Consider the following 48785-nt stretch of genomic DNA (forward strand, 5'->3'; position numbering starts at 1 on the left):
TTCCTCCACCACCCCATTGGCCACCTCCACCACCCGGACCGCCTCCGCCGCCTCTTGGACCGCCGCCACCTCCGCCGCCTCCGGAGGAATTGGCAGTAACTCCAGCCAAATCCTGGCTTGAAAAGTTTTGCTGGTTGATGTTATTGAAAAGTCCCAACACCGACCAGCGTTGGTCTCCTTTGAACATGTTTACACTTCCGCCTGCGGAGTAGCGGTCGTCTGTTCCGTATCCGCCATATGCCCGGCCAAAAGACCCGTTTTTGCGGTCTTCCCTCAGAATAATGTTAATAGTCTTGGTGTAATTGCCATCATCAAATCCCGTCAAACGACTTTGATCTGAGCGTTGATCCAATACTTCTACACGCTCAATGGCATCTGCTGGCAGATTTCTTAAGGCAATACTAGGATCACTCCCAAAAAACTCACGACCATCTACCAGGATTTTCTGCACTTGCTCTCCTTGAGCCTGAACTTGCCCATTTTGCATGGTGATGCCAGGCATTTTCCGAATTAGGTCTTCCGCCTGCGCATTTTGCTGGGTTTTGAAAGCATTCGCATTAAAGGAAGTCGTGTCCCCCTTTTGCTCGCCCACTATATTTTGCCCTTCGATCACTACTTCTCCCAGGACTTTGGCGTCTTCTAAAAGAAAAAGTTCGCCAAGCTCAACTGGCTCTCTGGAGCTGTGAACCTTTGTAATGGTTTTGTATCCAAGAAATGAAATCTCAAATTTAACTTCGGGAATGGATGGCCTAGCAATTTCAAATTCACCGTTTGCGCCGGTCACTGTCCCACGAAGGAGGGAATCATTCACCGTTTTGATCAGGACATTTGCTCCGATCATGGGCAGCTTGGATACGCCATCGGTCACTATTCCAGTGAATTTCCTCTCAGGTCGACTTTGTTCGGTTGGCCGCTGCCCATAGGCTGAAACTCCAAGCAAAAGGCTAAAAATGAGAACAATAAAAAGGTAGGTTTTTTTCATATCCATGCAAAGTTCAACACTTTGACTGATAGTGAAAGCGAATGGTTTAATCAGAAATCCCTTAAAAATTAGAATGGGTATTAGCTGGGATAGATGGTGAAAAAATCTTTTAGAAAATCAAAAGATCTTAAATCTGAGCCATGATTTCCGGATAGGTAATCCCAAAGTGGCTGTTATCGTACACTGCCTTACTATTGCGGATGATAATGACCTGGGGTGATTCATGTGGCACTCCAAATTCATCTTCTACCTGATCTGACAAGGCCCTGAAAGCAATCAAATCCAAAAAGTATGGCACCACTTTCTCCCCATCTTCTGTTTTCCAGTTGCGGAGCAGGCGGTCCAAAGACATACTGCTTACAGAGCATCGGGTGCTGTGCTTGAAAATGAGAACGGGCTTTGTTTTGCTCAATTCCTTTATTTCTTCGATTTGAGTCGATTCGGTCAGTTTTTTCCAGTTCATAATCTTGATTGCTTACTTTTGGGGCAATTGTTGCATGGGTAATAAAGTTCCTTTTGCCATCGAAATAATTGCTATGAAAATAACCAACAAAGGCCGAATTGTTCAGATTATCTGCTTGTCCTTTTTCATTTTTTGCGCTTTTAGTGCCTGCAAAAGTTTGGATCCAACTCTAAAACCTGCTCTTTCAAAAGTCCCCACCGCATATTCCACCGTGAATGTCCCGGTGCAGATACCAACTCAAACTCTGGAAAATCTGGTCAACCAGCGAATTCCACCAGTACTTTTTTCTGAAAAATCCATGGATCTGGGCAATGGGATAATCGGTGACCTCAACTTTTCCAGAAATGGAATGGTGAAAATCGAAGCAGTCGATGAGCAGCGGATGCAAATCACACTCCCGATAAAAGTTCAGGGCGAAGTCGGACTCAAGCCGGGCGGACTCCGAAATCTTTTCCAATCCAAAATCCCTCTTGACCAATCTTTTTCTCCTGTCGTATTGATCAATCCTGAAATCAATTCCAACTGGTCTTTGGGCATTTCTGAGTTTGAATTGGTGGATTTAGGAGGAACTATGAGTCTGAATGTGCTGGGAATGGAGCTTGAACTGAGCCAACTGATTCAAAAAGAAATTCAAAATTATGCCTCGAAAAACTTAACCACAAATCCGGACCTGATAAAGCTCAAACCGATAGTTGACCAAGCTTGGAGTCAGGTCGGGAAGCCGGTATTCGTGGACTTTCAGGGGAAGAAAATGGCCTTTTCCATCCAACCGGATTCGATCAAACTCTCCGAAAATTTCACTCCCGGAAAAGGTTATAACCTCAACCTGGGCTTGTCCGGAAAGGTCAATTCTCATCCCGCCGATGCAGCACCCAGCCGAGCTTTTCCTTTGCCCAAACTCACTGAAAACAAAAACCTGGCGAACCAGCTTGAAATCTTGATTCCCCTGAGTCTTACCTATGTCGAAATTGATGACCTCCTGAAGGAAAACTTCGAAAACCAACAAATCCGTGTCAACAAAACCACGGTCTTTACTCCAGCCAACTTCAGATCTCAGGCCTATGGTGAAAAACTTGGAATCAAGATGGAATTCCATGCTGAGCAAAGCAACGGCGATGCTATTGACGGTGAACTGTTTCTTGTCGGATTGCCGACTTTTGATGCGGAAGAGCAGGTTTTGATTTTCGACAAGGTCAATTTCAACCTGAAAAGTGAAAGCAAAAAAGCCAAAATGGCCGCCTCCCTGAAAAAGGGGAAAATTATCCGCCAGCTCAACAAAAAACTCAGATTCCAGATGGCAGACGTAATGGAAGAAAGTCTTGGTGGAATCCGCGAAAGACTCGCCTTTCAAACGCCCTATGCAGACTTGAAAATCGTTGATTTGGAAATTTATCCCGATGGATTTTACCCTACTTCCACCGGTTTGGAGATTCAACTGAAAGCTACCGGAAAAGTAGACGTGGCCTGGAAATAGTAAAAGCAGTTTTAACCTTTCATAATGCTTAAGTACCAATCGGATTTCAAATCCTGCGATCCGAGTTCGAGATTTGAAATCTCGAACAGCCAAAAAGCTACCGGAAAAGTAGAAGTGGCCTGGAAATAAAAAAAGCTGCCGGGTTGGGCAGCTTTTGAAAGGTTCATAACTAGTGGTTATTTCAATTTTTTGAGCATTTCTCCTGCCACAGATTTGACGCTTTCATCCAGAAAATTCTTGGATATTTTATCAATCCGTGTTTTCAGGGTTTGCTCCAGCTTGCTTGCTTTTGCAGAAAGCAACCCAAACTTGACCACCGAAGGATCATTATCTTCCAGAGATCGCTTTAGAATTGCTTCAGCAACCGAGGATTTTCGGTTTTTTGCCCCAAAAGCTGCTGCAACTCGAATGAGCGCGGAGCCTTTGTCAGATGCCTCTTCGAGTATTTGATCGGCGGCATCGCCTTCGATATATCCTACCAGATAGGCAGCCTTCATCGCGAGATTTTCATCACTGCTCGCCACCAATTCTTTCAAAAATGGAAGCGCATCCACTCCAAATTTCAATGCAGCCGCTGGATAGTCTAACTCATCCTGTCGGAGAAATGCCAGAAGTTCATCCGGATTAAATCCTCCTGAAGATGCTGATGTTCGTTTTTGTGCCATGATATTTTGGAGTTAAAGTGGAGTACTGAGCGCAGAATTACGCATAGTGGTGGATTCAGCAGCTGTCAGGTCAGGTGGTGGATTCGTGATGTTGAACGTGCCTAAGCCAGTCATCAGCCTGTCATTGTTACTAACGTGGCTAAGTCCCAAAACGTGGCCAAATTCATGTCCCAAAGTCCATCTACTAGCCGAACGGACTACCACACAACCTGGTCTTCCGGCTGGATGTGCCGCGCAACCATTATAGCCCGGCACAGTACTTCGGACATAATAGACTACGAGATCATTTCCGCTCATGAAGTTTCTGTTACCGAAAAGGGAATTTTGCTCCGCAGTAGTTTGTCCCATAAAACAACCTCCTACGTCTACGTCATTTAGGGTAGGAAGATTGAGGTTTTCGGTTGTGACCCAATCCACCCGGATTCCGGAAACAGCCCAAACCTCCTGCATTGCAGCAAATTGCTGGTTTAGGGTAAATGAACTGGGAGTTTCAAGGATTTTCACATGAACCCTAACCCGCTCTCTAAGCACCCTGACTCCTGCCGTAGAAGACCAAAAGATACTGCCCCTCTGGAAATGGGAAATCCTTCCAGTACCTCCAAATACCGCCAATTCGTCCGATGTTGGATAACCCAAAACGCTTCTTTCCCAGCCAATGGAAGCCCAATGCTGCCTGATTAATCCATGGACTTCCTGGGCGCCTGTGCTTGGAGTCCAATAAATACTTCCTCCCTGGAAATGATTGTATCGGCCTACCCCATCCGGGCAAACCGATTCATTGGTCAAAGGATATCCTAAAAAGCTCCTTTCCCAACCCATGCTGGAATATTTTGCCCGGATTAAACCATGCACTTCCCAAGCTCCTGTAGAAGGACTCCAATAAATACTTCCACCCTGGAAATGATTGTACCTGCCTACACCATCCGGGCAGACAGACTCATCTGTGAGTGGATATCCTAAAAAGCTCCTCTCCCAGCCCAAAGACTGCCAGCGAGCTCTGATCAACCCATGAACTTCATGGGCACCTGTGGATGGATGATAATAAATCGATCCGTTTGCATAATGCTGATAAGAACCCACTCCATCCGGACATTTGTTAATCGGTGTAGTGTTTGGTCCCAACCAGCCACCTGGACCTCCCAAGGCCTGATATTTCAGGGTAATGGGATGCTGAAAGGTCTGAAGGTTTTGAAGCAACTCCAGATTCAGCTCTGTCCTCACCAAATTGGGGTCAATTTTGAGTTTTGACATAGGACTTAATTAAAAATGTGAAACAAAAAACTTAACCAATCTAATCACAAAATATTAAAACTCAATCCCAGTTTAATTAAAATATCGACTTAAAAATCTTCATCAACTAGTAGTTTTTCATCAAATCTTTAAAGTTACTAATTCCCTTATTTTTGCATTTACTCAATAATTTCAAAAAAAGCTGTGCGGTCAAAAATGCATCCCCTGCAGCGGTATGCCGATCGTCAGTTTCGATCCCGTAACGCATACAAAGCGCATCCAAACTATACATTTCAAGGTTGATTCTGCTCCGGTCTGCATGCGGGCCATGCTCAAGTCTAATCGCCAGATTCAGAGTATCCAGGACCGGATTTGGGAATTTCTCAATACCAAAGGGCTTTAGTTTTTTTTCAATAATTTCCAGATCAAATCCTAGGTGATGCCCTACCAGGATTGAATTGGACAGATAGGATAAGAGCATTTTCAGAAATTCTTCTGAGGAAATCTGATCTGGAATATGCACCAATCCGTGAATTGGGGCTGTTTTCCCACCAGAATTTTCAGTCATCGGATACCATTCCACAGATGTGGGAATTTGAATTTTCATTGCGGATATTTTCACCGCCCCAAAAGACAAAATCGAATCCCTGGCCGGATCCAATCCAGAGGTTTCGGTATCCAAAACGGTGAAATGCAATTGTTCGAAAGACCTGATTCCTGGGATTGGTAGGGAATTTTTCGCCACAAAATCCCGGACAAATTCAAGTCGCTCTTGTTTTACTTTCCAAAATTCCCACCAACTCATCTTCTGAAATAGTCAAGTTGAAACCGGATATTGACGATTTCCTGAAGTTCCGAAATCGGTGTAAAAGCGTTTTTAAGGAGTTGCCTCTGAAGTTTTCCCAGTGATTTGGGATTGATATATCGGCCACTGTTTCGGTTTTGCAGACCTTCCAAGGCGCGCATCCGCATCAGAATTTCGTATGCTTTCCCTGCTTGGGAAAAAAGCTCGGCATTGGCGGGTTCAAGCTCACATAGCTTTTCAAATCTCCGGAACGTATTGTTGATCCCGACCACTTGGTGGCTTAAAACCAGCAAACGTGCCAGATCGGTCAGAGGCAACATCGCTCTGGATTTGATGTCAAACTGGTCCCTGTTTTCACCCGATTTTTCGACCACAAAGTCCTTGAAGAATCCGAGAGGAGGAGGGTTTTTCAGGGCATTCTGAGCCAAAAAATTGAGAAAAACCTGCTTTTTGCCGATTTCCCCATAGATATGCTGAGTCAGTTCTTCGGCTAGTGCTTTTCTCCCTGAGACAGCCCGATAGTCGAAGAAAATCGAAACCTTCATCAGCGCTTCCGGAGAAGGATGAAGAATCCAATCAGAAAAGTAATTTTTCCAGTCAGAAAGTGGCTTTACCCATTCCGGATTACTGGCCATGATTTTACCCGGGCAGGGATCAAATCCACAGGCCAAAAGGACCTCTACCACTCCTTCTCCCAATTTTTGAAAGTATTCAGTCGCTTTTCCCCGAAGCTCGTTTGGCAAATCTTCGTAGAGAATAGCATTGTCCATATCGGTCCGAAGCAATTGCTCCTCCCGGCCTTCGCTACCCATGGATAAAAAACAAAACCGGGTATTGACCATTTCGGGGTATTCCGGTTTCAGTTGTTTTTTTGAAATTTGCAATGCCTGCCTGATGATGACATCATTTATCTCTGTCATCACAGAGGCAACAAATTCCATCGAAACTTCATTTTCAAGATAATATTGAAGCATTTGCTCGGCTCGGTCACGGATAATCCGCATTTCTCGGATCTCCAGCGTATTCATCAAGCCATGAATCAGAACGGCCGGGCTATTCCCCATTGAGAGGAAAATGTCATGATCAGAGATGATCCCACAGACTGGACTTTGCTCTGTTCCATCTTCGGTCAGAACCAAATGATGAAGCCGATGGCGAATCATCGTAAGGTACAAATCGGAAAATCCGTCCTGTTTCTTTCTGGTAATCACCGGACATGTCATGGCGGTGGACACAGGATTTTCGGGGGAAATTCCTAAGGCAATCACACGGCTTCGCAAATCCTTATCGGTCAAAATCCCCAGAGGAAATCCCTTTTCATCACAGACAACAATGCTGCTGACCTGACCATCAGCCATTTGCTTTGCCGCACTTTGGATCGAAGTAGCAGGCGAACATCTCAAGACTTTCTCTGAAATATTGACTTCCGATTGATCCGAAAAAATCAAAAGGGAATGATCTCCTGAAGCATTTTTGAATTCACTTCTGGCTTTTTGACCCTGAGAAAGATCCTGTCTTACGACCACCTGACCGGCTGCAAAACCTGCCGCGAAAAAGAGAGCGACTCGACTGTTTTCTTCCAGGATCTTTTCAAAAACATTCACAGGAATTGCATAAATCAGGCTGTTTTCGATGACTTTTGAAGTCAGGAGATAAGGCCTTTTCCCCAACAAAGCCAATACACCAAAGACATCTCCTTCATCACAAACCTCCCGGATTTCCTCCCCATTTTGGGAATTTTCCACGAGATGGATAATCCCTTCTTTCAGAATAAAAAAATGAGGCCTCGCCGCCTCACCCTGCCTGAATAGAATTTCACCCTTCTCTAAATATTGAATCTCGACACTTTGGGCAACACAGATGAGCTCCTCCTTCCCCAGAAAGGAGAAAGGAGGAAATCTTTTTAGAAACTCAGCGACTCGGTTGACGATGACGTTACTCATTCCGGATAAGCTTGCCTGAAATATTTTCTGCCAGAATGGCAAGATTATTTTTGGTACTTTACTTGAGTGACCTAGTATTCAAGATATTGAAAATGAAGCGATTTTTCAGAATTTTCCGACCAACCCGTCGTCTGATGTGGGCGCTGATAGTTGCGTTCATGGTTGGGGTCCATAATTTTTACAAGCAAGAAATGGACTCCCCAGAATCGATCGTGAATTCGATAGAGATTGATAGTGAAGAGGAGGATGCCGCCCCTAAAGACTAAAGTGAGAGCCATTTTCGAATTCAGAAGGCTAAATTATGAAGTCTGATAGGTGACAAAATCCAATTCAGAAATCCGAAACTCCTATTTCCTTCCTTCAATAATCTTCTCCACCACATCCGGATCCAACAGGGTGCTGGTATCACCCATGCTGTCCAAACTTCCTTCTGCCACTTTTCTCAAAATTCTTCTCATGATCTTGCCTGAGCGTGTTTTTGGAAGTCCGGGTACGATTTGAATTTTATCAGGTTTTGCAATTGGTCCAATGATATTGGAAACCGTGTTCTTAATCTCATTGATCAGATTGTCCTCGGTTCGATTGGTCATATCACAAATCACAAAGGCGTAGATTCCCTGGCCTTTGACTTCATGTGGGTATCCGACGACTGCGGATTCGATGACTTTTGGATGTTCGTTGATCGCATTTTCCACCTCGGCTGTACCCATTCTGTGACCTGAGACATTGATCACGTCATCAACTCGGCCAAGGATTCGATAGTAGCCGTCATGATCCCGCTTTACTCCATCACCGGTGAAGTACATGTTTTTATAGGTGGAAAAATACGTTTGCTTGCATCTTTCGTGATCTCCATAAGTAGTTCGGATCATGGACGGCCATGGAAATTTGATGCAAAGGTTACCCTCCACGGAGTTGCCGGTAAGCTCATTGCCTTCCGCATCTACAATACAAAGCTGAATGCCCGGCAGAGGCAAAGTCGCATAAGCTGGCTTGGTAGGGGTTATACCTGCCAAAGGAGAAATCAAAATCCCACCAGTCTCGGTCTGCCACCAAGTATCTACAATCGGACAATGTCCTTTTCCGATATGGGTATGATACCAATGCCAAGCTTCTTCATTAATCGGTTCACCCACAGACCCCAGCACTTTCAAAGAACTCAAATCCCTTCCCTGAATCGGGTCGGTTCCAAAGGCCTGCAGTGCTCTGATCGCAGTAGGTGCGGTATAGAAAATGTTGACTTTGTGTTTCTCGATCACATCCCAAAATCGACTGGGATTGGGATAAGTAGGTACTCCTTCAAACATCAGTGTAGTCGCACCCGCCAAAAGCGGCCCATAAACAATATAGGAATGGCCAGTGACCCAGCCGATATCTGCAGTACACCAATACACATCACCTGCTGAATACTGGAAAACATTGTCGAAGGAATATTTGGTGTAAACCATGTATCCACCGGTGGTGTGAACAACGCCTTTTGGCTTGCCCGTGGACCCGGAAGTATAAAGGATAAACAGCATGTCCTCGCTGTCCATTTCCTCAGCCGGACATACTGCGGATTGTCCTTCCAAAACTTCATGCCACCAGAAGTCTCGTCCGGCTACCATGTTGGTTTCCTGTCCAGTCCTTTGATAGACGATCACCGTTTCGACAGAGGATTTTTCCAAAGCTTCATCCACGACCGATTTGATGCCGATTTTTTTGTTGCCACGGTAGTTTCCATCCGAGGTCAAAATAGCTTTTGCCTGGCAATCTATCACCCGATCCGCCAAGGAAGTACTTGAAAATCCGGCAAAAACCACGGAATGAATTGCTCCGATTCTGGCACAGGCAAGCATGGCAATCGCAGCCTCTGGCACCATCGGCATATAGATAATTACACGATCCCCTTTTTGGATGCCTTTGCTTTTTAAGGCATTTGCAAAACGGCAAACCTCCACAAAAAGCTCTCGGTAAGTCAGGGTTCTGGTTTCTTCACCCGGCTCATTGGGCTCCCAGATGATTGCAGGACGATCCCCGATTGTATATAGATTTTTCTCGAAAATGTTTTCAGTGATATTCAGTTTTGCATTCACAAACCACTTCACATCGGGAGTTTCAAAGTTCCATTTCAAGACACTGGACCAACGTTTTCTCCAGTGAAAGGAATCAGCAATTCTTGCCCAAAATTCTTCAGGCTGTGCCACACTTTTCTGGTATTCGTAGAGATAGCCACTCAGTGTATGTAATCGGTCACTCATGATAAGGTAAGGTTATAAGGGGTACTTTTTATTCTAATGATTTTGCGCGGAACCGGCGCCTTTTGGTATCCGGATTTCCTGAATCAGGTCTTGCACGTGTTGGGGCGGTGCAGGGGTAAATTTAGAAATGACATAGCAAACCAGAAAATTCAGAAGCATACCTACAGAACCTATTCCTTCGGGCGATATCCCAAACCACCAATTATCAGGTGTATTCATTTCTGGGCTGATGAATTTGAAATAACTGATGTATGAAATAGTGAAAATCAGACCGAAAACCATCCCTCCGATCGCTCCTTCCTTATTGATCCTGGTGGAAAATATCCCCAGAATAATTACCGGAAAGAATGATGCCGCTGCCAGTCCAAAGGCAAAAGCCACGACTTCAGCCACAAATCCAGGTGGATTCACTCCAAAATATCCTGCAAATATCACCGCTCCGGCTGCTGCAATCCTAGCGATTTGAAGTTCTTTTTTCTCGGAAATCTTCGGATTAAAAGTCTTCACCAAATCCCTGGAAACTGAGGTAGAAATGACCAAAAGCAATCCTGCTGCTGTTGACAATGCCGCCGCCATTGCCCCCGAGGCGACCAAGCCAACCACCCAATTGGGCAGATTAGCGATCTCGGGACCGGCTAGCACCAAGATATCCTTGTCGATGGAAAGTTCATTTGTCGTCGGATTAGGCAGGTATTGGACTTTGCCGTCCTTATTTTTGTCATCGACTACGATGAGGTTGGTTTTTTGCCAGCTTTGAACCCAAGTAGGGAGTTCAGAGATGTTTTTTTCGGAGGTGGAATTGATCACATTGTAGATGCCAAACGCAGCTACTGCAGGAGCCGTGGTGTAGAGGATTGCGATAAAAACCAACGCGTAACCTGCTGAAAGCCGCGCGTCTTTTACCCTTGGGACAGTGAAAAAACGGACAATCACGTGGGGCAAACCGGCCGTACCCACCATCAGGGCCAGTGTGATCATGAACATATCAGCCATCCCTTTTCTACCCATGGTATACTCGGCAAAACCCAGATCGGCCAACACCCCGTCCAGTTTTGCCAAAAGCGGTGTGCCGTCGGCTACATTTCCACCCAACCCCAGTTGCGGAATTGGGTTGCCCGTCAGCTGCATTGAGATGAAGATGGCAGGCACCATGTAAGCAAAGATCAGTACACAAAACTGGGCGACTTGGGTATAGGTAATCCCTTTCATCCCACCCAATACGGCATAGAAAAAGACGATGGCCATCCCAATTACTACCCCCCATTCGATGGGAATCTCGAGGTAGCGTGAAAATACAATCCCAACTCCCCGCATTTGTCCGGCGACATAGGTGAAAGAAATGAAAAGCGCACAAATCACAGCTACGACCCGGGCTTTGTTGGAGTAATAGCGATCCCCGACAAAGTCTGGGACGGTGAATTTCCCAAATTTTCGAAGGTAAGGTGCAAGCAATAGCGCCAAGAGAACATAGCCTCCGGTCCATCCCATGAGATAGACCGAACCATCGTATCCGGAGAAGGAGATAAGGCCTGCCATGGACATAAAAGAAGCCGCAGACATCCAGTCAGCTGCTGTGGCCATTCCATTGGCTAGGGGAGAAACTCCTCCACCCGCGATGTAAAATTCTTGGGTAGATCCTGCACGGGTCCAAATGGCAATCCCGATATAAAGCACGAAAGAAAGTCCGACCAGCAAATAGGTCCAGGTAAGAATATCCATCTCAAATATTAGTCTTCGTGTACATCAAATTCCCGGTCCAGCCTGTTCATCCGAATCACATAAATGAAAATCAGGATAATGAAGGAATAAATAGCGCCCTGCTGGGCAAACCAAAAACCGAGCGGATATCCTCCGATTTTGAATTGATTGAGCGGTTCAACCAAAATAATCCCAAACCCAAACGAAACCAGGAACCAAACAAAAAGCAAAATCAGAAGGGTCCGCAAATTTTTCTTCCAATAGACAGCCATTTTATTAAGTGCTTGATTCATAGTTTTTTTTGGGTTTAAAGGTGAAAAAGCAACTGAAAAGAAAGCTAAAATGTCATTTTGAGAAAAGAAATTTCCGCCATTCAAATCAAAAATGAAATACTTGAATCTGGAGACAGAATCCAAGCTCTTTTCCATGAAAAGCTGAATTTTTTTAGAAACATTCAGAAGTTTCTTCAAAAACTCTGGCTTATGGCATGAGATTTCGAAAAAATCCTAAGCTTTTCTTGAAAAGTAAGAAATCACACGAAGTATTCGGACGCCATGGCCAGAGCTGCCGCAACGAAAGTCACCATCAGCTTATTCAACTGGAATTTGTGATGCGGGCTGCTTTCAAAAAAGATCGTGGTAGAAATATGTAAAAACCCGCCCGTCACCAAGCCATACAATAAGCCAATTCCTTCATTGGATAGAATTCCCTGATTGATAAAAAATGCACTCGAAAACATCCCTAGTGGTGACGCTAATGCAAAAACGGTCAACAGGATCAATGTCCATTTTTTACTTAAAGAGGCTGAAAGCACGGCCGCAAGCGCAAAAGCAGCTGGACCTTTGTGCATAATGATTCCCAGTAAAACTGTTTTGTCACTGTGTGAATGTCCGGCAACCAATGATTCTTCTGGAATCGTTGTTCCATGCGAAAGTAAGGTTCCTTCAAGGAATGCGTGGATAAACAAACCGAGCATCAAGGTGATCACCCCTTTTGAAGTTTCGGAATTATGCTTGTGGATATGCCCATGCTCGATTCCTGATGACCAATATTCCAGCACTTGCTGCAAAAGGAAACCCAATAGGATGTATAGCCCCATGCTAGAATTGCTGTATCCGGAATTAAACAGTTCCGGAATGATGTGTAAAATGGTGATGGAAAACAGATAGGATCCAGCAAAAACCAGCACCAGTTTAAAATATCGATCCCTAAAAGCCGGGGCAAAAAACACCAACAAGCCCGCAATCATCGCGGTAAGAAAAAGGAGCAGAAAGTTTATTACCATGGTCAATTTTTGGCCTTTCCACTTGTGAGGAAAAGTCCTTGTCGGGTCATAACTCCAGCAAAGGTAAGAAAATTCAATAATGTTGCATTTAGGACTATTAATTTACAGGAAAAGATAAAAACCGACCCAACTCCGGGCTGATGTATTGCTTCATTTTCCCTCCTTTTTCATTGTAAATCAACATCATTTGAAGCTCCGTTCTTAAGGAATCGATCCGGATTGCTTCCCTCCATCCCAAAACCATCACCGCATCGGCCATTGCATCAGCAGTCTTGGCATCCGGACTAATCACAGTCGCCCCCAACAAACCATGACTAACCGGAAATCCGGTCCTCGGGTCAAGCGTGTAAGAAACCCTTACCGAATCTTTGGAATAGAATTGCTCAAAATTTCCAGCTGAAGAGACCGCCTTGTCCTGAACGGCCAAGACACCCTCTCCTTTTGTACCTAAACTGTCAGCCATATAATACAGACCTATTTTCCAAAGTTCCTCTTTTTCATTTGTGCCTTTCGCCAGGTTTTCACTCCCGATCTGAACCAGATAATTTTTTATTCCTTTTTCTTCCAAAAATCCCCCTATCAGATCCAGTGCGTATCCTTTGGCCGATCTGGAAAAATCCAGGAAAAGCCCCGTGGTTGATTTTCGGATTAGTGTATCACTCAAGATCACTTTTTTCAACCCAACTAAAGAATGGAAAATCCTGACATCAGTGCTGTCCTGAAGCCTGGCTCCGGATGGGGAAAATGTCCAGATTTTTTCGATTGGTTGCTGCGTGGGGTCAATTGCACCGGCAGTAAGATCAAATATCCGATTTGCTTCCTTGAGCACATCCAGCAAAGTGCCTGAGGGTGAAACCAAAGTATCGCGGAAATTCAGCCGATTAATTTCTGAAGTTGGTTCATAAACGGAGACCGCCAGATTAAACGCTTTCAAAAGTGAATCAACCGAAGACTGAAAGTTTCGGTTTTTTTGATCCAAATAGGTGATTTGGTAATCTGTTCCCATAGTTTTCCCGGAAAAAACCACTTTCCCAGGCGCAGATTTTTCTTCAGTATTTTGAGGGGATTTTCCCTCGCGGGTCCTCCAGGCATATACTCCCAAAACCAAAGCAAAAAGTACTAGAGAATAAATGATGTTCTTCCGGCCGTTTGGATTCATTTCGGGATAATTTTCAGGCGAATTTAGGTCATTTTTTGAGAGCGAGGACAAAATGAGAAAGATCTCCGCATGGTGTTTTGTTTATATTTGTGCGTACCCCAAAAATCATGAGAGAAGATTACCTGAGAGGAGACGAAGAGCAACTGAGTCCAAAAGACAAGGAATTTGAGCGGGCTTTGCGGCCTTTGAGTTTCGAGGATTTTACGGGACAGGCCAAGATAATTGAAAACCTCAAGGTCTTTGTGCATGCAGCAAAAATGCGAAAGGAGCCGCTGGATCACGTGCTACTGCACGGACCTCCTGGTTTGGGTAAAACCACTCTTTCCAATATCATCGCCAACGAACTTCGTGCAGGAATCAAGATCACCTCAGGTCCGGTTTTGGACAAACCTTCAGATCTGGCAGGATTACTGACCAATCTTGAGGAAGGAGATGTGCTTTTTATCGACGAAATCCACCGCCTGAATCCCATCGTGGAAGAATACCTCTATTCTGCAATGGAGGATTTCAGGATCGACATCATGCTAGATTCGGGTCCAAATGCCCGTTCGGTACAGATTTCCCTTAGTCCGTTTACACTGATTGGAGCTACCACCCGGTCTGGATTATTGACTTCACCTCTGCGGGCCCGGTTTGGGATCAATTCCAGATTGGAGTATTACGATGCGAAACTTCTGACTGACATTGTGATCCGCTCTGCTGGTATTTTGCAGACTCCAATCGATGAGGTTGCTGCTTATGAACTTGCGAGAAGAAGTCGGGGAACACCTAGGATCTCCAATATGCTTCTCCGGCGAACACGTGATTTTGCAGAAGTCAAAGGTAATGGAACCATTACGCTGGAAATCGCCAAGATTGCTCTGAACGCCTTGGATGTAGACGAAAATGGCCTGGACGAAATGGACAACCGCATCCTGCTCACCATCATCGAAAAGTTTAAAGGCGGACCTGTCGGGTTGAGTACCATTGCCACAGCCTGTGGTGAGGAAGCCGAAACGATCGAGGAAGTGTATGAGCCTTTTTTGATTCAGGAAGGCTATCTGAAGCGGACTTCAAGAGGAAGGATGGCAACTGAGTTAGCCTATACTCATCTGAAAATCAAGCCTACCGGAGCGAGTGGGACGTTGTTTGATATGTAAAGAATTTATCCAGAAGATGTGGTTACTGAATACACTAAAACCCGGTTTACAAGGGATTTTGGCTATATCTTGAACTTCTTGGGATCAATTCTATTGGGCCTAAAACTCACAACTTCAATTTAATCTTCTTTAAATCTATAGTAAATACTGGTTTGCTTGCTGAAGACACATTTTCTTAATTCTGGCTTTTTATAAGATGCAGGAAACATTTCAGGATTCTCGGCAATCAACTCGAGGACGTTTTCAATTTCTTGAAAAATCTCTTCGCCTTTAGTGATGCCGAAATTTCGGATAATATATTCCAAGAGATCGAATTGCTCTTCAAGTGCTTGAAGAGAATATTTGACTTTAAAAGCCAAGGCTAAAAATTGAATTTTCGTCTCATCAGTTTCTTGACCTCATCATGAGAAAAACTCTTCCCTTCATCCAGCTGTTTTATTCCAAGATTGATAGCTAGCTGATCTTCTTCAGTCAATTCATCCCAAAAATCATACGTGTCTTCAATTTTCAACAAATTCTTAATCTCGGTAAGAATTGCCTCATCAGAAGTTTGAAGAATTGCTGAGATCAGATTTTTTTTAGATTGAATATCCATGACTTTAAGCTTTCAAATTCAATTTAACGGATTTGACTGAATCCAGATGTTTCAATTTGTTAAAACATTTAGATTCAGAAAATTCTCTTATAGTCTTCAGATTGTTTTGTGATTCCAAAAAATCTGCAGAAATCTGTGGCCTTTTCTGCGGAAATCTTTGGGAGAAAACAAAAAAGCGGCTATTACACCGCTTTTGCTGTTTCTATCTGGTTGATGATATCCTCGTAGTCGAGCTTGTTCCAGTTTTCGGTGATCAATGGATCAGCCATCACTTTGTTCATGATCGCTTCCTGAAGTTTCCCCTGGGCATACGCTTCGGCATAACTCATATCTGTAAAGGTCACCATCGTGTAGAGCGGAATCCACTCTTTAGGGTAGAGTTCGTGGAGCTTTGCTTCGATTTTTTTGCGGAGCAAAAACTTCGGATCCCCTACAGAATCCCGCATTTCGATAAAATTTTCCATCGCCAACTGGCAAATTGCATCGGTGTCAGGCTTGCGCTTTTTCTGGAATTTTTCAAAAACCAGATCCCAGGCATTTGTTCCAAGCTTTTCGATCAATCCGTTCAGAATTTCACAATCCTCAAACCCACAATTCATGCCCTGCCCATAAAATGGCACCATGGCATGTGACGCATCTCCCAAAAGCAGGGAATTTCCCTGAACCCAAGGATAGCATTCGATATTCACCAAAGCAGCCGTCGGATTTTTGAAAAATTCAGTCTTGATATCCGGCATCAACTTATAGGCATCATCAAAATAGGCCCTGAACATGGTCTCCAAGTCTTTTCCGTCCTGGATTTTTTCAAAGCACACTTTGGAACCCTTGAAAGGCAAAAAAAGCGTACAGGTGAAGGATTTGTCAGGATTTGGAAGAGCGATCAGCATGAATTTCCCACGCGGCCAGATATGCAGGGCATTGGGATCCATGGCAAATTCGCCAGAAGCAGTCGTCGGAATCGTCAGTTCCTTGTAGCCATGGGAAATGTATTCTTGCCGATAGTTGAAGCGGATTTGCTTTTGCATGGACATTCTCAGGGCAGAATATGCCCCGTCAGCTCCGATAATCACGTTGGGATTGAGCTTCTTTTCACCTTCGGGAGTTTCAAAAGTCACTTCATTTGTCCTGAAATCCACATCGAGGCACTTGTGCTCAAAGTGGGTTTCTGCTCCCAACCGCTCGGCTTCTTCTACAAGCAGCTGATTGAAATTGCCTCTGGAAATAGAATAAATCGCCTGATCTGCTTTGCCATAGGGAACAAAGGTCGTCCCTCCATGCTCGTCATGGATTCTCCTACCGTACATCGGAATGGCAAAAGGCAAGACTTTGTCCTTTAGCCCAACTTGCTCGAGACTTTTCCACCCTCGATGGCTCAAGGCCATGTTGATCGATCTGCCGGCTTCGGAATAAGGGATTTTGCGCTTGTCGGGCCTTTTGTCGTAAACTGACACTTCCAAGCCCTGACGCTTGAGGTATATGGCCATCAGACTACCGATCAGGCCGGCACCCAAGATGGTGATTTCGTTTTTTTTCATCGGATAAGTTTACCCACGCTTCTTTTAAGCGAATTTCTTCAGAGAATGTTCCAAAATCTGTGCAAATCGAAACACGTCCAAGAAGCTGTTATACAGTGGAGTAGGAGCCAGACGGATCACGTTAGGGTTTCTCCAGTCACCTACCACACCATGTTGATACCACTCATCGAAGACCGCTTTGCCGCCCCGATGAATCAGCAAAGATAACTGGCATCCTCTTTCGGAGGGATTTTTTGGGGTAATTATTTCCAAAACCCCTGATTCTCCGCTGATTTCGCGGATTAGGAATTCCAAATAACCAGTCAATTTTTCACTTTTTGAACGAAGATTTTCCATTCCCGCCTCTTGAAAAATATCCAGGGAAGCTTGGTGAGCTGCAAGTCCAAGGACATCTGTATTGGCCAATTGCCAGCCATCTGCACCATACATCGGGACAAATCCTTTTTCCATTCGGAATCGCTCCTCCTCATCATGCCCCCACCAACCCGCAAAACGGGGCAAATCCGCACGTTCCGCATATCGTTCGTGGACAAATATCCCCGAAATGTTACCAGGTCCGGAGTTCAGGTATTTGTAGCTGCACCAAGAGGCGAAGTCAACATCCCAATCGTGAAGCTTCAAGACGGCATTGCCCGCAGCATGAGCCAGGTCAAATCCTGCCAAAGCCCCAACGGAATGAGCCGCTTCCGTGATGGCTTTCATATCAAAAAGCTGTCCTGTATAATATTGCAATCCCGCCATGTTGACCATAGCAAGTGAATCTCCATGCTTGTAAATTTCCTGCAGGATATCCTCCGTCCGGAGAGTTTTCTCACCCGACCTTGGGCTCAACTCAACCAGGACATCCAGAGGATCCAAGCCGTGAAATTTGATCTGGGACTCAAGCATGTACTGGTCGGAAGGAAACGCTCCAGCCTCCACGATAATCTTATATCGGTCCTCGGTTGGCCTGTAAAAAGAAACCATCAGCAGGTGAAGGTTCACCGAAAGGTTGTTCATGGCGACGACTTCGTGTTCGTGGGCACCGACGATCTCCGCCAAAGCCGATTTGGACTTTTTCCGGACATGAAACCAAGCGTCTTCCCCGTGAAAATGCCCATCCACTGCCAAATTCGCCCAGTTGTTCAGTTCTTTTTCCAGGTAATCCTTGACCGATTTGGGCTGCAGCCCGAGAGAATTGCCACAGAAATAGATGGCTTCTTTTCCATTGACTTTGGGAAAGTGAAATCGGGATCGGAAGTGTGAAAGCGGATCCTGAGCATCCATTTCACGGGCAAAGGATTCGGAGTATTGATATGGAGTTGGGTTCATATTTATTCTTGTCAACAGTCAACGGACCACAGTCCACCGCCCGTGAAAATAAGGGTTGAAGTCTAATTTGTCCTGCTGTCGACCGTCGACCGTGGACAGTTGACCTTACTTTTCCATATAAGTCCCGCAGCTTTTGCAGGTTCTCAGCTCGTCACTCGACCAAAACCGCTCCATGATCGGAGGAAGTTGGGAGACGATATCTGTGAGTTCGACGTACTCTTCGTGAAGTTTTTCGCCGCAGTTTTCGCAGTGCCAGATGAAGCCGTCCAGTTCTCCGGCTTGTCGATAGCGCTCGATGACCAAACCAACGGTATTGGCTGGTCTTCGGGGAGAATGAGGAACCTTACCTGGCAAAAGGAAGATCTCGCCCTCCCTGATTTCAATGTCTTTCGGCTTTCCGTCCTCGATGATTTTCAGGATGATATCGCCTTCCAACTGATAAAAAAACTCCTCACTTTCATCATAGTGGTAATCCTTGCGGCTATTCGGTCCACCAACGACCATCACGATAAAATCCCCGTTGCCCTTGTACACCTGCTGGTTGCCTACGGGTGGCTTGAGAAGGTGGCGGTTTTCATCGATCCATTTCTTGAAGTTAAAAGGCTTGGAGACGGCCATGTTTGATTCGGGTTTGAGTGAAGATTACCTCCAAATATAGGTATTGAAACCAAAATCAGTTGTCAAATAGTTTTATGACCGCTAGGTCTCCTATATGACAGAAATTCGTAGGCTATTCACAAAGCCTCTCCATTGGCTAAAATGGTCGAGGATCCTCAGCACTTCGTAAATCGTACTTCGTAATTCTTACTTTTGCCTATTCCTTCCCGAAAAAAATCATGACCTATCCCATTGCTGATCTTCACTGTGACTTGCTTTCGTTTTTGGCGGCAGTTCCTGGTGCAGATGCTTTTTCCAAAGACCAGATTGCCTGCGCTTTTCCCTGGCTGCAGGAAGGTGGAGTCCGGATGCAGGTGATGGCGATCTACACCAATGTGGATCATTCCAGCATGAAAATGGCCGGAAAGCAGGCCAAGATTTTCTATGATTTGCTGCGCAAAGAAGAAAAAACAGTGAGGAAATTCGATGCTGATTTTCTTAAGAACCCGGCTTCTGATGAACGGATTGGCATCATCGCTTCGGTTGAAAATGCGGCGGGATTTGGTCATGAGAAAGCCACTTGGTCGGAAATCTACAAGCAGTTTGACGCAATGCTGACGACGGTCGGCCAGCTAGCCTACATCAGTTTGACTCACCATACCGAAAACCGCTTTGGCGGAGGAAATTATATCGAGGGAGTTGGATTGAAAGAGGACGGAAAGCGACTGCTGGACTACATGGCCGGAAAGAAGATTCCTATTGACCTTTCCCATACTTCCGATTTATTGGCAGAAGGAATTCTGAATCATATCGACTTACACCATTTGCCAATTCCGGTGATTGCTAGCCATTCTAATTTCCGAGCTATTTGGGATCACAAGCGAAATCTCAGCGATGAGTTTGCCAAGGAGATTGTCCAGCGAGGAGGAATCATCGGGGTGAATTTCCTGCGGGAATTTTTGGACAGGGATGTGCCTGAGCGGCTTTTTGAACATCTTTTGCATGGGTTTGACCTGAGTGAAGATGCGATCTGCTTCGGTGCGGACTTCTTCTACACCAAGAATTTTCCGGACAAAAGTCGCCATCCGATTTACTTCCCTTTGGCTGAAAATGCCGGAAAATATCCTTCGATTCTGGATTCTCTGAGCCAACACTTACCTGAATCACAGCTCAAGAAGCTGTCCCACGAAAACGTCTTCAACTTCTACCAAAAACTCTGGACCTGATGTCAAGTCACCATTTTGTCAAGGATCAGCAGGAACCTGCGGTGTTTATCCTGGACACAGCCGAACTGAGTTTTGAGACCGTTTCCCCGCTTTTGGAATGGGTGCCGACGGTTTTGGTGGGGCAGGAATGTTTGGAAAACGTGCTGAGTTGGGGCATCAAGGTGGATTTGATTCTGGCTACGGAAACCTTTCAGAAGGACAATCTTCACCTGTTGGAAGAGCAATATCCAGTCAAGTTTCTGACTGCATCCCCAGAAAACACGCTAGACGAAGGACTTCAATACCTCCTGGCGACCAAGCATCCTGCGACGCATTTGGTGGGGCTTTCTCATTTGAAGCATGTGGATTTGGGGGAAAAGCTGGAGCTGTTTGACCTGACGATTATGGATGCGGGCTGGAAATACTATCCAGTCAAAAGCGGAAAATTCAAAAAGTGGTTTGCAGAAAGCACGATCCGAATCTTGGGGAAAGAAGGAATGCCAGTCGAAATCTCCAATGAAAACGGTAAGTTGATGCTTCCTTTGGTTTACCTGACTCAGCTGGAGGTACCGGAGGGGATTACGGAGATTGCGGCTTCCGGGGTAATTTGGATTGGGGAAGAGGTTAAGTGAATTGAAAAATTGGAAGATTGAAAGATTGGAAAATTAGTGAAGTCACACTGAGCGGAGTCGAAGTCTTCATTATTCGATGTTCAGCATTCGAAGTTCGAGATTCTGAAAACTGAAAAGTGACCAACGCATTTCTCAGCCCGTCGTAAATCGTAATTCGTAAATCAAAAATAAAAGGAAGGCTTTCACCTTCCTTTTTTCTATAATTTATAAGATCGCTTTGTATCTCGCGATGACCACTACTCCCTCACCCAGCCTACTTTTTCAGCCATAGATTCTCTTTTCCCTTCCGGCCAGTTGTCCGATGCAGGCTTGGCCACGTAGAAGAAGCCCATTAGCATATCCTCTCCTTCCAGTCCGAAATCTTCTCTGGCTTCACCCCAGAAAGTCGGTCCGCCGGTGCCCCAATAGCAAGCAAGTCCATGGGCACAGGCCGTCAAATATATATTTTGCACAGCCATGGCAGTCGCAGCGATCTCTTCCATTACCGGAATACCGGAGTTTTCAGTTCGCTTCATCAGGATGGCAATGACATGTGATGCTTTCAAGGGTTGTTCTTTGAATTTCTGATAAGTTGCTTCGATGAAGTTGGTGCCGTTTTTCTCAGCCCGCATCTTGTACATCTCCGCCTGGTAATCCGCGAATTTCTTCAAGCCAGCGGCTGTATAAACAATGAATCTCCAAGGTTGGGTGACTTTGTGCGTCGGAGCCCAATTGGCATTTTCGAGCATTTCCTCGATGATGGAGTCATCGATGGGATCGTTTTCTTTGAATTGGGCAACAAATTGTGAGCGGCGTCCGCGGATGATTTTATTAACTTCTTCGATGCTGAAATCGGGTCTTTGCATAGTTGTACTTGGTATATTATTAAGTGTTAATTCGTTTTGTACGGCAGAAGTTCGGCTGTCCTTCAAAATCCGGATTCGATCTTTAGAGTGGATATCTTCCGTTCTGTCTATAAGATAACGGGCAATGCTTTTTGTGGACGAATTTCCCAAACGAAGCCAGATTACTTTGGGAGGAAAATTGAATAGGAGTGAAAAATTCACAAAATCCGCGTCAAAGAATACAATTGCAAAACCATTTTCCTTTGCCCATTTCCAAATTTCAAGATCCCTTTTTCCTTCTAATCCAACTTCTCGAACTTGTTTTGAGCCAGGGAAAACGGCAGATATTTCACGGATAACTCGAAAGGAAATGTTCTGATCAAAAAGTAGTGGCATGAAACTATTCAGGCGTATTTCAACTTTTGTTCTCTATCCGCGGCAAAGGCGAGACACGCTCGGATTTGCTCTAATTTCAGCTCAGGAAAATCTGACAAAATCTCTTCCGTAGTCATTCCAGAGGCCATCCAACCCAAAACATCCGCAACATTGATTCTAGTCCCGATTAAATGGGGTTTGCCGAATCGAATGTTTGGGTCAATAGCTATGTATTTTGAGTAGTCCATAAGGGAATTTACGATTTAATTAAAGAAATGATGGTTTAACCGGGATCATTTCAACATCCCCTCCAAAAACTTCCTCACATCCTTGGCCAGCGCATCAAAGTCCTCTTGCCGGTTGTACATCATGTGACCGGCTTCGTAGTAGGTCATATGGATTCTCTCTTGGGGAAAATCATGTCTTGAAAAGGTGTATTCCGCATCAAAAAACGGGGTAATCAGATCGTAGTAGCCATTGGCAACCATCACCTGCATCCTTGTATTGCGGTGCATGGCCTCGCTGAGCGACCTTGCCGTGCTGACATAGCTGGGCTCATAATAGGCCCCATCCGGCACAGGCTTCCAGTTCCAACTGCCGCCCATCCCCACAGCCGAAGTCAGGTAGGGCCTATCCATGGTCACTTTCAAATCCCGCATCAGATAGTCGTTGAACACCGCAGTATAGGCCGAACCCGTCATATAGCTGGCGGGGTCTCCCAAGACCGGACCTTCGGAGACTTTGTCCGTTTCTACAGCCAAATATCTTCCGTCGAGCGTTCCAATGGCTTTTCCTTCAGACCGGAGCAATTCCTTTTTGAAGCGGTGCATGAGGATCTGGTTGTCGGAGTGAAGAATGTAATTTTTATCCAAACCTGTGAAATAGGCCAGCCTCTCGGCGATGGCTGCTTTCTGAGCTAGGGTCTGCTTTTCTCCCAAAAAGAGAGAATTCAGATAGTCACCGTACGCAAAATCACGGGCTTCCTGGGCAAAAGCTTCGATGGTTTTTCCCTTTCCGGCCTTGCCGTGATACCAAGCTGTCACTGCCTGAGATGGTAGATAAGTGAAAAAGGAAGTCAGGTTGTCCGCCCAGCTTGATGAACCCGCATAGTCCAAAGCCTGGGAAATGAGAATTATCCCGTTGAGGGCCATGCTTTGGCCTCCCTCTTCCAATACTTCGGCAACTTTTGCGGCACGGGTGGTACCGAAGCTTTCACCTGCAAGAAACTTCGGAGCCTGCCATCGTCCATTTTGCGTGATCCAAATCCGCATAAACTGTGCGATGGAGGCCGCATCTTCATTTAATCCCCAAAAATCGGAGGTTTTGCCTACACCCTCCACTTGGCTAAAACCTGTTCCGACCGGGTCAATGAATACCAAGTCGGCCAAGTCCAGCATTGCTTGGGTATTTTCCACAAAAGTATAGGGGGCTGCTCCGTCATCTTCTTGGGCATTGGAGTCTGTTTTGACCACTTTAGGGCCAAAAAATCCCATGTGCAGCCAGACTGAGGCCGAACCTGGACCGCCGTTGAAGATGAACAGCACGGGACGCTTGGACGAATCCACACCGTCCCGGGTGTATGAGGTGGACCAGAGTGCTCCGGTGACTTCTCCTTTTGAGTTTTTGAGAAAAGTCTCCCCTACGATAGATTTATAGGTGATTTTTTGGCCGTTAAAGGAGCCCGAGTGGGAAGCTTCAAACTTTTGGGGTTCACGCGGAACCCACTTGGATTCGGTTTTTTCTTCCTGTGAAAAAGAGGTCCCTGTTGAAACCAGTAGTAATAAAAAAGGGAAAAAGAAAAGATTCTTCATATCATTAGTTGAGAGGTAAAATGGTCGGGAAGATATTTAAAATAGGTTTAGATTTTTTGCAAAACCTACTTCCAATTCTGTTATGGATTTCTTGGATCGTATGTCTTGAATCTTGTGTCTAATTTCTAATAATTCAAACCCAATTTGATTCCCCCATACCAATTCCTTGTAGGAGCGGGCTGATAATATCTGCCTCCAAAAGCATTCAGGTCATTGCCCATTGAATAACTTTCATCCAGTAGGTTATCCACTCCGGCAAAAAGCTCCAAATCCCAGTTTCCTAAATTCCGGACAAATCCAACTCGGGTATTGACCAGATTGTAGGACTCCTGATACACGGTATTGGCATCATTGAGCGGGATTTCATCGGTAAACTGATGAGTAAAATTGAGATAGAATCCGATGGACGTTCTCAAATCCAATCGACTGACCAGGTTGTGTGGAGGTACTCCGGTTAAGTCGTTTCCGGAGAAATCATTGTCCTGTTTTGCATAATCCTCAAACTTGAAAAACTGTCCGGTATAGGCCGTCCCAATCAAGAGGTCTTTGAAAAATCCAGCTGAATTTCTCAAAATAGCATAATCCACCGATGCTTCGATACCTTTTTGGTCAGTCGCTCCGGCATTTCGGAAAAGGACAACCCCATTTTCGTTGGTGTATGTGGTAATCGTCTCATCCAATTTGAGATAATATACTGTCAAATCCACATTCAGTTTCTCCCTGCCAAGCCGATACCCCAGCTCGTAATTGACTCCTTTTTCCGCCTCCAAATCAAGATTTAAGCTCCCCTCATTGGTTCGGACTTCGTCAATAGTCGGAGGAGAAAATCCGCTGCTGATCGATCCGTACACCGAACTGAAGGAATTCATCCTGTAATTCAAAGCTACTCGGGGAACGACTATCGGATCAAACTTTCGGGATTGAACTCCGGTGGGTCCACCAGTCGCATCGATTTGCCGATCGATTTCATAGCCGGAGAAATTTTCACTTAGGCCAAGGGTTACGAGCATTTTGGTGCTCAGGTTCCATTCTGCTTGCTGAAAAAAGAAGCCCTGGTAAGCTCTGAGTTTGTCGGAAAACCGGACGGTATCAGCTATTCCTGCGCGATTGCCGAAATTCTGGGCGTCTGTTAAGCCGTTTTGGTATTCCCCTCCTGCGATCAGCCTGAGGGCCTTTCCTGCCAATTCCCCGTCATGGGTAAACTTGGTTCTCAGGCCATATCCAAAACCCAATTCCTTTTTGTAATCCAAAATAAAGGGATTTTCGAAGTCATTGGTGTTGAGGTAAAGCGTCGTGTTGTTGCTGGTTTTATCAGAAAAGCGGTACAAATGACCCAAAGAAAGCAAGAGCGCCTGCTGGGAGATCGAGCTATTTTGAGCCACCGAACCCGGTCGGGCCTGAGTGGGATCGGCAGCGACTTGATCGGCATTCAACGCGCCTGGAATCTGGTAGTCGAGGTCAGAAACCAGCAATTGAGTCCGGATTTCCTGCTTTTCCGAAACCGGGAAAAAGCCTCCCAACTGAAAAACCTGTCGATCCACAGCCGAGTGATCCCGATAACCATCCGATTTTTGACTGACGAAAGAAGCCTCCACTCCACCCTCTCCGACTTGCTGAGAAAGACCCAACCTGAATCGGCTCAATCCAAAATCTCCTGCCAAATACTCGGTGGAAACTCTGTTCCCAACCAAACTCGGCTGGCTGAAAAGTGAAATTGCCCCACCGTTTCCTGCTCCATAAATACTTCCTGAAGGACCCTTGACGACCTGGGAAGTTTTGATGTTTGCAAGATCCAAGAGATTCAAAGCAGTGGTGCCGTCCGGTGCAGTGAAAGGAACTTCATTCCAATACACTTTGACATTTCTCACCCCAAAAGGAGACCGCAAAGAACTTCCGCGGATCGAAACCCGGTAACTGGCAGGAGCTCTTTCCTCAATTCTTACCCCGGCTTTTTGATTGAAGGCATTGACAGGAGAAGTTTCATTGAAGCGGTTGAAATCACGCTCGCTGACCACGGCAATAGCTGCTGATTGCTCCAAAAGCGGTCTTTCGCTTTCAAAGGCTGAAACAGTAACTGTCGCCAGATTCAAAACAGTGGGCACCAATTGAACTTCGTGCTCACCCGGTCCAAAAGTTATTTCCTGACTTTCATAACCTTCAAGGGCAAAGTTGAAATTCATTTCTGTGCTTCCTGGAAAAGCAATAATTCCGGAAGAATTGGTACGCTGGATTTTTTCACTTCCGGCTTTTACCCTGACACCTTCAATTGGATTACCTGAAACCTGATCAGTGATTTTAAGTTGGATTTGGGCTTGAAGCCCTGAACTGATTAACAGGAATATCAGGATGAGAATCTTTTTCATACAGGAAAATTAAGAGGAAACTTGCAGACAAAAGCCTGAAAATTGCCCAATGGTTTCTTTTTGGTCTGCCAAAGTGAATATTTTTCCGGTTCACCTCATTCTGAGTCCTTCCCTAAAGCTGGATCAGTTTTGAGAATTCATTTAAAAAAGATAATTTCTGTGAAATTTTCTTTTGAAAGTTTGAGTTTTCGCAGAAGTTTTAATTAAACCCAAATCACCTAGCCTGACTTTTATGAAACATTTCATTCCTGTTTTACTGGGAGCAGTTCTGTTATTTTCCTGCAAAAAAGATCAAGTTGCAGGCGAATACGACCCCGATGCCTTTGTCAATCCCGAGCTTTTCAAAGACCATATCCGGACTACTGATTTCCAAACTCCCGAACAGGAAATGGCCGGTTTCCACTTACCTCCGGGATTCGAAATCAACCTCTACGCTTCTGAGCCGGATATCACCAAACCGATCAACATGGAGTTTGACGACAGGGGCAGGCTCTGGGTAACACACTCTATCGAATATCCCTATGAAGCCTCCACAGGGTCAGGCGTTGACAAAATCACCATTTTGGAAGATACTGACGGCGATGGCAAGGCTGACAAATTCACGGATTTTGCAAGCGATCTGAATATCCCAATCGGAATCATGCCGGTCAAAGGTGGCGCAGTCGCTTACAGTATTCCGAACATTTACTTTTTCGAAGACAAAAACGGAGACGACAGATACGATGAAAAGCGTGTTCTTTTAGGTCCGTTTGGTCACGAGGATACCCATGGAATGATCAACAACTTCATGCGGGGACTGGATGGATGGATTTATTCCTCCCATGGTTTCCGAAATACCTCAAATGTATCCGGCGCGGACAAAGACTCTATCCACATGACTTCGGGAAATACGTTCCGGTTTAGAATCGACGGAAGCCGAGTAGAGCAGACCACCTATGGTCGTGTCAACCCATTTGGATTTGCGGTGGATGATCTGGGCTATCTCTATTCCGCCGACTGTCATTCCATGCCAATTTATCAGACGATCAGTCAGGGGGACTATCCACACTTTGGGAAAAAAGCTCCGGGTTTGGGTTTTGGGCCTCAGATGATGGACTACCAAATTGGCTCCACAGCACTTTCAGGCCTTGCGTATTACAATGGCCCTGCTTTTCCCGAAGAATACAGAAATAGCTTTTACTCTGGCGATGTGGTCGCCTCACGGGTGAGCAGAAATACTGTTTCCTATGAAGGTTCTACTCCGAAAGCTAAACTCGAAAAGGACTTTTTGGTGAGCGAAGATCCTTGGTTTAGACCGGTGGATATCAAGATCGGACCAGATGGAGCTTTGTACATCGCGGATTTCTATAACCGGATCATCGGGCATTACGAAGTGTCGCTCGACCATCCGGGACGTGACCGAAAAAGCGGTCGAATCTGGAGAATTACCTACAAAGGAGAAACTGACAAAAAGATTGATTGGTCAAAGGCCACAATAGATGAACTTCTGAAAGGCTTGGGCAGCAGCACTTACAGCCAACGCATGATGGCTTCCAACCGAATTGTGGACTTCACAGGATCTGAGGCTGCAGCACCCTTGAAAAATCTTGTAAAAGACAACAAGACAACCTCAGAACAAAAAGTACATGCACTTTGGGCTTTGAAAAGGCTGAATGCACTGAGCCAGGAAGAACTTGCCCAGGCTGCAAAAAGCAATGATCAGGAAGTGAGAGTGCATGCCTACCGGATTTTAGCGGAATATGAATCCCTGGACCAAAATCAGCGGGCTTTAGCTTTGGAAGGAATCCAGCACACCGATCCCCACACCCAGCGAGCGGCAGCAGATGTGCTGGTAAGACATCCGCATTCGGACAACATCAAACCCATTGCCACCGTGGCCCAAGCTGTGCCGACGACTGACACGCACCTGAAATACACGCTGATGATCGCTCTCCGAAATCATCTCAGAGAACCTGAAATCCTGAATGCTGCGGTTGGCCAAACCTGGACAGAACCGGAAACAAAAGTGCTTATGGACGCCATGACAGATGTTCCGTCACCCCTTGCCTCAGAATTCCTCTATGCCAATTTGAAAAAGTTCGATTCCCCCCGTGATCGGACAGTTGTTTACTTAGAGCATGTGGGAAGATTCATTCCTGAAGCCCAATTGGCACAGGTGATTGATTTCACCAAGGAAAAATTCAAAGATGATGCTCCAGCCCAATACACCTTGCACAACACGATTCAAACCGGTATCGGACAGCGGGGCGGTGCAGGAAATAAAAAGCAAATGACCGATTGGGCTGTGAGTTTTGCGGGAGATTTCCTGAAAAATCTGGAAAACAAACCCCAGCCAATTGCCGATCAGCCCTCTGCACATGCGGACGAGGAATATGAGTTTTACGAGGAAATCTCCAGACAACAGGTGTTTGCTGCAACTATTGCGAGTGAAAATAAGGTGAGTGCTTATGAGAGCGGGCTTCAAAATCTGCTGAATACCAAATGGGCAAAAAACCGGGCAAGAGCCATGGCCGGAAAGGCCTTGCTGGATCTCAGTCCCAGTAAAAATGTGGCTCTTGTGGAAAGTAAGTTGAACGATAGCGATGAAGAACCAGCTTTTCGGGAGGAACTTGCCCGAACGATCGGCAACTCCTCATATTCCGGAGTTGTTTCACTTTTGAACAAATCTCTGAAAGATGCTCCCAACGGCCTGCAGGCAGCAATTGCTTCTGTTTTTGTCAAATCAGCTGAAGGGCGAGCCAATTTGATCAAAGCGGCAAAAGATGGATCTATTCCACCGAGAACCTTAATGGACAGAAGGTACAATGAACAGCTACTTTCCAATTTAACCCCGGCACAACGAAAGGAATATGACGCCCTAACCTCCGGGCTGGAATCTATGCTGGAAGAACGGCAAAAACTCATCGAAACCAGAATGGCAAGGTTTGATCCAAAACCTGATGTGGAGTTGGGCAAAGCGGTTTTTATGAATACATGTAGTGTTTGTCATCAAATCAATGGCGAGGGAGGAATCATCGGGCCTCAATTGGATGGAATCGGCAACTGGGGAAGACGGGCATTGGCTGAAAAAATGCTGGATCCCAACCGCAATATTTCCCAAGCCTTCAAAACCTATACTCTAACTCTAAATGACGGCAAAGTGCTAAGCGGCCTGTTCCGAAGAAATGAAGGAGAACTGGAAGTTTATGCAAACAATGCCGGTCAAGAATTTACCGTGAGCAAAAATGATATCAAGGAAAAGAAGGTATCCCAATACACGTTGATGCCGGACAATTTTGGTGAATCTATTTCCGAAGAGGATTTTGATGCGCTGATCGGATTTTTGCTGACCCAGAAATAATCCTGTCAAAAAAATCCGGAAAAACCCAATTCATAACATGACCTAAAACCGAAACAAGACATGAAAAGCTACTTCCCTTCTTTAACTCTGGTCGTCACGCTGGCAAGTATAATTTCCTGCCAGGCTCAACTGATGAAAGACCGTGATGTCAGCGGAGATATTCCTTTCAAAAAAACAGTCCTCTTTTCAGAATTCGTTTCTGAGGGAGTTGCTGTGGGAGATGTGAATAATGACGGCTCGATGGATGTGTTGGCTGGACCTTTTTGGTTTGAGGCCCCAAATTGGGAAAGACATGAAATCTATACGCCCAAACTCTATGTAGCGGAAAAGGAATGGAGCAATTCGATGCTCAACTTTTCCCTGGATGTCAACCAAGATGGCTGGGTGGATTTCATTCGGGTGGATTTCCCGGGAAAAGCCGTCTATTGGCATGAAAACCCTCAGGGAAAAGACGAACATTGGAAGGAACACCTGATTCATGAAACAGTGGGGAATGAGTCTCCCAATTTTGTGGATATCGATGGAGATGGGCGAAAGGACATTCTTTGTGGCGATGTGGCAAACAAACAGATGATCTGGCTAAAATCTCCGACAGTGCCAGGTGATTTGATTTGGAAAAAGTACACCGTCAGTCAACCCGGCACCCCCGGATCGGAAAATTTTTCCCACGGGTTGGGCTATTCGGACATCAACGGTGATGGGAAAAATGATGTGATTTTCAGAGAGGGCTGGTGGGAAAATCCCGGTGACCCAACCCGTCCAGATTGGAAATGGCACCCTTCCAACTTAGGTGATCCCAGTTCTCACATGTATTCATTTGACTTTAATAATGACGGAAATCTTGATGTTTTCACTGCTTCTGCCCATGAGCGGGGAATCTGGTGGCACGAAAATGAAGGAGACGGTTCCGATCAGAAATTCATCCGACATACGCTGACCGAAGAAATGTCCGAAACCCATGCTATTGCTTTTGAGGATATCAACGGTGACGGGAAAAAGGATTTCGTGACCGGCAAGCGGTACTATGCCCACATGCGCCAGGGGACCGGAGCTTTAGAGCCTGCCTACCTTTATTGGTTTGAATTTGTGCCTGGCAAAGAGCCGAAGTGGCTGGCGCATCAGATCGATGATGATTCTGGCGTGGGTCTCAATGTAGTCGCTGAGGATATCAATGGGGATGGACTTACCGATGTAGTGATCGCCAATAAGAAAGGGATTTTTGTTTTTTCTCAATTAGAAAATTGAAAGATTTTAAAATTGGAAAATTGGCCGTTTGAAGGAGCTTAGAGGCAACTAACGTAAGGAATTTCGAATGACCTACGGACTAAAAACTATAGTCTGAGCAGATGTTAATTGGCGGCTATTTTTTTATTATTTATAAAAACGGGTCAGGACTTCCTGTATTTTTTTCTTTATTTAATCGCATAAAATAGGTAGTATCAACCCGAAATTTACCCATTATGAAAAAGTACATTTGGCCGTTTTTGGCACTTGGCCTTAGTTATTGTCAGGAAAAAGCAGCGCCTCCTGCACCAATTTTGCCAGTACCGAATGAGCGGCAGATTGCTTGGCAGGAATTGCAGTATTACGGTTTTGTCCACTTCAACATGAATACTTTTTCGGACAGAGAATGGGGATTCGGAGACGAAAAACCTGAGCAGTTTAATCCCACCGAACTGGATGCCAAGCAATGGGCCCGAGTAGCCAAAGAAGCCGGAATGAAAGGCCTGATCATTACCGCCAAACACCATGATGGTTTTGTACTTTGGCCTTCCGCCTATACGGAGCATTCTGTAAAAAACAGCCCATGGCGCGACGGAAAAGGCGATTTGATCAAGGAATTTGCAGATGCATGCCGAGCAGAAGGACTGAAGGTCGGAATCTATTATTCTCCTTGGGACAGAAATCATCCTGACTATGGCAAGCCGGAATACGTCACCTACATGCGCAACCAGCTGACCGAATTGCTGACCAATTACGGAGAAATCTATGAAATCTGGTTTGATGGAGCCAATGGCGGTACCGGCTGGTACGGCGGTGCAAACGAGGAGCGAAAAGTCGATAAATTTACCTATTACGACTGGCCTACGACCATCGATTTGGTCCGAAAACTGCAGCCAAAAGCGATGCTTTTCAGCGATGCCGGACCGGATGTACGCTGGGTGGGCAATGAACACGGCTTTGCCTACGAGACCACCTGGTCTAATCTAATGCGCGATTCGGTCTATGCCGGAATGCCTGAATTTTCTGAAAAATGGGCAACCGGTCAGGAAAATGGTACACATTGGGTTCCTGCGGAGTCAGATGTGAGTATCCGTCCGGGATGGTATTATCATGCCTATGAGGATCACAAAGTCAGGACTTTGCCGGATCTCATGGAGATTTATTACAAAAGCATTGGTCAAAACAGTTCTTTGCTGATCAATTTCCCTGTTGATCGCCGGGGCTTGATCCATGAAAAAGACGAGGAGGCTATCCTTCAACTAGCTGCCAAAATCAAGGAAGACTTTGCTGTGAATCTTGCAAAGGAAGCTTCAGCAGAATCAACTTCCGAGCGGGGATTTGGCTACGAAGCAGAAAACCTTTTGGACGGGGATTTCAATACCTATTGGTCAACTCCTGACGGTGAAATTCAGGCTTCAGTTGAATTGGATTTTGGGAAAGAGGTTTCTTTCAACCGCCTTTTGCTCCAGGAATTTGTCAATCTGGGTCAGCGGGTCAAGGCTTTTTCCTTGGAAAAAGAAGTAAACGGTACTTGGAAAAAGGTAGCCAATGGGACGACCATCGGTTATAAACGAATCCTGAGATTCCCCGATACCCAAGCTCAAAAAATCAGAATCAATTTTCTGGATGGAAAAGGAATTCCTGTGATTTCCGAAATCGGGGTGTACTCCGCTCCGGCATTGCTTTTTCCTCCCAAAATCATCCGAACCCCAGCTGGAAAAGTGACCATCACCGCTGCTGAGAAAAGCCAGAAAATCTACTTTACTACAGATGGAAATGCTCCAAAATCAGGAGAAAACCCCTTCAAAGGGGAGCTGGAAGTTTTGGAAGCTACCACTGTGCAGGCTATTGCCGTCGATCCCATTTCCGGCAAAAGCTCTGAACCAGCCCGCGTGGATTTTGATTTGGCCAAAGGAAACTGGAAGGCAGTTTCTGCCGATTCAAATGTTGTAAGGGCGGTAGATGAAAAAACTCAGACCTATTGGACCTCTCAAAATAATGAACTGGTCTTGGATCTTGGTAGAGAAGTCCCCATAAAAGGGTTTACCTATCTGCCAATGCAGGCAAGGTATCCCAGCGGATACATCGCAGCATATTCCATCCAATTAAGTCAGGACGGAAAAAGCTGGAAAGAAGCAGCAAAGGGTGAGTTTTCAAACATTCAAAACAGCCCGATCGAGCAGCTTATCCGATTTGATCAGGTTCCCGCGAAATTCATCAAACTGAAAGCATTGAGAACGGCGGACGGAAATCCGGCTACTTTCGGCGAATTTGGAGTCTTGACCAAATAAAGGGGAATTGCCGCCTTTTATACTTTTGGCTGTGGATTTCAGGTAATTTTCCCTACTTTCTGATCTCAATTGCTTTACACCCAATTAACAAATCTATATGAACAGACGGATCGCACTGCGGCACCTCGCACTGATCTCCGGAGGACTCGTCTTGATTCCCTCTTGTGATTTCAGCAGCGATGATATCCTCGCCGCGTATGAAAACCTCAAGGTGACCGCTTCCCAAAAGGCCCTCCTGGGAGTAATTTCGGACACCATTATTCCGGCAGGAGAAATCAAGGGAGCACTAAACCTAGAAGTCCCGGACTTTATCCTGGTCATGGTCAATGACTGTTTTACCAAAGAAAATCAGGACAAGTTTACTGCTGGCTTAGCGGCTTTTCCAACATACTCACTGAAAATAGCAGGCAAAAAATTCGATGCACTTTCTGTCAAAGAAAAGGAAGAATTGATCCTCAACGGAACCAAGCTGGAAGGCGATGAAACACCAGAAGGAAAGGAAAGAGCCAACATTTCTTACTTCCTTAATTCCACAAAACGATTTACCATTCAAGGCTATATGGCTTCAGAATACATCCAAACTGAAATCATTCCATACTCTCTCATTCCTGGCGAATACAATGGCGCAGTCCTGATCTCCGACCTTCAAAAACCGCGCATCAATGGCTAATTTGAATATCAGAAGTAAACAGGAGCGTACCTATCAAGCCATTGTCATCGGATCGGGAATCAGCGGAAGCTGGGCTGCCAAAGAACTCTGCGACTTAGGCGTAAAAACCCTCATGATCGAGCGGGGTCGCAATGTGGAGCATGGCAAGGACTATCCGACCACCACGATGCTTCCTTACGAATTTGAGCACAGAGGCCAAATTCCACAGAAAATCCAGGAGGAAAATCCTGTCATCAGCCGATGCTATGCTTTCCGTGAGGATGCCATGCACTTTTTTGTCAAAGACACCGAACATCCCTATGTCCAAGAAAAGCCCTTTGACTGGATCCGTGGCTACCAGGTAGGAGGAAAATCATTGCTTTGGGCCAGGCAAGTGCAGCGCTGGTCAGATTTTGACTTTGAAGGACCTGCTCGGGACGGCTTTGCCGTGGACTGGCCGATCCGGTACAAGGATATCGAAAAATGGTACAGTCATGTCGAAAAGTTCGCCGGAGTATCGGGATTCAAAGACGGAATAGACACGCTCCCTGATGGGGAGTTTTTGCCCGGGTATGAGCTGAATGTGGTCGAGAAATATTTTGCGGAGCAACTCAAGAAGCAATACGGAGGAGATCGCCACATGATCTCTGCCCGATGTGCACACATTCATGGAAATGCGGAATATTATGCGGCTCAAGGCCGAACTCTCTGCCAAAACAGAAATCTTTGCCAGCGAGGTTGTCCTTTTGGAGGATATTTCAGCTCCAATTCATCCACGATTCCCTGGGCGTTGAAAACCGGAAATCTGACGATACGGCCCGATGCAGTCGTGCATTCGATCATCTATGATGAAGAAAAAGGCAAAGCTAAAGGAGTGAGAATTGTAGACCGGCTGACCAAAGAAACAGAAGAATTTTACGCAGATGTTATTTTCCTAAATGCAGCTGCAATCAACTCCAATCTGGTATTGCTGAATTCCACCTCCACCCGTTTCCCAAATGGTCTGGGTAACGACAGTGGATTGCTGGGTAAATACGTGGCGTTCCACAATTATCGGGCAGGTGTCTCCGCCCAATATGAAGGGCATTCCGAATACACGACTTCCGGTGGACGTCCGACCAGCGGGTATTTTCCGAGGTTCCGAAATGTGTATAAACAGGAGACAGACTTTCTTCGGGGCTATGCAGCGGGATTCTCCGCCAATAGGGGAGCCCGAAGCAATTCTGATGGCATTGGCTTGGAATTGAAAAACAACCTTCTCAATCCGGATCAATACGGGCTGTGGAGCGTGGGGTCACACATGATGGGCGAGACTATCCCGAAAGAAAGCAATTACGTCGCCCTAGATCCTAGTCTGAAAGACGAATGGGGAATCCCCCAGCTCAAGATCAGCGTGGATTACGATGACAACGATGAGAAAATGGTTAAAGACTACATCGAGCAGATGAGCGAGATGTTTACCAAGGCTGGGTTTGTAAATATTCAAACCAGGGATGATCACCGTGCTCCCGGACTGGATATTCACGAAATGGGCGGTGTACGCATGGGCAGAGATCCAAAGACCTCGATGCTCAATGCAAACCATCAGCTGCATGCCGTGCCCAATGTGTACGTCACTGATGGAGCTTCCATGACCTCTACATCCACCCAAAACCCATCCCTGACCTATATGGCTTTTGCTGCGAGAGCGGCACACCATGCGGTGGCGGAAAGTAAAAAATGAGGAATTAGAATTAGGAAATTTGAATGGCCCAAATCGAAAGGTTTGGGCTTTTTTTTAGAAGTCATTGTAAGTTGAAGTAATCTTCTGTGCTACAGATAGAACCTACTCGCTTCGGAAAAGAAAAAATAAGGAAAATGCCAGACTTTGACGGGTTTTTTCGAAAGTAGGATCAATTTCTTAGAAGCCAAAGGATCGCGTTCAAGATCAGTTGATCCTGCTCTTCGTTTCCAAAAGTAAAGGAAAGCGTCTTATTTGTACCGCCTTCATAATCGATGTCATTGTGCCCCATGTTGAAATAGATCATCCTATAGTTCCTATTGGTCCAAACCACCGGATAATATCCCTCATGCCAAATTTCGTGGGCTTTTGGGCCTGTTCCCAGCGGAAAACTGGAAGGATCGATGGATGCCAGGATCTCAACGGAGGGATTTTCCAGAAGGTCATGTTGCCAGCGATACCATTCACTTGGCGAAGATTTGATCGTATCCGACAAGCCTTTGGCTGTCGGATGATCTCTTTGTTCCAGTTTGAGGATTGCTGATGTCGGTCTCCAGGTATTGCTTACATATTGTCCCGATCCCAGGAAATGGTCATGATACCAGTCCCAATCCTGCGGAAAATCAGAAGGAGTTAGTGCAAAAGCCGAAAAATGAAAGCCCATCCATGCCCCGCCGTCTTCCATATACCGCTCAAAAGCATTGCGCTGCGTCTCCTTTTCAGGGCGGGTGTCAAGAAATATCACCAGCTGATATTTACTCAAGTTTTCTGAATTCAACTCATCCCAATCAGAGGTGGACTTTACCCCAAATCCATACTTTCTGCCTTTCTCTTCTAACCAGGGCAAAGCTTCCTGAACAAAGGAAATATGGGCTTGGTCACTTTTGGCGGTGTAGAATACGATGACTTGGGGCCTTTCTTGGGCCTTCCCAAAAAAACTGAAGAAAAGGAAAACCAGAACGGATAGGAATTTTTTCAAGGCTCGAGGAAGATAGGATTCTGAAATTAGCCATTAAAAAAGGAACCTTGAAATGGGTTCCTTAGAAGACTGAACTTGTTCTGGGAAAATAACTTTTTAGATTTTCCGGTCAAGCCAAACCAAAACTGCCAGCCAAATCAGAAATTTTAGAGTCAACCCAATGAAAAAATAGCTGATCCATTCTCCTGAGTCCACATTTGGAAACAGCCACACCAAGTCAGAATCCAAATCAATATCCCAACCCGAAAACATCTCTGAAAAGGCCAAATAGGCCATGCTGGCACTGGCAACCGCCAAAATAGCCAAAAGAACTTGCCCTATTCTCAGAATGGTTTTTCCGAGCATTGCTCCCGGATCGTTAAATGAAATCGAGGAATTCATAAGTGTCAGATTTTCTTCAATTTAACAATAAACCAAAAAAGGAACCCATTTCTGAGTTCCTTTTTTGGTATCAATCTGACAAGTCTTAGTGTCTTGGTCTGATTTTTTCCTTGATACGTGCAGCTTTACCCTGACGTCCTCTTAGGTAGAACAGTCGAGCTCTTCTTACTTTACCTTCTCTCAACACATCGATTTGCTCGATAGATGGGGAGATGATAGGGAAGATACGCTCCACGCCTACACCGTTGGACACTTTACGTACAGTGAATGTCTCACCGTTTGTATTAGGGTTTCTTCGCTGGATTACAGTTCCCTGGAACTGCTGGATACGCTCCTTGCTACCTTCTTTGATACGTACGTGTACGTTGATGGTATCACCGGCTTTGAAAGAAGGGAATTTGGCTCTCGCCTCGCTGTATTCCGCTTCTACAATTTTCATTAGATCGCTCATAGCTCTATATTTTATGCTTTCGCAGTTCACCGCCGCAGCGGTTTAAATGAATTACTTTTTTAACAATTTGTCTCGCCTATTCCCAACCTGTGCCCTTGAGCAAATCAGGCCTTTTTTCTTTGGTTCGGCGAACCGATGCTTCAAATCTCCATTCGCTTATCTTGGCTTCATGGCCTGAAAGCAACACTTCCGGTACTCCCATTCCTTCATATTCTGCGGGCCGGGTATAAACGGGCGGTGCCAAAAGACCATCCTGGAAAGAATCTGTCAATGCCGAAGTCTCATCATTGAGGACTCCCGGAATCAGGCGAATAATCGCATCAGCCACTACAGCTGCTGCCAATTCTCCTCCCGAAAGGACGAAATCTCCAATGCTGATTTCCTTGGTGATAAACTTATCCCTCACACGCTGATCCACTCCCTTGTAATGACCACAAAGGATCAGAAGATTTTTTTGGAGTGAAAGTGAGTTGGCCATTGGCTGGTCGAAGGTTTCTCCATCGGGCGTCATGTAGATGATTTCATCATACGTCCGCTCCTTCTGTAGTGCCTCGATGCATCGGGCTATTGGCTCGATCATCATGACCATCCCGGCTCCACCGCCAAATGCATAATCATCAACCTGACTTTGTCGGCCGGTAGCATAATCCCGCAGGTTATGCAATTTGACGCTGGCGAGTCCCTTATCTTCTGCTCTTTTCAGAATCGAATGTGAAAAAGGCCCTTCCAGCAATCCCGGCACCACAGTGATGATGTCAATATGCATGGCTCAGTCTTCCAGATAAATGTCAAGTAAACCTTCGGGTAGCTGGCAGAAAACTTTTTTTGCTGCCTTGTCCACCTTGGTAATAATGCCGTCCTGGATTGGAATCAGCACTTCTTTTCCTTGGTGGATCACCCCTAGGAGATCCTGTGTTTCCAGATCGTAGATGATCTGTATTGGCCCGATCAGTCCCAAAGTCTCATCTTCGACTTCGAATCCGATCAGTTCATGGAAATAGTATTGGTCATCTTCAAGCTTGGGAAGTTCGGTAAGAGGAAGGTAAGCTTCCGCTCCGACGAGACTTTCCACCAGTTCGATCGTGTCCAGTTCTTCAAACTTAGCCAAGGCTCTATTTCCTGGCTGGATCACAAAGTGCTCCAGAAAGAAGGGAACCAAACGGCCTTTTTGTTCGATGAACAGGTGCTCTAATCCTTCGTAATCCTCAGGATAATCTACATCAAGCACCACATTTACTTCACCACGAAGTCCATGAACTTTGGCTATACGGCCTATTTGAAAGCACTGATCCTTGTTCATGGAATGAAATCTATTAAGCTTCTCCGCCTTCTGCAGGAGCTTCAGTAGCAGCTTCTTCAATAGAAGCTTCAGCTACAGGAGCAGGGTTGTTAGCAGCTTCAGCAGCAGCTAGCAATGCTTTTTGCTCATCTTCTTTTGCCTTCTTAGCATCCAAACGAGCCTGGTTTTTAGCAGTTTCAGCAGCAAGTGCCTTAGCACGAACGTCAGCTTTTGCAGTAGCCAGTTTGTCGGATTTCGAAGTGATTTTGGCATCTTTCTCTTCCAACCAAGCAGTAAACTTAGAGTCTGCCTGATCTTGAGAGATAGCTCCTTTCAACACACCGATCTGAAGGTGTTTTTTCAGCATGATTCCTCTGTAAGAAAGCATTGCTTTCACGGTATCAGTTGGCTGAGCTCCATTCAACAACCAGGTAAGAGCGCGCTCATTGTTGATGTTGATGGAAGCGGGGTTTGTGTTCGGATTGTAAGTTCCGATTTTCTCGATGAAGCGTCCATCACGTGGAGCTCTTGCATCAGCTACAACGACGTCATAGATGGCTTGTTTCTTTCTGCCTCGACGTGCTAATCTGATTTTTACAGACATAATTTTTTAGATTAAGTGATTGGATGGAACCCGTCCATCCTAAATTTGGAGTGCAAAGATAGGATAAATCATTGGAAAGCCACAAGTTGACTTCGGAATATTTGCCTGTAATTTGAGAATTCCTTTAACTTGCGACTCGGTTTGCATTCTGCTCCTACGAAACCAATGTTTGGAAGTATTGAATCCAGTCCCAATTGCAAATCCAACTGTTCCAAATACCCACTACTGTTTTGGAATCCTATCTGGCCCTGTAGTTCAACGGATAGAACAAGCGTTTCCTAAACGCTAGATCTAGGTTCGATTCCTAGCTAGGCTACAAAAAACCCTTTATACGTGAAGTATTTAGGGTTTTTTATTTTTGGGGGACTACTTGGGGGACTTATTTAGATTGTCCTGGGTTGTTTGGTGAAAGCAATTCGGTTGGCTTCATCCACATTGCCCCAATTGTCCATCAGGAAGCTTTTTGTGGATGACAGTCTTGGCAATGTCTGTGGTGTAGTCGTAGGGGTTGAGGACGTCTTCGATCTCGATCTGCACTTCCACGGATTTCTCCTTCCCTGCCGGAAGCCGGAGCGGCCGCATCAGCCAGGGAGGCGGTCAGCGGATCCAAGACTGGGTGAATGGTATGGAGGGGAGTGACGAGGGAGGTGGCCATCTTTCAGCGAATTGAGCAGTAAGATGTGAGTGGGAGGGGGGAGGACAGACCCAATTAATCGACTAAATCAGAGATTGATTCGTTAATACAGGAAAACCCTTTTAATTTTTGGTAATCGGCTAAAGGTATATTGTCTAAGACTCTTTTTGCTTTACCCTCCGCTAGATACCCTCTATGGTTTCTGCTTTCAATGTCGAACTGGTAAACCGTCACTTTTGGAGGACAAGATTCGCCGTGAAAAAGTATAGTGAGTTTTATTTCTTTATTTTTTGATATCATACCAAAATTACCTTCGATTCGAAACTCCTGTCTGACCGGAGTTCTCGGGACAGCGTTTTCGAATTTAAAAAACTTGGTTTTTTTTGCAGAAATTTTATCCTTTGAACTTCCAGGCACTAGGTCCATTGGGCCATCTATTTGGAGGGCGAACCTGATATTTTTTTCATTTTGATATTCTGAGAAATTCACTAAAAGGACAGAAAAAATGATTTCCAAGGTAGTCCCATCAGCTTTATATTGACTTGAATGAACTTTGATATATCCTCTCATATCCGGATACGTTATCTGTTTCATCATAGCCTCAATCAGGTAGTGGGGAGCTGGTTTTTTTTGTCCATCAATCCTGATTTGATAAATGTTTTCGGTTTGATGAGGTTTTGAAACACTTTTTTGGATTTCGAAAACTGCAACAAATCCTTCGGTGAATTCGACTTCTTTCAATCGGATCCCAATTGGCATTGGTGTGATTCCGTCAGAAATCTTTCGAATAATCGAGTCATGATCTCCAAGGAATTCTTTGGGGTAAGGCTTTAGCTTGAAGTTCTCTGGATTGCCAGGGTTTTTCCGATCTTCTCTGGGTGCACCGTATATTAAAATCCCACCCTCGGAGTTTAGAAATGAGCAGATTGCCGGTTTTAAGTTCTTATTAAAAACTTGCTCAACATTAGTATCCCCAGAACTTTTGAATTCCAGGAATTGAGTTTCTTTTTGAGTGGAATTGAAAAATTGGATAAGGTCATCAGCAGTGATTTGATCCAAATCTTTCTGAAAATAGTTTTGGCAGAAATTCATTCGAAATCGATTTTGAACCTGTCGCAATACTCTTGGATCGTAGAATGTATTAACACTCCTCTTTCCTCCATTTTTCCAAGAACCACATAAATGCGTAATGGAGTATTTTCTTGAAATTGAGCAAGTGCCATTAAGATTGCATCTTGGTTAGTTAATGCTTCTTTATATGTTGTTGAGAAAATATTTGAAGGGGCAAAAAAATTTACATTTTGAATGAACCCATTTAGAAGCCCAGTGTCCTCCGGTCCAATAAATGAGTAATCATTGGGCCTTAAATGTGGTTTTAGCCTTATTTCCTGATTAATAAGTTCTTGGAGATTTGTCATTTTTATCTTTTTCTTAAAAATAAAAAAACCCCTGAGAAATTCCTCAGGGGCTTTGATTGGAGGCCTAGCAGGTTTTACCTACCGAGCGTGCATTGCCATAAATCCTTTGTTTTCTAGAGTAGCGTTTCGGCCAGATACTGCTGCCAGGCCTAGAATTGAAGCTGCGGATCCAAAAAGGCCTACAATTTCACAGATTGATGTTTTCTTAAGAGACGTTAATGTTTTCATAAATTTCCAAGCTTTAATTTTTTGTAAAAAGATCAGTAAACTCATTGAAACAAGAATCGTCGGAAATGCCCAACTCATGGTGTCTTAAAGCTCCTTTTGAGCACAAACAAATGTAACGTAAAATTCTTTAGTTATTAAGGATTTCGAGACATTTATTTTTTCCTTGCACGTAAGAGGTGATGTACTTACCGCGCTTCTTTTTTTTCAGGTCGATCACATAGATGTGATAGGGCTGGCCGGTTGATTTTTTGTTGTGCCGCTCGATCATGGTGTAGTGATTACCGGTGAAGTTTCGCTTCCATTTCTCCTCCTTGCAGTCCCAGAGATTTGGTCTACAAGATTAACGTCCCTTTGAGACCACTGCTTCTCATATTTCCCTACTCGCAGTAATGAATAATGGTTTTGGACTATGTGGCTACCCAACCGGCATACTGCCCATTGCTCTGCCAATAATCCCCATCCCAAACAGAATCAGATCAATCCTCTCGAAGTCCCCTCGGCTTGCTTGAGGACCTCAATTGGCTTTGAAGTTATTTCAATGAACCAGTGTTTCTTCTGATCAAATATTCACACCGAAAAAAAGAGTTCAGTGGCGGGAACTCATGGAAGTAGTAAGATCAAAGTCCATTGTTTAGCGTGTGACCATTCCTGGGACTATGCAACAAGGAAAAAGGGGGACAGTATTCAAGTTTTATTTAGTCCACTTACTCCGTCAAAAATTCCTTAAAAATCGGATAAAGCTCCTCTGCAATCATTCTGTACCCTTTATCCGAAGGATGAAGTCCATCATAAGTCACAGCAATGGATTTTTCCGGATAAGGATATTCGTCTTTTTCGGGATCAAAGGGAATGTCGATAAAATCCGGATACTTGAAATTCCGGTATTCCCCTGTTTTTGGATCTCTAAGTCGTTTGAATTTCACCAAGTCGGCATGTTCCATTCCTCCTTTATGGTACAAATCCACAACGGGGAAATTTTCCGCCTTGGCAATTGCGACAATGGCTTCAGCAAAAGACTCTAATTCCTGTCCATTTTTTTCCCTATAAGAGCCAAATGCACTGTTTTTATAATTGTTGATATACACAAAATCCACCCGCTGCATGGGAGTGATCAAGATGATTTTGGCTTCTGGACTTAGGCTGCGCAAATTGTTGATGATTACTCTAAAGGCGCCAAACACAGTTTCAGGACCGGTGTCTTTTTGATAATCTTCCATTGTGCCCAGCGGCTTTCCTCCCCACCAGTCATTGGTCCCGAGAAAAACACTGTACATATCCGCCCTTGGGATTTCCAGCTTGTCAAATTCCGTGGCAATTTTGACGGCTGTCCAGCCATTGAATCCTTTATTGACCACTTCGATTTCAGGATATTTTTCTTCCACCAGGGTCAAATAGCCTTTGCTTATCCGGTTTCCGGTTTCATCCGGATGATCATTGAGGTAGGTTATTGAGTCTCCAATCGCCACCCAAGTCAAAGGTTTGGGACTAAACCCAAAGGAAAATACGAGGCAAATAAGGAGGAGGGCTGTTTTTTTCATTCGATTTAAAGGTGAATTCAATTTTAGGAATAGGCAATGTGTCTAAAATAAGCCTTTTTCAATTTGTTTTAGGCCGAAAAGAGTTGAATTCCCTACTTTTAATAAAACCCAAAAGTCCATGAAGAAATCGATTTTTCACCTGTTTTTCCTTAGCTCAGTTCTCCCAGCTTTTGCCCAGGAAAATCCCGTGCAGCTTCAGCCACACCCCTTTTCTGAAATTAAGATCACGGACTCCTTTTGGAAACCCAAACTTGAAAAAGTCGCGAAATCAGCCCTTCCTGCATCAATTTACCAGACCGAGGAAAAAACTGGACGGATTCGGAATTTTGAAAAAGTAGCCAAAAAACAGGGTGAAGCCCACGAAGGAATCTACTACGATGACAGCGATGTCTACAAGGCTTTGGAGGCAATTGCCTATTCTTTACAGAATATTCCTGATCCGGCTTTGGAACAGAAAGCGGATGAGTGGATCGACAAAATCGCCGCAGCTCAGGAACCGGACGGCTACATCAATACTTTTTACTCCCTGACTGGCTTGGAAAAACGCTGGCAGGATATGGAAAAACACGAGGATTATTGTGCAGGGCATTTGATGGAAGCCGGGGTAGCCTACTATCAGGCTACCGGAAAAAGAAAACTTTTGGATGTAGCCATCCGAATGGCCGACCACATTGATACCCAGTTTAGGATTCCCAATAAGTCCTGGGTCAGCGGGCATGAGGAAATCGAACTTGCCTTGGTCAAGCTTTACAAGGTAACCGGCGAGCAAAAATACCTGGAATTGGCTGATTGGTTTTTGGACCAAAGAGGCAGAGGATATGGCAAAGGGGCTATTTGGGACAAACCGGAATGGGGACCTAACTATGCACAGGACGGGGTTCCTGTCAAGGAGCAGAAAGAAATCACCGGACATGCCGTTCGTGCGATGTATTTATACACTGGAGCCGCAGATGTTGCGGCAGCCAAAAATGATCCCGGCTACATGAACGCCATGAAGACGGTTTGGGAAGATGTGGTCTTTCGAAATATGTACATCACCGGCGGGATCGGCTCCTCCGGAAGCAATGAGGGTTTTTCAGTGGACTATGATTTGCCCAACGAAAATGCCTACAGCGAAACCTGCGCCTCGGTCGGAATGGTCTTTTGGAATCAGCGGATGAACCTGCTGGAAGGACAATCCCAATACATCGATGTACTCGAACGAAGTCTTTACAATGCTGCCTTAGATGGCCTCAGTCTTACCGGAGACCGATTTTTTTATGGAAATCCATTAGCTTCTAATGGTCAACATAACAGAAAGGAATGGTTTGGCACTGCCTGTTGCCCGTCCAATATTTCCCGATTGGTGGCTTCTGTCGGAGATTACATTTATGCCAAAAATGAAACGGGTATTTGGGTCAATCTTTTCATCGGAAATCAAACGGAATTTGAAATTTCCGGCACCCGGATACCAGTAGAAATGAAAACCAATTACCCTTGGGACGGAGATATATCGGTTGAATTAAATCCCGAAAAGCCTACACAATTCGAAGTCAACCTAAGAATACCCGGATGGATCACCGGCGATCCTGTTCCTGGAGAACTCTACTCTTTCATTAATGAAAAAATGCCAGCTTATTCAGTTGCTATAAATGGGGAAAATGTAAACGGGACAGTTAAAAACGGCTATTTGGTCCTGAATAGAAATTGGAAAAAAGGAGACAAAATCTCTCTCAACTTTCCTATGGAAGTTCGTGAAATTCAGTCAAGACCTGAGGTCTTGGCAAATCAGAACAGAGCAGCAATCCAGCGAGGCCCATTGGTGTATTGTGTCGAAGGTGCAGATAATAGGGGGAAGGCCCTGAATTTTTCACTTTCCGAAAATCCGGAGTTTCGGGTAAAAGATTTTCAGGTTTTGGATGAAAAGGTTAAGGCTATCACATTTAAAGCTTCAGGGCTTGACAACTCAGAGGCAAAGACTCTTACTGCGATTCCATATTACACTTGGGCCAATCGAGGGCCAAACGAAATGCAGGTTTGGTTTCCGGTAAGTCAAAAATAAAGTCGAATTTTTGCGAGCTTCCTTATTGAATCGGTTCAAAAAAATATAAGATATTTACTACTTGAAAATTTTTACCACGATTTTAACTCAATATCTGAATGAAAAAACTACTACTCTCTCTCTTTTTTATGTGCTCTGGGTTCAGTCTTTTGGCCCAAGAAACCACAACCAACAACTGGTACTCGGTCTCCGCCTCTGAAACAATCCTCTCATGGGGAAGCGTGGAGGCGACAGGATTGGAAACGAACAATGTCGCCCGCTTCACTCCATTTATCAACCTTGGAGTTCAGCTGCACAAAGACTTTAGCGAAAAATCCGGATTTTATACCGGTTTGGCAGTTCGAAACGTCGGTATCATCACGGATTTGAATGATTCAGTGCGGGTCAAACAACGAGTCTACACAGTTGGGATTCCGGTCGCAGTCAAATTCGGAGACATGAATGGAAATATGGCAGCCTTCGGCTTGGACAACGAATTTGCCGTCAACTACAAGCAAAAAACCTATGTCAATGACGAAAAGTCCAAAACCAACATCTGGTTCAGTGACCGGACCAAAATCTATTTGCCTTCTCTTTTTGTTGAGGTTAAATCCAAAATGGGAAACTACATCCGGTTTAAATATTACCTCACTGACTTCTTGGAAACAGGAAATCAAAAAGTGAATGTGGCTGGATTGGATTACAATCCTACCAAGAGTACAATGATGTACATTTCGGTGGGGTATGCGATAAAAACCAAGGAATTCATCAAGAAATCGGGAACCTAAACTGATCTTATTTATACAAAAAACGGCTGCCAGAGCGATTCTGGCAGCCGTTTTTGTTTTGTTTTCTGGAAAATCACTTAAGGCTTCCTATCATATCCTCCGGTTTCACCCACTCGTCGAATTGCTCCGAAGTCAGCAGATTCAAGGCAATCGCCGCTTCTCTGAGGCTTGATCCTTCCTTATGGGCTTTTTTCGCTATTGCAGCAGCATTTTCGTAACCGATATAGGGATTCAATGCTGTTACGAGCATCAATGAATTTTCCAAGTGACGCTGAATCATGGCTGAATTTGGCTCGATTCCGATCGCGCAGTTGTCATTGAAAGACACACAGGCATCGCCAATCAATCTCGCAGATTGAAGGAAATTGGCTGCAATCAATGGCTTGAAAACATTCAATTCGAAATGACCAAGTGATCCACCAATTGAAATCGCCACATCATTTCCCATAACTTGAGCTGCAACCATAGTAATGGCTTCCACTTGAGTTGGGTTTACTTTGCCTGGCATGATGGAGGACCCAGGCTCGTTTTCAGGGATCAGGATTTCACCGATTCCGGATCTTGGACCGGAGGAAAGCATACGGATATCGTTTGCGATTTTCATCAATGCCACGGCCAATTGTTTCAATGCCCCGTGAGTTTCCACCATCCCGTCGTGGGCAGCCAAGGCTTCAAATTTATTGGGTGCAGTCACAAAAGGATGACCGGATAGCTCCGCAATCTTTTTTGCCACTAATTCAGAGTAGCCTTGTGGAGTATTCATACCAGTTCCCACTGCTGTACCGCCCAAAGCCAGTTCAGAAAGGTGAGAAAGGGTATTTTTCAAAGCTCTCAAGCCATGATCCAACTGGGCTACGTACCCGCTGAATTCTTGGCCCAAAGTAAGTGGAGTGGCATCCATGAAGTGGGTTCGGCCGATTTTCACCACATTTTTGAAAGCCTCCGCTTTGGCAGCTAGTGTATCTCTCAGTTTTTGAACTCCGGGAATTGTCGTTTCCACCACCATCTTATAGGCCGCGATATGCATTGCCGTTGGGTAAGTGTCGTTGGAGGACTGGGACTTGTTTACATCGTCATTAGGATGGATTTTCTTTTTGGCATCCTCCAAAGAACCTCCCAAAATCACGTGAGCCCGATAGGCGATCACTTCGTTTGAGTTCATATTGGACTGGGTACCTGATCCGGTCTGCCAGATGACTAGCGGAAATTGATCATCATGTTGGCCTGCCAGAATTTCGTCGCAGACCGTACCAATGATCTCAGCTTTATCCTGATCCAAAACACCCAATTCAGCATTGGTCAAGGCAGCAGCTTTTTTCAAAATCGCAAATGCTCGGATTATCTCAATCGGCATGCGGCTTTTTTCACCGCCGATTTTGAAATTGTTGATGGAGCGTTGGGTCTGGGCTCCCCAGTATTTGTCAGCAGGAACCTCTACAGGCCCCATGGTGTCTTTTTCGATTCGGATTGACATGGTATTTGGGATAGGTGTTTGATTTTCGGGCGCAAAGTTAATGTCTGATGGCCTTTTAGCCTAAGAAGTGGGATGATAGTTGTGGGACTTTGGTCAACGGCTAACGGTCGACAGTCCACGGCAGGCATAAAGAAACTTCATTCGATTGAATTCCCAAGTTACCGTTTTGGCTTCCGAATTCAGCTCTGCTCTCGGTCGGCAGTCGACCGTGGTCTTTGGACGGTCGACTATTTTTACTGGGACTGCCTACTGGGAACTGGTCACTCCTTCCCCTTCATCTCAAAATTGATCAGTTCATGAAAAACTTCTCTGGAAGCTTTGACCTGTCTTTGGAAAAAGAAGATTCCCATGGCATAATTCAGTATTGCCAATGCCAGACAGATAATTCCGTATTCAATATTTCGAAGGGGTGCAAAATAAAATCCGGCAAAGGCCAGCAAAATGACGCTCCAAAATGCCAGAAAAAAAAAGGTGGTCGGAAAAAGCTTATACCTGATAAAGATGATGGATCCCCTTGGCGTCGATTCTACTTCCCCGGTTATTAAGGGGAGAAAGGAATCACCCCTTGTGATAGCACGGGAAATTCTGAATCCTTCCTGACCTATCATCCCATTAAACCTGACTTTTGGATCCTGCTGAGTTCTTACATCCAAAAAATTGACCTCCCGGGTTACACGGATCAAATGCCCCAACACCTCCTCTTTGGTGAGGGCACTTACAAGTGTTTCGCTATGGAAGGGCAGGAGTTTCAAAATCTATTATTTCACGGCTATACAGGAAATTTCCACATTCACATTTTTGGGAAGCTTGCTTACTTCAACTGTTTCCCGAGCAGGAGGGTTTGATTTGAAATACTGGCCATAGGCTTCGTTGATCGTACCAAACTGCCCCATGTCACGGATAAAAATCGTGCACTTCACCACATCCGAAAACGAAAAACCTGCTACCCTCAGTACAGCTTCCATGTTTTTCATTACCGCATGAGTCTCCTCGGTAATGTTTTCATTAATCAACTCACCTGTTTCCGGATCCAGGGCAATTTGTCCAGAAAGGTATAGGGTATTTCCTGCCAAAACTGCCTGGGAATAGGGTCCAATAGGCGCAGGAGCTTCGGGAGTGAAAATGATTTGGTTTGACATGGAAAATAAACGTTAATGGTTAATGGTTAATGGTTAATGGTTAATGGTTAATGGTTAATAGTTAATGGTTAATGGTTAATGGTTAATTAGTTATCAGTCCATGATTTTGGCGATATGCATTCTGGAATGAATTACTAAATTCTGCTTACTGCCTGCTCCTACAGATAACGGCTTCGACTCCGCTACCAATGACGAGATAATATTTATTTTGATTTTATTCAATTATCGAATGTTTATTTTGTCTGGTATACTTCCATATTCATTTCTGCTGCAAGCTTGAGAACATATTTCTTTTTT

The 48785-nt window shown here is 45.0% G+C and carries 45 protein-coding genes, 1 tRNA gene and 1 pseudogene; 13 read left to right on the top strand and 34 right to left on the bottom strand.

Annotation, left to right across the window (positions count from 1 at the left end; all coding sequences use genetic code 11):
* Both B0E43_RS13330 and ytxJ read right to left on the bottom strand, forming a co-directional pair.
* The coding region (locus B0E43_RS13330; protein ID WP_371454691.1) for a carboxypeptidase-like regulatory domain-containing protein at positions 1-988 on the bottom strand (988 nt) is incomplete at its 3' end.
* Between the two features lie 121 nt (positions 989-1109).
* A complete protein-coding gene (ytxJ, locus tag B0E43_RS13335) occupies positions 1110-1445 on the bottom strand; it encodes a bacillithiol system redox-active protein YtxJ (protein WP_077350518.1) in 336 nt (111 codons plus the stop codon).
* A 73-nt stretch (positions 1446-1518) separates the two neighbouring features.
* Here ytxJ and B0E43_RS13340 point away from each other — a divergent pair, with 73 nt between their 5' ends.
* Complete coding sequence (locus B0E43_RS13340; protein WP_168171951.1) at positions 1519-2919, top strand: DUF4403 family protein; 1401 nt, start codon at positions 1519-1521, stop codon at positions 2917-2919.
* 176 nt (positions 2920-3095) lie between these two features.
* Here B0E43_RS13340 and B0E43_RS13345 read toward each other — a convergent pair whose 3' ends face one another.
* The 4 genes from B0E43_RS13345 to B0E43_RS13360 all read right to left on the bottom strand — a co-directional run bounded on the left by B0E43_RS13345 (position 3096) and on the right by B0E43_RS13360 (position 7562).
* Positions 3096-3584, bottom strand: coding sequence for a HEAT repeat domain-containing protein (locus B0E43_RS13345; protein ID WP_077350522.1), 489 nt, complete (start codon positions 3582-3584; stop codon positions 3096-3098).
* A gap of 12 nt (positions 3585-3596) precedes the next feature.
* Positions 3597-4835, bottom strand: coding sequence for a hypothetical protein (locus B0E43_RS13350; protein ID WP_077350524.1), 1239 nt, complete (start codon positions 4833-4835; stop codon positions 3597-3599).
* A 106-nt stretch (positions 4836-4941) separates the two neighbouring features.
* Positions 4942-5619 (bottom strand): PolC-type DNA polymerase III, encoded by a 678-nt coding sequence (locus tag B0E43_RS13355; RefSeq protein WP_077350526.1) that lies wholly within the window; start codon positions 5617-5619, stop codon positions 4942-4944.
* A complete protein-coding gene (locus tag B0E43_RS13360; protein ID WP_077350528.1) occupies positions 5616-7562 on the bottom strand; it encodes a DUF294 nucleotidyltransferase-like domain-containing protein in 1947 nt (648 codons plus the stop codon). Before B0E43_RS13360 ends, B0E43_RS13355 begins: the two co-directional genes overlap by 4 nt.
* 35 nt (positions 7563-7597) lie before the next feature.
* Between B0E43_RS13360 and B0E43_RS13365 the strand changes: the two genes are divergently transcribed.
* Positions 7598-7828, top strand: a complete 231-nt coding sequence (locus tag B0E43_RS13365; protein ID WP_077350530.1) for a hypothetical protein — start codon at positions 7598-7600, stop codon at positions 7826-7828.
* 81 nt (positions 7829-7909) lie between these two features.
* On the opposite strand, the gene acs is transcribed toward B0E43_RS13365, so the two are convergent.
* The 5 genes from acs to B0E43_RS13390 all read right to left on the bottom strand — a co-directional run bounded on the left by acs (position 7910) and on the right by B0E43_RS13390 (position 13944).
* Positions 7910-9802 (bottom strand): acetate--CoA ligase, encoded by a 1893-nt coding sequence (gene acs / locus B0E43_RS13370; protein ID WP_077350532.1) that lies wholly within the window; start codon positions 9800-9802, stop codon positions 7910-7912.
* 33 nt (positions 9803-9835) lie between these two features.
* The gene (locus B0E43_RS13375) at positions 9836-11521 is read right to left on the bottom strand and encodes a sodium:solute symporter family protein (protein WP_077350534.1); all 1686 of its coding nucleotides are present in this window, start codon (positions 11519-11521) and stop codon (positions 9836-9838) included.
* A gap of 8 nt (positions 11522-11529) precedes the next feature.
* Positions 11530-11793: a DUF4212 domain-containing protein gene (locus B0E43_RS13380; RefSeq protein WP_077350597.1), complete on the bottom strand. Its 264-nt coding sequence runs from the start codon at positions 11791-11793 to the stop codon at positions 11530-11532.
* A gap of 239 nt (positions 11794-12032) precedes the next feature.
* A complete protein-coding gene (locus tag B0E43_RS13385; protein ID WP_077350536.1) occupies positions 12033-12785 on the bottom strand; it encodes a ZIP family metal transporter in 753 nt (250 codons plus the stop codon).
* Positions 12786-12882: 97 nt separating this feature from the next.
* A complete protein-coding gene (locus tag B0E43_RS13390) occupies positions 12883-13944 on the bottom strand; it encodes an FAD:protein FMN transferase (RefSeq protein ID WP_139352766.1) in 1062 nt (353 codons plus the stop codon).
* Between the two features lie 107 nt (positions 13945-14051).
* Between B0E43_RS13390 and ruvB the strand changes: the two genes are divergently transcribed.
* Positions 14052-15083, top strand: a complete 1032-nt coding sequence (gene ruvB / locus B0E43_RS13395; RefSeq protein ID WP_077350540.1) for a Holliday junction branch migration DNA helicase RuvB — start codon at positions 14052-14054, stop codon at positions 15081-15083.
* A gap of 119 nt (positions 15084-15202) precedes the next feature.
* Here ruvB and B0E43_RS13400 read toward each other — a convergent pair whose 3' ends face one another.
* From B0E43_RS13400 to B0E43_RS13420, 5 genes are all read right to left on the bottom strand, one after another.
* A complete protein-coding gene (locus B0E43_RS13400) occupies positions 15203-15442 on the bottom strand; it encodes a type II toxin-antitoxin system RelE/ParE family toxin (RefSeq protein WP_077350542.1) in 240 nt (79 codons plus the stop codon).
* Positions 15443-15444: 2 nt separating this feature from the next.
* Positions 15445-15678, bottom strand: coding sequence for a hypothetical protein (locus tag B0E43_RS13405; RefSeq protein ID WP_077350544.1), 234 nt, complete (start codon positions 15676-15678; stop codon positions 15445-15447).
* Positions 15679-15860: 182 nt separating this feature from the next.
* Positions 15861-17213, bottom strand: a complete 1353-nt coding sequence (locus B0E43_RS13410) for an NAD(P)/FAD-dependent oxidoreductase (protein WP_077350546.1) — start codon at positions 17211-17213, stop codon at positions 15861-15863.
* Positions 17214-17237: 24 nt separating this feature from the next.
* Positions 17238-18524, bottom strand: a complete 1287-nt coding sequence (gene kynU / locus B0E43_RS13415) for a kynureninase (protein ID WP_077350599.1) — start codon at positions 18522-18524, stop codon at positions 17238-17240.
* A 105-nt stretch (positions 18525-18629) separates the two neighbouring features.
* A complete protein-coding gene (locus B0E43_RS13420; protein WP_077350548.1) occupies positions 18630-19142 on the bottom strand; it encodes a 3-hydroxyanthranilate 3,4-dioxygenase in 513 nt (170 codons plus the stop codon).
* Positions 19143-19360: 218 nt separating this feature from the next.
* Between B0E43_RS13420 and B0E43_RS13425 the strand changes: the two genes are divergently transcribed.
* Together B0E43_RS13425 and B0E43_RS13430 are read left to right on the top strand one after the other, a co-directional pair.
* Complete coding sequence (locus B0E43_RS13425) at positions 19361-20347, top strand: dipeptidase (RefSeq protein ID WP_077350550.1); 987 nt, start codon at positions 19361-19363, stop codon at positions 20345-20347.
* Positions 20347-20958, top strand: a complete 612-nt coding sequence (locus B0E43_RS13430; protein WP_077350552.1) for a thiamine pyrophosphokinase — start codon at positions 20347-20349, stop codon at positions 20956-20958. Before B0E43_RS13425 ends, B0E43_RS13430 begins: the two co-directional genes overlap by 1 nt.
* A gap of 236 nt (positions 20959-21194) precedes the next feature.
* Here the strand turns inward: B0E43_RS13430 and B0E43_RS23175 are convergent, their stop codons facing one another.
* From B0E43_RS23175 to B0E43_RS13450, 5 genes and pseudogenes are all read right to left on the bottom strand, one after another.
* On the bottom strand, positions 21195-21803 hold the full coding sequence (locus B0E43_RS23175; protein ID WP_077350602.1) for a nitroreductase: 609 nt from the start codon (positions 21801-21803) through the stop codon (positions 21195-21197).
* Between the two features lie 93 nt (positions 21804-21896).
* Positions 21897-22178: pseudogene (locus B0E43_RS31395) on the bottom strand (DUF5615 family PIN-like protein); the annotation flags it as partial.
* An 8-nt stretch (positions 22179-22186) separates the two neighbouring features.
* Positions 22187-22405 carry a DUF433 domain-containing protein gene (locus B0E43_RS13440; RefSeq protein WP_077350554.1) on the bottom strand — a complete coding sequence of 73 codons (219 nt, stop codon included), beginning with the start codon at positions 22403-22405 and terminating at the stop codon, positions 22187-22189.
* A gap of 45 nt (positions 22406-22450) precedes the next feature.
* On the bottom strand, positions 22451-23968 hold the full coding sequence (locus B0E43_RS13445; protein ID WP_077350556.1) for a S10 family peptidase: 1518 nt from the start codon (positions 23966-23968) through the stop codon (positions 22451-22453).
* A 125-nt stretch (positions 23969-24093) separates the two neighbouring features.
* A complete protein-coding gene (locus tag B0E43_RS13450) occupies positions 24094-26331 on the bottom strand; it encodes a TonB-dependent receptor domain-containing protein (RefSeq protein WP_077350558.1) in 2238 nt (745 codons plus the stop codon).
* A 232-nt stretch (positions 26332-26563) separates the two neighbouring features.
* Here B0E43_RS13450 and B0E43_RS13455 point away from each other — a divergent pair, with 232 nt between their 5' ends.
* From B0E43_RS13455 to B0E43_RS13475, 5 genes are all read left to right on the top strand, one after another.
* Positions 26564-29671, top strand: a complete 3108-nt coding sequence (locus B0E43_RS13455; protein WP_077350560.1) for a PVC-type heme-binding CxxCH protein — start codon at positions 26564-26566, stop codon at positions 29669-29671.
* Between the two features lie 60 nt (positions 29672-29731).
* Positions 29732-30916: a VCBS repeat-containing protein gene (locus B0E43_RS13460; RefSeq protein ID WP_077350562.1), complete on the top strand. Its 1185-nt coding sequence runs from the start codon at positions 29732-29734 to the stop codon at positions 30914-30916.
* 215 nt (positions 30917-31131) lie between these two features.
* Positions 31132-33186, top strand: coding sequence for an alpha-L-fucosidase (locus B0E43_RS13465; RefSeq protein WP_077350564.1), 2055 nt, complete (start codon positions 31132-31134; stop codon positions 33184-33186).
* Positions 33187-33283: 97 nt separating this feature from the next.
* Positions 33284-33856, top strand: a complete 573-nt coding sequence (locus B0E43_RS13470; protein WP_077350566.1) for a gluconate 2-dehydrogenase subunit 3 family protein — start codon at positions 33284-33286, stop codon at positions 33854-33856.
* Positions 33849-35558 (top strand): GMC oxidoreductase, encoded by a 1710-nt coding sequence (locus tag B0E43_RS13475; RefSeq protein WP_077350568.1) that lies wholly within the window; start codon positions 33849-33851, stop codon positions 35556-35558. The genes B0E43_RS13470 and B0E43_RS13475 overlap by 8 nt, the downstream gene beginning before the upstream one ends.
* 169 nt (positions 35559-35727) lie before the next feature.
* Here the strand turns inward: B0E43_RS13475 and B0E43_RS13480 are convergent, their stop codons facing one another.
* The 6 genes from B0E43_RS13480 to B0E43_RS13505 all read right to left on the bottom strand — a co-directional run bounded on the left by B0E43_RS13480 (position 35728) and on the right by B0E43_RS13505 (position 39249).
* Entirely contained in the window at positions 35728-36534 is an 807-nt protein-coding gene (locus tag B0E43_RS13480) for a ThuA domain-containing protein (RefSeq protein ID WP_139352768.1), read from the bottom strand.
* 96 nt (positions 36535-36630) lie between these two features.
* On the bottom strand, positions 36631-36915 hold the full coding sequence (locus tag B0E43_RS13485; protein ID WP_077350572.1) for a hypothetical protein: 285 nt from the start codon (positions 36913-36915) through the stop codon (positions 36631-36633).
* An 85-nt stretch (positions 36916-37000) separates the two neighbouring features.
* A complete protein-coding gene (gene rplS, locus B0E43_RS13490) occupies positions 37001-37366 on the bottom strand; it encodes a 50S ribosomal protein L19 (RefSeq protein WP_077350604.1) in 366 nt (121 codons plus the stop codon).
* 76 nt (positions 37367-37442) lie between these two features.
* Positions 37443-38132 (bottom strand): tRNA (guanosine(37)-N1)-methyltransferase TrmD, encoded by a 690-nt coding sequence (gene trmD, locus B0E43_RS13495; RefSeq protein ID WP_077350574.1) that lies wholly within the window; start codon positions 38130-38132, stop codon positions 37443-37445.
* A 3-nt stretch (positions 38133-38135) separates the two neighbouring features.
* Entirely contained in the window at positions 38136-38666 is a 531-nt protein-coding gene (rimM, locus tag B0E43_RS13500) for a ribosome maturation factor RimM (RefSeq protein WP_077350576.1), read from the bottom strand.
* A 13-nt stretch (positions 38667-38679) separates the two neighbouring features.
* Positions 38680-39249, bottom strand: a complete 570-nt coding sequence (locus B0E43_RS13505; RefSeq protein WP_077350578.1) for a 30S ribosomal protein S16 — start codon at positions 39247-39249, stop codon at positions 38680-38682.
* 244 nt (positions 39250-39493) lie between these two features.
* On the opposite strand from B0E43_RS13505, the gene B0E43_RS13510 reads away from it, so the two are divergent.
* Positions 39494-39565, top strand: a tRNA-Arg gene (locus B0E43_RS13510).
* 110 nt (positions 39566-39675) lie between these two features.
* On the opposite strand, the gene B0E43_RS22980 is transcribed toward B0E43_RS13510, so the two are convergent.
* The 4 genes from B0E43_RS22980 to B0E43_RS13530 all read right to left on the bottom strand — a co-directional run bounded on the left by B0E43_RS22980 (position 39676) and on the right by B0E43_RS13530 (position 43067).
* The gene (locus tag B0E43_RS22980; protein WP_168171952.1) at positions 39676-39831 is read right to left on the bottom strand and encodes a hypothetical protein; all 156 of its coding nucleotides are present in this window, start codon (positions 39829-39831) and stop codon (positions 39676-39678) included.
* A 127-nt stretch (positions 39832-39958) separates the two neighbouring features.
* Positions 39959-40975 (bottom strand): ATP-binding protein, encoded by a 1017-nt coding sequence (locus B0E43_RS13515; RefSeq protein WP_077350579.1) that lies wholly within the window; start codon positions 40973-40975, stop codon positions 39959-39961.
* Positions 40972-41301 carry a hypothetical protein gene (locus B0E43_RS13520; protein WP_077350581.1) on the bottom strand — a complete coding sequence of 110 codons (330 nt, stop codon included), beginning with the start codon at positions 41299-41301 and terminating at the stop codon, positions 40972-40974. The genes B0E43_RS13515 and B0E43_RS13520 overlap by 4 nt, the downstream gene beginning before the upstream one ends.
* Positions 41302-42233: 932 nt before the next feature.
* Positions 42234-43067 (bottom strand): SGNH/GDSL hydrolase family protein, encoded by an 834-nt coding sequence (locus B0E43_RS13530; RefSeq protein WP_077350585.1) that lies wholly within the window; start codon positions 43065-43067, stop codon positions 42234-42236.
* 118 nt (positions 43068-43185) lie between these two features.
* On the opposite strand from B0E43_RS13530, the gene B0E43_RS13535 reads away from it, so the two are divergent.
* Together B0E43_RS13535 and B0E43_RS13540 are read left to right on the top strand one after the other, a co-directional pair.
* On the top strand, positions 43186-45108 hold the full coding sequence (locus B0E43_RS13535) for a glycoside hydrolase family 127 protein (RefSeq protein ID WP_077350587.1): 1923 nt from the start codon (positions 43186-43188) through the stop codon (positions 45106-45108).
* A 98-nt stretch (positions 45109-45206) separates the two neighbouring features.
* Positions 45207-45875: a hypothetical protein gene (locus B0E43_RS13540; RefSeq protein ID WP_077350589.1), complete on the top strand. Its 669-nt coding sequence runs from the start codon at positions 45207-45209 to the stop codon at positions 45873-45875.
* Positions 45876-45948: 73 nt separating this feature from the next.
* On the opposite strand, the gene fumC is transcribed toward B0E43_RS13540, so the two are convergent.
* From fumC to B0E43_RS13555, 3 genes are all read right to left on the bottom strand, one after another.
* On the bottom strand, positions 45949-47349 hold the full coding sequence (gene fumC / locus B0E43_RS13545) for a class II fumarate hydratase (RefSeq protein WP_077350591.1): 1401 nt from the start codon (positions 47347-47349) through the stop codon (positions 45949-45951).
* A 260-nt stretch (positions 47350-47609) separates the two neighbouring features.
* Entirely contained in the window at positions 47610-48101 is a 492-nt protein-coding gene (locus tag B0E43_RS13550) for a hypothetical protein (protein ID WP_077350593.1), read from the bottom strand.
* A 6-nt stretch (positions 48102-48107) separates the two neighbouring features.
* On the bottom strand, positions 48108-48488 hold the full coding sequence (locus B0E43_RS13555; protein ID WP_077350595.1) for a RidA family protein: 381 nt from the start codon (positions 48486-48488) through the stop codon (positions 48108-48110).
* Positions 48489-48785 lie beyond the last annotated feature (297 nt).

The organism is Algoriphagus sp. A40 (assembly GCF_002002735.1).
Taxonomy (GTDB): domain Bacteria; phylum Bacteroidota; class Bacteroidia; order Cytophagales; family Cyclobacteriaceae; genus Algoriphagus.

Bases quoted from the DNA above. Each gene is read 5' to 3' on its own strand.
- B0E43_RS13440 (WP_077350554.1), bottom strand. From the start codon at position 22,405: ATGGACTACTCAAAATACATAGCTATTGACCCAAACATTCGATTCGGC.
- B0E43_RS13445 (WP_077350556.1), bottom strand. From the start codon at position 23,968: ATGAAGAATCTTTTCTTTTTCCCTTTTTTATTACTACTGGTTTCAACA.
- rplS (WP_077350604.1), bottom strand. From the start codon at position 37,366: ATGAGCGATCTAATGAAAATTGTAGAAGCGGAATACAGCGAGGCGAGA.
- kynU (WP_077350599.1), bottom strand. From the start codon at position 18,524: ATGAACCCAACTCCATATCAATACTCCGAATCCTTTGCCCGTGAAATG.
- B0E43_RS13530 (WP_077350585.1), bottom strand. From the start codon at position 43,067: ATGAAAAAAACAGCCCTCCTCCTTATTTGCCTCGTATTTTCCTTTGGG.
- B0E43_RS13455 (WP_077350560.1), top strand. From the start codon at position 26,564: ATGAAACATTTCATTCCTGTTTTACTGGGAGCAGTTCTGTTATTTTCC.
- B0E43_RS13460 (WP_077350562.1), top strand. From the start codon at position 29,732: ATGAAAAGCTACTTCCCTTCTTTAACTCTGGTCGTCACGCTGGCAAGT.
- B0E43_RS13355 (WP_077350526.1), bottom strand. From the start codon at position 5,619: ATGAGTTGGTGGGAATTTTGGAAAGTAAAACAAGAGCGACTTGAATTT.
- B0E43_RS13350 (WP_077350524.1), bottom strand. From the start codon at position 4,835: ATGTCAAAACTCAAAATTGACCCCAATTTGGTGAGGACAGAGCTGAAT.
- ruvB (WP_077350540.1), top strand. From the start codon at position 14,052: ATGAGAGAAGATTACCTGAGAGGAGACGAAGAGCAACTGAGTCCAAAA.
- B0E43_RS13425 (WP_077350550.1), top strand. From the start codon at position 19,361: ATGACCTATCCCATTGCTGATCTTCACTGTGACTTGCTTTCGTTTTTG.
- rimM (WP_077350576.1), bottom strand. From the start codon at position 38,666: ATGAACAAGGATCAGTGCTTTCAAATAGGCCGTATAGCCAAAGTTCAT.
- B0E43_RS13365 (WP_077350530.1), top strand. From the start codon at position 7,598: ATGGCAAGATTATTTTTGGTACTTTACTTGAGTGACCTAGTATTCAAG.
- B0E43_RS13555 (WP_077350595.1), bottom strand. From the start codon at position 48,488: ATGTCAAACCAAATCATTTTCACTCCCGAAGCTCCTGCGCCTATTGGA.
- B0E43_RS13430 (WP_077350552.1), top strand. From the start codon at position 20,347: ATGTCAAGTCACCATTTTGTCAAGGATCAGCAGGAACCTGCGGTGTTT.
- B0E43_RS13405 (WP_077350544.1), bottom strand. From the start codon at position 15,678: ATGGATATTCAATCTAAAAAAAATCTGATCTCAGCAATTCTTCAAACT.
- B0E43_RS13375 (WP_077350534.1), bottom strand. From the start codon at position 11,521: ATGGATATTCTTACCTGGACCTATTTGCTGGTCGGACTTTCTTTCGTG.
- B0E43_RS22980 (WP_168171952.1), bottom strand. From the start codon at position 39,831: ATGCGGCCGCTCCGGCTTCCGGCAGGGAAGGAGAAATCCGTGGAAGTG.
- B0E43_RS13410 (WP_077350546.1), bottom strand. From the start codon at position 17,213: ATGAAAAAAAACGAAATCACCATCTTGGGTGCCGGCCTGATCGGTAGT.
- B0E43_RS13385 (WP_077350536.1), bottom strand. From the start codon at position 12,785: ATGGTAATAAACTTTCTGCTCCTTTTTCTTACCGCGATGATTGCGGGC.
- fumC (WP_077350591.1), bottom strand. From the start codon at position 47,349: ATGTCAATCCGAATCGAAAAAGACACCATGGGGCCTGTAGAGGTTCCT.
- B0E43_RS23175 (WP_077350602.1), bottom strand. From the start codon at position 21,803: ATGCAAAGACCCGATTTCAGCATCGAAGAAGTTAATAAAATCATCCGC.
- B0E43_RS13450 (WP_077350558.1), bottom strand. From the start codon at position 26,331: ATGAAAAAGATTCTCATCCTGATATTCCTGTTAATCAGTTCAGGGCTT.
- B0E43_RS13390 (WP_139352766.1), bottom strand. From the start codon at position 13,944: ATGAATCCAAACGGCCGGAAGAACATCATTTATTCTCTAGTACTTTTT.
- trmD (WP_077350574.1), bottom strand. From the start codon at position 38,132: ATGCATATTGACATCATCACTGTGGTGCCGGGATTGCTGGAAGGGCCT.
- B0E43_RS13520 (WP_077350581.1), bottom strand. From the start codon at position 41,301: ATGACAAATCTCCAAGAACTTATTAATCAGGAAATAAGGCTAAAACCA.
- B0E43_RS13485 (WP_077350572.1), bottom strand. From the start codon at position 36,915: ATGAATTCCTCGATTTCATTTAACGATCCGGGAGCAATGCTCGGAAAA.
- B0E43_RS13475 (WP_077350568.1), top strand. From the start codon at position 33,849: ATGGCTAATTTGAATATCAGAAGTAAACAGGAGCGTACCTATCAAGCC.
- B0E43_RS13470 (WP_077350566.1), top strand. From the start codon at position 33,284: ATGAACAGACGGATCGCACTGCGGCACCTCGCACTGATCTCCGGAGGA.
- B0E43_RS13505 (WP_077350578.1), bottom strand. From the start codon at position 39,249: ATGTCTGTAAAAATCAGATTAGCACGTCGAGGCAGAAAGAAACAAGCC.
- B0E43_RS13420 (WP_077350548.1), bottom strand. From the start codon at position 19,142: ATGGCCGTCTCCAAGCCTTTTAACTTCAAGAAATGGATCGATGAAAAC.
- B0E43_RS13465 (WP_077350564.1), top strand. From the start codon at position 31,132: ATGAAAAAGTACATTTGGCCGTTTTTGGCACTTGGCCTTAGTTATTGT.
- B0E43_RS13535 (WP_077350587.1), top strand. From the start codon at position 43,186: ATGAAGAAATCGATTTTTCACCTGTTTTTCCTTAGCTCAGTTCTCCCA.
- acs (WP_077350532.1), bottom strand. From the start codon at position 9,802: ATGAGTGACCGATTACATACACTGAGTGGCTATCTCTACGAATACCAG.
- B0E43_RS13380 (WP_077350597.1), bottom strand. From the start codon at position 11,793: ATGAATCAAGCACTTAATAAAATGGCTGTCTATTGGAAGAAAAATTTG.
- B0E43_RS13340 (WP_168171951.1), top strand. From the start codon at position 1,519: ATGAAAATAACCAACAAAGGCCGAATTGTTCAGATTATCTGCTTGTCC.
- ytxJ (WP_077350518.1), bottom strand. From the start codon at position 1,445: ATGAACTGGAAAAAACTGACCGAATCGACTCAAATCGAAGAAATAAAG.
- B0E43_RS13360 (WP_077350528.1), bottom strand. From the start codon at position 7,562: ATGAGTAACGTCATCGTCAACCGAGTCGCTGAGTTTCTAAAAAGATTT.
- B0E43_RS13345 (WP_077350522.1), bottom strand. From the start codon at position 3,584: ATGGCACAAAAACGAACATCAGCATCTTCAGGAGGATTTAATCCGGAT.
- B0E43_RS13540 (WP_077350589.1), top strand. From the start codon at position 45,207: ATGAAAAAACTACTACTCTCTCTCTTTTTTATGTGCTCTGGGTTCAGT.
- B0E43_RS13515 (WP_077350579.1), bottom strand. From the start codon at position 40,975: ATGAATTTCTGCCAAAACTATTTTCAGAAAGATTTGGATCAAATCACT.